Source organism: Streptomyces capitiformicae, from assembly GCF_002214185.1.
Classification (GTDB): domain Bacteria; phylum Actinomycetota; class Actinomycetes; order Streptomycetales; family Streptomycetaceae; genus Streptomyces; species Streptomyces capitiformicae.
This window is the reverse complement of record NZ_CP022161.1, coordinates 576,716-632,965: the sequence shown is the minus strand read 5'-3', so window position 1 is coordinate 632,965 and position 56,250 is coordinate 576,716. Positions and strand designations below refer to the sequence as shown.

Sequence of the window (56,250 nt, the reverse complement as noted above, 5' to 3'; positions counted from 1 at the left end):
GAGGAAGAACAGGAACGGAAAGAGGCTCGTCACGCCCGCTCGGGGGAACAAGAAGAGAAACGCGCCGAGGACCGCGGAGATCGCCCCGGACGCGCCGACCAGCGACTGCGGGGACCCGGCGTGCGCGGCCGCGTACGCAGCGAGGGCGAGGTAACCGCAGCCGACGTAGAAGAGGGCGAACTCCACATGGCCCATGCGTTCCTCGGCCATCGCCCCGAAGACGAAGAGGAAGAGCATGTTGCCGAGGAGGTGGAGCCAGCTGCCGTGGACGAAGAGCGCGGTGAGGGGGGTGAGCGCCGCGCGCGGGGAGCCGGTGAAGAGCTCGACCGGTACGACACCCCAGCGGCGGAAGTACGACCGCTGCGCGGCCAGCAGCTCGTCACCGGTGCCGTACGCCGGATTCAGGCCGGCCGCCGGCCCGATCAGGAAGATCACACAGCAGAGGATGATCAGCCCGTACGTCACCGGCGCCGACTCATTTTGTACGGTCTTTCCGATCATGATCAGAGCATGACGTAACGGGACCCACCCGCCCAGACCGCCTCGCCGCCGGAGGTGATCGGCCTCGGCCTTGGTGCCGCTCCGTAGGCGGAGCGGCACGGGACAGCGGTCAGGCCGTAGGGTTACGAGCCACACGCACCGGGAGGCCGGCGCGTCACGGAGACTGGAAGAAGGAAGAGCAGCCACGATGACGGTTCCCCTGCCGACCGCCACGACCCGCTGGCGCTGCACCCTGTGCGGCAACCTCACGCGCTTCGACGTGACCCGCTCCTCGAAGGTCGTCGAGTACGTTCACCTCGACCTCGCCGGGGAACCGAAGATCGAGGAGCGCGAGGTGGTCAGTGAGACCATCGAGTCGGTCCGCTGCCGCTGGTGCAACGCCGTGGACCAGGTGGAACTCGTGGACAGGCCGGGCGCCGACTCCTGAGGGAGGCGGCCCCGCACGGACAGTGGGGTGACGGATGGTGGAGACCGCAGGCGGGGGGCCGGGCGACGGCGCCGCTGAGGTGCTCGACCGTCCGCTGCCCGAGGGCGTGCGCAAGCGTGTCGTGCAGATCGTCTCCGACGGCTTCGGCGGACTGACCGTGGGTGAACTGCCCGCACAACTGCGACAGTACGCCCGGTTCGCACCGAATCGCCGGGTGAAGTTCGCGGGCAACGCGATGGCGGCCGCGCTGGAGAGCGACACGCTGTTCCGCCAGCGGATCGGGGAGCGGTTCAGGGAGGCCCACCCGGAGCTGTCCGGCGCCCTCGACACGGGTGCCCCGCCCCCGGCCGCCGATCCGCTGGACGTGGCGGCCGCCGCGTACGTCCTGCGCCCCACGGGCTGGGTGAAGCTGGTCACCGCGGCCGGCGAGGAGGCCCTGCGGGCGGACGCGGAGCGCGCCGACGAGGAGAACCGCGCCGAGCTGGAGCGGCTGCGCCAGCAGCTCGCCGAGGCGCGCGGCCAGACGAAGGCGGAGACCGAACGGCTGCGTACGGAGCTGGAATCGGCCAAGAAAGAGGCCGACTCGCTGCACCGCAAGCTCCGCTCCGCCCTCAGCGACGTCAAGCGCGGCGAGGCCGCCCTGCGCAAGCTGCACGCCGAGATGGAGACCGTACGCGCCGAGGGGCACGCCCAGGTGTCCGCCGCCGAGAGCGAGACCCGGCGGCTCAAGGCCCGGCTCGGCGAGGCGGAGGCGGCTCTGGAGGCCACCCGACGGGCGGCCCGCGAAGGGCGCAGCGTCGAGGACATGCGCGTACGGCTGCTCCTGGACACCGTGCTGGACGCGGCCCAGGGGCTGCGGAGGGAGCTGGCGTTGCCGCCGGTGTCCGTACGGCCCGCCGAGACCGTCGACGCCGTCGAGCCGGGGCGGATGACGCCGAAGGACATCGCCGCCCGCGCGCTGTCCGAGAACGACCCCGCGATCCTGGACCAGTTGCTGGCGCTGCCGCAGGCGCATCTCGTGGTCGACGGCTACAACGTCACGAAGACCGGCTATCCGCAGATGCCGCTGGAGAAGCAGCGCCTCCGGCTCCTCGGGCAGCTCTCGCAGCTCGCCGCGCAGACCGGCGCCGAGGTGACATGTGTCTTCGACGGGGCCGAGCTGGCCGCGCCCGTCCTGCTCGCGCCGCCGCGCGGAGTACGGGTGTTGTTCTCCAAGCCGGGTGTCACGGCCGACGAGTTGATCCGTCAGCTGGTGCGCGCCGAGCCGCCCGGGCGGCCGGTCATCGTGGCCTCCACCGACCGTGAGGTCGCCGACGGGGTCGCCAAGGCGGGCGCCCGGCCGGTCGCTTCCGCGATGCTCCTCAAGCGGCTTTCCTGACGTTTCAGCCTTCTCGGCCCCGTCCGCCCCAACGGCGACGTACGGGTGCTATGTCCGAATTGGATCGAACTGTTGCGCAACGTAGCGTCAACGGAACATCACTACATGTGTGTTGAGTGTAAATAGTGCGCCGTGGGGCGGGATTTTTCCTGTGGGGGATTTGAAGTGATCATCATTAGGTCACTAGGGTCTGGGCTCAAACCTCTCAACGGGTGATCATCACCGGAGTCCCCGCCGGGTGATCGCTCACATGAAGGAGTTCCCTACCGTGGCGTCCCACCGTCGACCGAAGCAGCCGAGCCGTGCGCGTGTGACCGTGCTCACCACTGCCGCTGCCGCTGCCGTGGCCCTGACCTCCCAGGCGGCCAACGCCGCGCCCGGCGACAAGCCGAGCAAGGAAGAGGTCAAGACCAAGGTCCACGACCTCTACGAAGAGGCCGGGCGGGCCACCGACAAGTACAACGGGGCCAAGGAGAAGGAGAAGAAGCTCCAGAAGGAGATCTCCACCATCCAGGACAACGTCGCCCGCGGCCAGGAAGACCTCAACGAGCTGCGTGAGGGCATAGGCCAGGCCGCCAGCGCCCAGTACCGCTCGGGTGGTATCGACTCCTCGATCCAGCTCTTCCTCTCCGCCGACCCGGACGACTATCTGGACAAGGCCGCCACGCTGGACCAGTTGAGCAGTCAGCAGGTCGACGCGCTCAAGAAGATCCAGGAGAAGCAGCGCTCGCTCGCGCAGCAGCGCCAGGAGGCCAACGAGAAGCTCGCGGACCTCGCCGAGGTCCGCGCGTCGCTGGGCAAGAAGAAGAAGGAAGTCCAGTCGAAGCTGGCCGAGGCGCAGAAGCTCCTCAACACCCTGACCGCCGCGGAGAAGGCGGCCCTGGACAAGGAGGAGACGCGCGCCAGCCGCTCCGCCGGTGAGCGTGTCGACCTCGGCAACGAGGTGCCCGCCTCCCAGCGCGGCGCGGCCGCCCTCGCCGCCGCCGCCACCCAGCAGGGCAAGCCGTACGTCTCCGGCGGCAGCGGCCCCAACTCGTACGACTGCTCCGGGCTGACACAGTGGGCCTACGCCCAGGCGGGTGTGTCCATCAGCCGGACCACGTACACGCAGGCGAACGACGGCACCCGGATCACGCGCGACCAACTCGCCCCCGGCGACCTGGTGTTCTTCAACAACCTGGGTCACGTCGGCCTCTACGCCGGCAACGGCACGATCATTCACTCCCCGTACCCGGGCAAGGTCGTCCGCTACGAGTCGATGAGCACCATCGGCACCTTCCAGTTCGGCGTCCGTATCTGACGCCTGATCCGACGCCTGCTTCGGTTCCTCGAGGGCTTCTGAGGGCTTCACGGCTCCGATGGTCACGCGGTGTGACCATCGGAGCCGTTCTGCTTCGAGATCAGGACGCAGGGCCGTCCGAACGGGCGAATTCCCGCACCTCACGCTGACCCCATGCCCCGCCGGTGACCTGGGTCCCGAGCGGGGCGTCACGCTGTGTGTCCGCGTAGGTCTTTGGCTGTGACAGGCTCGCGCGGCTACTGTCGGCCGCGCTTCCCTCACTGGCCGTGAGGGCGCCCCCTCCGGGTGCCTCTGCGGCTTCGGGGAGGGCCCTGTCCGCCGTCGAAGGGAGTGCGGCTTCCCGTGGTGTCCCACAGTCGCCTTGTACCGTCCGGGTTCGACCGGGGCGCAGCCGCCGCCCTGAGCGTGCTGTCCGCCGCGGCCACCGCCTTCGGCGCCGTCCCCGTCCAGTCGGCCGTCGCCGCCCCGCACGACCACCACACCCGCGCCGAGGTCGACCGGCTGTACGAGGAGGCCGAGCAGGCCACCGAGGCGTTCAACAAGGCCGACGAGCGCGCCGACAGACTCGGCGACCAGATCGGCACCGCCCAGGACGCGATCGCCCGGCAGCAGGACCGCATCAACACCATGCGGGAGTCGCTGGGTTCGCTCGCCGGGGCCCAGTACCGCTCCGGCGGCCTCGACCCGTCCCTCGCCCTGCTGTTCTCCGACAACCCGGACGACTACCTCGACAAGGCCGCCGCCCTGGACCGGATCGGCGCCCACCAGGCGGGCGAACTCCACGCTCTCCAGCAGGCCATGCGCGACATCGCCCAGCAGCGCGCGGAGGCCTCCGGCAAGCTCACCGAGCTGGAGAAGAGCCGCAAGGCCGTCGCCTTGCACAAGCGGACGGTCGAGCGGAAGCTCGCCGAGGCCCGGAGGCTGCTCGACTCCCTCCCGGACGACGAGCGCGCCGAGTTCGACCGTGCCTCCCGCTCCGGCGGCAAAGGCCGCTCCGAGATGGAGAGGCCCGACCTCACCGGCGCCGGCGCCCCCAACGCCCGCGCGGCGGCTGCCGTCGCCGCCGCGCGCTCCGCCCTCGGCAAGCCGTACGTGTGGGGTGCGTCCGGCCCCTACGGCTTCGACTGCTCGGGCCTCATGGTCTGGTCGTACTCCCAGGCCGGGGTCGCGCTTCCGCGCACCTCGCAGTCCCAGCGATACGCCGGCACCCAGGTCCCGCTGTCCCAGGCGCAGCCCGGCGACCTGGTCACGTATCGGTCGGATGCCAGCCACGTAGGTATGTACGTGGGCGACGGCCAAGTCATTCACGCTCCCTACCCGGGCGCCCCCGTCCGCTACGACCCTGTCGGCATGATGCCGATCGCCTCGGTCACCCGCCCCTGACACTCCCACACAGGTCCAGGGCCCCCTCCGCCGTACGCCCGCACCGCCCTGCCGTACGGCGACGGGGGCCCCGTACGATCGGGAACGTGGCTGGTCGAAGGCGTACGACGCGTCCCCGGCCCGGGTCGGGGGTCCGGCACGGGCACCCGGGGCGCAGAGGCCTCCCCTCGGCCCTGGGGCGTGTTGCGAAAGTCCCGCCTGCCGCCCGACGCCTGGTACGCGCTCTCGTCGCCCGACGCCTGGTACGCTCCCCGACTCTCGGCTTCGCTCGAGCGGGAGGGGCCTCATGACGCCGCCCGGCCCGCCCTCCGGGCGGACGACGGGACTTTCCCCATACGCCCTGGCCCTCACGCTCGCCCTCCTCGTCGGCTGCGGCGGCAACCCGGCAGCTGACTCCGCCCGCGTCGACGTCGAGCGGATGCTCGACCGGCGGGCGGAGGCGGTTCTGGAGCGGGACGAGACGGCGTTCCGGGCCACGGAGGCATCCGCCGACGCGGTCCGGCCCGAACTGGCCGGCGGGTCCGCCGAGTTCGCGAACCTGCGGGAGCTTCCGCTGGCGGGCTGGTCTTACGACCTCACCGGCTTCGACCGCTCCGGCGACCGGGCCACGGCCGAGGCGGCCCTGCGCTACCGGATACGCGGCTACGACAGGGCGCCCGTCACCGCTGTACGCACGCTGTCCCTGGTCCGTGACGACGGCGCCTGGTACGTCGCCTCCGACGAGCCCTCGGAGAAGGGCACCGAGCAGCTGTGGGAGCAAGGGGCGATACAGGTCGTGCACGGCGAGCGGAGTCTGGTGCTCGGGGTGGGCCGGCCGGAGGGGAGCCTACGGGAGTACGCGCGGCTGGCGGACCGGTCCGTGCCCGCCGTGACCGAGGCGTGGGGCGAGGACTGGGCGCGCCGGGTCGTGGTCCTCGTGCCGCACTCGCTGGAGGAGATGGCGGGGCTGCTCGGGGCGCCCTCGGACGGGTATCAGGGGATCGCCGCGGTCACGACCGGCGAGGCGGGAGGATCAGCGAAGGCCCCCGCCGACCGGATCATCGTCAACCCCAACGCGTACGCCGTCCTCGGCGGCTTCGGCAAGCAGGTCGTCCTCACCCACGAGACCACCCACGTCGCCACCCGCGCCCACACCAACGCCGCCACGCCCCTGTGGCTCTCCGAGGGGTACGCGGACTGGGTCGGCTACCGGGCGACCGGCCGTTCGGCGTCCGAGGTGGCGCCGGAGCTGCGGCGCGCGGTGGCGGAGGGCAGGGCCCCGGCCGAGCTCCCCGAGGACGCCGACTTCGGCTTCTCCGGCGACTCCGGCGGGCTCGCCCAGGCCTACGAGGGCGGCTGGCTGGCCTGCCGGATGATCGCGGACCGCTGGGGCGAGGTCCGCCTGAACGAGTTCTACCGGGCCGTCGGCGAGCATGGGAAGCGGGCCGAGGCGGTGGAGACCGCGCTGCGGGAGGTGCTCGGGACGACACCGGGGAGGTTCACCGAGCAGTGGCGGGCGTATGTGAGGACTCAGCTGGGCTGACACGGGGGTCGTGCCGCCGGCGCCGCGGCGGAGCCGCACATCGACACAGCCCCGCGCCCCTTGAAGGCACCGGGCGCGACCCGTGCCGTCACGGGGCGCGGGGCTGTGACATCTGCGGCTCCGCCGCGTGGGCGCGAGCAACCACGAACCACCCGCAGCCGCCGAACAAGCCGCCCCCCCCGAGCTCTCCCGCGATCACGAGCCCATGGGTTCCTTCGTGCGGGTCGGCTGGTCAGGGGCCGGCAGGGGTACCCGGCGGGGGACCGTGGCCTGCCACAGTTCGAGGGCGGCGAGGAGGGTGGCGAGGACGAGGAGGCCGTTGCGGGCGAAGAGGAGGATGATGCCGAGCCCGTCGCTCATGACCACGTGGGAGAACCAGATCGGGAACTCCAGGACGGTCACGAAGGACGCGACCAGGACGAGCCTCGCGGGCACCACCATGCGGCTGCCCCGGAAACAGAGGCAGACCGCCGCGAGGCCGACCAGCCACACCATGTACTGGGGGCTGATCACCCGGCTCGTGGTGGTGAACATCAGCACCGCCACGAACGCGGCGTCCGCGAGAGTCTGCGGGTCGAAACGCCGCGCGCGCACCCGCCACAGCAGCAGCCAGCCGAAGGCCACCGCGCTGAGCGCCAGGGCCGCGTTGCTGACCACGTCGACGTAGTCGCCGAGGAACTCGACCGAGCCGTAGTTGAGCAGCACCTGGCCGTTCCAGCCGAACTGCCGGGCGACGTGGAAGACGAGGGCGCCCAGCGACTCCACCTCGGTGCCCCGGTCGCGCTGGAAGGTCAGGAAGGCGAAGGCGCCGGGCATGGAGACGGCGAAGAGGGCGGCCAGCGACACGGCGGTCACCGCCGCCGAGGCCCAGGCCCTGCGGCCGCGGGCGCCCAGGAGCAGCAGCACCGGCCACACCTTCAGCAGGGCCGCGAAGGCCGTGAGCGCCCCCATCAGGCGCGGGTGGCGGCCGCCGGCGAGGAGGGCGGCGACCGCCACCGCGGTCACCATCACGTCGTAGCGGGCGTACACGGTCGGGCCGAGCAGTGGCAGGCCCACCACCCACACCCAGGCGCCGCGCCAGGTCCTTCCGGGGCGGGCGCCCGCGTACAGGAGCAGGGTGAGCACGACCAGGTCGGCGAGGAAGGCGAGGGCGAAGAAGGCCGACGCGTAGTCAAGGAAGGGCAGCAGGCCGGGGGAGAGGATCGCGAGGGCGGCGGCGGGCGGGTACTGCCACGTCACATCGTCCAGGGGATACGTTCCTGTGCGCAGGATCTCGTACCAGCCCTGGTAGATCACCGACACATCGCTGGTGACGTCGGGGCCGGGGAACACGTACACCTTGAAGACGAACAGCAGCAGGAGCAGCCGGGTCGCGCCCCAGGCCGTCAGCAGCCCGAACGGGAGCCGTCGAGTGCCCGTCATGTCCACCTGAGCCACCTGTGCCCCTGTCCGTGTGTTTCGCGCGTGTGGGGACATGATCCCCTGCCCGGCTGTGAAGCGACTGTGAAGCCCGGCCGGACCGTGTGAGGAGTGGGTGCGGACACTCTGGCGATCGCCTGTTCGGTAGGGTCGGCGGCGATGCACAAGACCCTGATCGTGACCAACGACTTCCCGCCCCGGCCCGGCGGAATCCAGGCCTTCCTGCACAATATGGCGCTGCGGCTGGACCCCGAGAAGGTCGTCGTCTACGCCTCGACCTGGAAGCGGAGCCGGGAGGGCGTCGAGGCGACGGCCGCCTTCGACGCCGAGCAGCCCTTCACCGTCGTACGCGACCGGACGACCATGCTGCTGCCGACGCCGGGCGCCACGCGTACGGCCGTCGGTCTGCTGCGGGAGCACGGCTGTACGTCGGTGTGGTTCGGGGCGGCGGCACCGCTCGGCCTGATGGCGCCCGCCCTGCGGAAGGCGGGCGCGCAGCGGCTGGTCGCCACCACGCACGGCCACGAGGCGGGGTGGGCGCAGCTGCCGGCCGCCCGGCAGCTGCTGCGGCGGATCGGCGAGGCCACGGACACGATCACGTACCTGGGCGAGTACACGCGCTCCCGGATCGCCACCGCCCTGACCCCCGAGGCGGCCGGACGCATGGTCCAGCTGCCGCCCGGCGTCGACGAGAAGACCTTCCACCCGGGCTCCGGCGGTGCCGAGGTCCGGGCCCGGCTCGGGCTCGCCGACCGGCCGGTGGTCGTGTGCGTCTCCCGGCTGGTGCCGCGCAAGGGGCAGGACACGCTGATCCTCGCGATGCCGACCATCCTGGCCAAGGAACCGGAGGCGGTGCTGCTGATCGTCGGGGGCGGACCGTACGAGAAGGAGCTGCGCAGGCTCGCCTACGAGACCGGGGTCGCCGAGTCCGTCCGCTTCACCGGGGCCGTCCCCTGGTCCGAGCTGCCCGCCCACTACGGCGCCGGTGACGTCTTCGCCATGCCGTGCCGCACCCGGCGCGGCGGCCTTGACGTGGAAGGGCTCGGCATCGTGTACCTGGAGGCCTCCGCGACCGGCCTGCCCGTCGTCGCCGGTGACTCCGGCGGCGCCCCCGACGCCGTGCTCGACGGCGAGACCGGCTGGGTCGTGCGCGGCGGCTGCACGGAGGAGGCCGCCGAGCGTGTCGTCACCCTCCTCGGCGATGCCGAGTTGCGCCGCCGCATGGGGGAGCGGGGGCGGGAGTGGGTGGAGGAACGGTGGCGGTGGGACCTGTTGGCCGAGAAGCTGGAGTTGTTGCTGTAGGGGCAAACGGGGCATCCCGTATCTCTGGTGTGAACGCGGACGTCCGCAGATCCTGTGAGCATGACAGAGAAACTGACGCAGCATCAGCTTTCCCGCCGTCGCATACTCGGTATGGTCGCGCTCCAGGCGGCCGCCACGGCCGGCCTCACCCGGGTCGGCCTCCAGTCGGCCCAGGCCGTCGAACCCGCCGCCGTCGACAACTCCCCGGCCATCGTGATCGGTTCGGGCTACGGCGCCGCCGTGGCCGCCCTCCGCCTCGGCCAGGCCGGCATCCGCACGCTCGTCCTGGAGATGGGCCGCCTCTGGAACACCCCCGGCTCCGACGGGAAGGTCTTCTGCTCGACGCGGGAGCCGGACGAGCGATCCATGTGGTTCAAGACCCGCACGGAGGCCCCGCTCGCCACCTTCCTGTGGCTGGACGTCGTCAACAGGGGCATCAACCCCTACCCCGGAGTCCTCGACCGGGTCCGCTACGCCAACATGTCCGTCTTCGTCGGACGCGGCGTCGGCGGTGGCTCACTGGTCAACGGCAGCATGGCCGTCACACCCCTCCAGTCGTACTTCGCCGAGCAGTTCCCGACCGTCGACACCGCCGAGATGTACGCCACGTACTTCCCGCGCGCCCGCGCCATGCTCGGCGTCAACACCATCGACCCGGCATGGTTCGAGTCCACCGAGTGGTACCGCTTCAGCCGGATCTCCCGCGCCCACGCCGAGAAGACCGGCCTGAAGACCACCTTCGTGCCGAGCGTCTACGACTTCGCGTACATGCAGCGCGAAGCCGCCGGTACGGCGGCCAAGTCGGCCCTCGCCGGTGAGGTCATCTACGGCAACAACCACGGCAAGCGCAGCCTCGACAAGACCTACCTCGCCGCCGCGCTCGGCACCGGCAACGTCACCATCCACACCATGGAACGCGCCAAGGGGATAAGAAGAGCGAGCGACGGCACGTACGTCATCACCGTCGACCGCATCGACGACACCGGCGCGGTCGTCGAGACCAAGGAGTACGGCTGCACGTACCTCTTCCTCGGCGCGGGCAGCGTCGGCACCACCGAACTCCTCGTCCGCGCACGGGCGTTGGGCACGCTGCCCGCGCTGGATGCGAGCGTCGGGGCGGGCTGGGGCACCAACGGCAACGTGATGCTGGGCCGGGCCAACCACCTCTGGGACACGGTCGGCGCGAACCAGTCGACCATGCCGGTCCTCGGCATCGACGACTGGGCCAACACCGCCAACCCCGTCTTCGCCGAAATCGCCCCGCTGCCCACCGGGTTGGAGCACTGGGTCAGCCTCTACCTGGCGATCACCAAGAACCCGCAGCGCGCGTCCTTCACCTACGACGCCGCGAGCGACTCGGCGAAACTCGGCTGGAGCGCCGCCCAGAGCGCGGTCTCCGTGTCGATGGCCAAGAAGCTCTTCGACCGGATCAACTCGGCGAACTCCACGATCTACCGGTACGACCTCTTCGGCTCGTCCAACAAGGTGTTCGCCGACGACTTCACGTACCACCCGCTGGGCGGCTGCGTGCTGGGCAGGGCGACCGACAACTACGGGCGGGTGAAGGGCTATTCGAAGCTGTACGTCACCGACGGCTCGCTCGTGCCCGGCTCCATCGGGGTGAACCCGTTCGTCACGATCACCGCGCTCGCCGAACGAACGATGGCGCGGGTCCTCGCCGAGGACACCGCGCCATGAGCTGTACGACCGCTGGCTACTTCTGTTGAAGCTCTCTCCCGGATGAATTCGGGAGACTCTCCCCTGGATCGCTCCGGGGAGTTTGACAGGCCATGCCTGTCCGACGACGACCCTTCCGGCCGCCGGAGCGAGTACAGGACTCCCTCGGGTTGTCGGGGACTTGGTTGTCGCCCCCGACGATGTACTGAGCGTATCAGCCGCGTCACGGAGTGACGCGATAGATCGCCTCGATCTCGTCCGCGAAGTCCTTCGCCACCACATTGCGCTTGAGCTTCAGGGACGGCGTCAGGTGGCCCGAATCCTCCGTGAACTGGGAGGAAAGAATGCGGAACTTCCGCACCGATTCCGCCTTCGACACCGCGGCGTTGCCGTCGTCGATCGCGGCCTGGATCGCCGCGTTCAGGTCCGCGTCCGCACGCAGCGACGCCGCGGTGGAGCCCGCCGGCTTGCCGTGCTCGGCGGCCCAACGGCCCAGGAACTCCTCGTCGACGGTGACCAGCGCACCCACGAACGGGCGTCCGTCGCCGACGACCATGCATTCGGCGACCAGCGCGTGCGCCCGGATACGGTCCTCGATCACGGCCGGGGCGACGTTCTTGCCGCCCGCGGTGACGATGATCTCCTTCTTGCGGCCGGTGATCCTGAGGTAGCCGTCCTCGTCGAGGGTGCCGATGTCACCGCTGTGGAACCAGCCGTCCGCCAGCGCCTCCTCGGTGGCGGCCGGGTTGTTCCAGTACCCCTTGAACAGGTGGTCGCCGTGCAGCAGCACCTCGCCGTCGTCGGCGATGCGGACCACCGAGCCGGGCAGCGGCTGGCCGACCGTGCCGATCTTCTGCCGGTCCCAGGGGTTGAAGGCGGTGGCGGCACAGGTCTCGGTCAGGCCGTAGCCCTCCAGAACCGTGAAGCCGATGCCGCGGAAGAAGTGCCCGAGGCGCTCGCCCAGCGGGGCACCGCCGGAGATGGCGTACTCACCCTTGCCGCCGAGCACCGCGCGCAGCTTGCTGTAGACGAGTCTGTCGAAGACCATGTGTTTGATCTTCAGGCCGAGGGGCGGGCCCGACGGGGTGTCCAGGGCCTTGCTGTACGCGATCGCCGTGTCCGCGGCCTTGTCGAAGATCTTGCCCTTGCCGTCCGCCTGTGCCTTGGCGCGGGCCGAGTTGTAGACCTTCTCGAAGACACGCGGGACACCGAGGATCAGCGTCGGCCGGAAGGAGGCCAGCTCGTCGGTGAGGTTCTTGATGTCCGGGACCGTGCCCAGCTTGATCGGCGCCATCATCGGCGCGACCTGCACCAGCCGGCCGAAGACATGCGCGAGCGGGAGGAACAGCAGGACGCTGCACTCGCCCGTACGGAACAGCGGCCGCAGCCGCTCGACGACGTTGCCGCACTCGGCGAAGAAGCTGCGATGGGTGAGGACACACCCCTTCGGGCGGCCCGTCGTACCGGACGTGTAGACGATGGTCGCCGGATCGTCGGCCTTCGCCAGCGAGCTGCGCTCCTCGACCGCCGCGTCGGTGACGTCCTGGCCGAGCCGCCCCAGCTCCTCGACACCACCGCCCTCGATCTGCCACACGTGCTTCAGCGCGGGCAGTCGGTCGCGCACCGACTCGACGGCGGCCGAGTGACCGTCCAGCTCCACGATGCAGGCGGTCGCGCCCGAGTCGGAGAGGATCCACTGCACCTGCTCCGGCGAGCTGGTCTCGTACACCGGCACGGTGATCGCGCCGGCCGACCAGATCGCGAAGTCCAGCAGGGTCCACTCGTACCGGGTACGGGACATGAGCCCGACCCGGTCGCCCGGCTGGACGCCGGTGGCGATGAGCCCCTTCGCGGCGGCCCGCACCTCGTCGAGGAACTGAACAGCGCTGACGTCCTGCCAGGCGCCGCCCACCTTGCGGGCGATGACGGCGACATCGGGATGCTGCGCGGCGTTTCTACGGACGATGTCGGTCAGGTTGCCGTCCGTCGGGACCTCGTACAAAGCCGGAAGGCTGAACTCGCGCAAGACTGCTGCTCCTCATAGGGCGCCGACGCCACGACTGACGTGCGTGCTGCGACGGGCGGTCCAAGGCTGGGGCGGTCGCTCAGGCCTCGCGTGGTTCCTTGTGGTCCCCCGCTGGTTGAAAACCTGAGCACAACTGGACTGCCCGGACGTTACCCGCCGGTATGGCTTCTACGCGAGGGGGGCCCGGCGAGATGTTCTCCGCGTCACACAGGTGGTTTCTCCCCGGGAACAGTAATCCAAGCACTTACTGACTGGCCAGTAACCGCAGGACCCATCGACTCTGTTCACGTATGCCGCACACGCCTAGGCTTGATCGTCATGGCAGGCACACCGGGCGACACCCGCACAACACGGATTCATGTGGTCAGCGACGTGCACGGCAACGCACGCGACCTGGCCCGGGCGGGCGAGGGCGCGGACGCCCTGGTGTGCCTCGGTGACCTGGTCCTTTTTCTCGACTACGCCGACCACTCGCGCGGCATCTTCCCCGACCTGTTCGGCGCCGAGAACGCGAGCCGGCTCGTCGCGCTGCGCACCGCCCGGCGCTTCGAGGAGGCGCGTGAGCTGGGGACCCGGTTGTGGGCGGGCGTCGGCGGCGACCGGGCCGCCGTCATCGAGAAGGCGGTGCGCAAGCAGTACGCCGAGCTGTTCGCTGCGTTTCCCACGCCGACGTACGCCACGTACGGCAATGTCGATATGCCGATGCTGTGGCCGGAGTACGCCGGTGAGGGGACCACCGTGCTGGACGGCGAACGGGTGGAGATCGGGGGGTGGGTCTTCGGGTTCGTGGGCGGCGGGCTCAGGACTCCCATGCGGACGCCGTACGAGATCAGCGACGAGGAGTACGCGGCGAAGATCGAGGCGGTGGGGGAGGTGGACGTGCTGTGCACGCACATCCCGCCGGAGGTGCCGGAACTCGTCTACGACACGGTGGCGCGGCGTTTCGAGCGGGGGAGCCGGGCGCTGCTGGAGGCGATCCGTCGTACACGGCCCCGGTATTCACTCTTCGGACATGTCCACCAGCCGCTGGCCCGGCGGATGCGGATCGGAGCGACGGAGTGCGTGAACGTGGGGCACTTCGCGGGGAGCGGGAAGCCGTGGGTGCTGGAGTGGTGAGCGCGCGCGGTAGCCTTCACGCTGCACATACGTGCGCACCACCCTCCCTCACCGGACCGTCTCTGGAGGAGCCACGGCGATGGCGGAATTCACCAGTTCGAGCATCACGATCGAGGCTGCGGCGGCCGATGTCATGGGAGTGATCGCCGACTTCGCCCGCTACCCGGACTGGACGGGTGAGGTGAAGGAGGCGGAGGTCCTCCGGACGGATGAGCAGGGGCGGGCCGAGCAGGTCCGACTGGTCATGGACGCGGGGGCGATCAAGGACGACCAGACGCTGGCGTACACATGGACCGGGGCGAACGAAGTGTCCTGGACGCTGGTGAAGTCGCAGATGCTGCGGTCGTTGGACGGGTCGTACATCCTCAAGCCGGTGGGGGACGGGGTGACCGAGGTGACCTACCAGCTGACCGTCGACGTGAAGATCCCGATGCTCGGGATGATCAAGCGCAAGGCGGAGAAGGTCATTATCGACCGGGCGCTGGCGGGTCTGAAGAAGCGGGTCGAGTCGGGCGCGTGATCGCCCACTCACCCACTCACCCACCCACCCGCCCGCCCGCCCGTCTCGCCATGTTGGTGAGGGGCGCCCCATCGTCCACTGGCTCGCTGCGATGTGGTGGGGCGCGACTGCGGGTGGGATGTGGTTGCTCTCGCGCGGTACGGGTGGCGCGGCGGCGCCCTGTCCGCGCCGGGATGCGTGACCCCGCCCCGGTCCGCGCCCGCGCCGGGCGCCCGCTCGGATACCGTTCACGTTCATGCGCACCATCCTGATCACCGGGCAAGGCGGCAGCGGCCGTACGACGGTTGCTGCGGCCACCGCGCTCAAGGCGGCCCGAGAGGGAGCCCGCACGCTTGTGCTGAGCGCGGACCGGACGGACAGTCTGGGGGCCGTGCTGGGGGTGGGCACGGGCGCCGAGCCCGTACGGGTCGCACCGGAGCTCACCGCTTGGCGGCCCGACGCCGCGGCGGACTTCCGGGAGGACCTCGTCGCGTTTCAGGCGCGGGCGGCGTCGGTGCTCGATCTGCTGGGGGCCGGTCGGCTGGACGCCGAGGAGCTCACGCCCCTCCCCGGTGCCGAGGAGCTGGCGTTGCTGCGGGCGCTGCGTGATGCCGCGCTGTCCGAGGCGTACGACCTGGTCGTCGTCGACCTGCCGCCCGCGCCGCAGGCACTCGCGTTGCTCGGGCTGCCGGAGGAGCTGCGGCGTTATCTGCGGCGGCTGCTGCCGGCGGAGCGGCAGGCGGCCCGGGCGCTGCGGCCGGTCCTCGGCCGGCTGGCCGGGGTGCCGATGCCCGCGGAGTGGCTGTACGAGACGGCGGCCCGCTGGGACGTCGAGCTGGCCGCCGTCGCCGCGATCGTCGAGGACCCCGGCACGACCGTACGGCTGGTCGCCGAGCCCGGCCCGGCCGGCGCCGACCACGTGCGCGTCGCGAGCGTCGGCCTCGCCCTGCGCGCCCTGCCCGTGGAGGCGCTGATCGCCAACCGGATCCTCCCGGAGAACACGCACGACACCTGGCTCGGCGGCCTGGTCGCCCAGCAGCGAAAGGTCCTCGCGGAGTGGCGGGAGGACCGTCCCCTACGGGAGGTCGCCCACCTCGGCCGTGACCCGCGCGGCGCCGACGACCTCACCGCCCTCGACGTACCCGGTGTCGACGACATCCACGGCGCTGCCGCCCGCGTCGAGTGGCCCGTCGTCGACCGGCTCGGCGACGGGTCACCCGACGGGGTGCTTGTCTGGCACGTCCCGCTGCCCGGCGCCATACGCGACGAGCTGGACCTCATCCGGCGCGGTGACGAGTTGGTCGTCACCGCGGGCCAGTTCCGCCGTATTGTTCCGCTGCCGTCCGCGCTGCGCCGCTGCACGGTCGACGGCGCAGCCCTCAGGGACGGCGAGCTGAGGATCCGCTTCGCGCCGGACCCGCGGTTGTGGCCGCAGGGTCGGTGAACCGGATACCCCCGTTCGGGTAACGTCGAAGGTACGAACCGTAGGCAGGAGTCCGCCATGAGCGAAGAGCGCCCCACGTCCGATGCCGCCGGGGAGGACGCGCGCTCGGCTGACGAGCGCACGGCTGACGACAGGGTGCGTGCGACCGACGCCGACGCCTGGGCCACGGCGTGCGAGGAGGACCTCGCCGCGGAGAAGGCCCGCCGCCGCGCGAAGTACGGGCCCCCGCCGGGCTCGGCCGCCGAGGAGCTGCGCAAGCTGGTCGACACCGTCGCCGGCAAGCTCTCCGGTCTGCAGTCGCCGCTGTTCGGCGCGGTGGCCGGCGGCGCGGCCCAGCAGATGGTCAACCAGGTCGTCCGCCAGGCCAAGGCCGCCGTCGAACCCGTCATCGAACGCAACCCCGACGTCTTCGACCACCTCGCCGCCGCCGGAGGCGAACTCCTCGCCGCGTACCGCTCGGCCGTCGAGGCCCAGGAACGACGCTGGACGACCCGTGACACCGCCCACCGGGAACGCCGGGACGAGGGCGACGATCCGGGCCCCGGCGAGCGTATCGACCTGGACTGACGCCGGGCTGTCCGCCGGGCGGACGACGGGCGTCCGGGGACAGGCCCTCGGGTACGGTTGGCCGTAGCGGGGCTCGACCGAAACTGAGGGATTCATGGGACTCACCATCGGCGTCGACATCGGCGGTACCAAGATCGCGGCGGGCGTGGTCGACGAGGAGGGCAACATCCTCTCGACCCACAAGGTGCCGACCCCGGGTACGCCCGAGGGGATCGTGGACGCCATTGCCGCCGCCGTCGAGGGCGCGCGAGCCGGGCACGACATCGTCGGCGTGGGCATCGGCGCCGCCGGCTATGTCAACCGGCAGCGGTCGACCGTGTACTTCGCCCCCAACATCGACTGGCGCAACGAGCCGCTGAAGGAAAAGGTCGAAGCACGCGTCAAGCTCCCCGTCGTCGTGGAGAACGACGCCAACGCGGCCGCGTGGGGCGAGTACAAGTTCGGCGCCGGCAAGGGCCACCGCAACGTCATCTGCATCACCCTCGGCACCGGCCTGGGCGGCGGCATCATCATCGGCAACAAGCTGCGCCGCGGGCACTACGGCGTGGCCGCCGAGTTCGGACACATCCGGATGGTTCCGGACGGGTTGCTGTGCGGCTGCGGCTCCCAGGGCTGCTGGGAGCAGTACGCGTCGGGCCGTGCGCTCGTGCGCTACGCCAAGCAGCGCGCCAACGCGACCCCGGAGAACGCCGAGATACTCCTCGGCATGGGCGACGGCACCCCCGACGGCATCGAGGGCAAGCACATCTCCATGGCCGCCCGCCAGGGCGACCCCGTCGCCGTCGACTCCTACCGCGAACTCGCCCGCTGGGCCGGCGCCGGCCTCGCCGACCTCGCCTCCCTCTTCGACCCGTCGGCGTTCATTGTCGGCGGCGGCCTCTCGGACGAGGGCGAACTGGTCCTCGACCCCATCCGCAAGTCCTACAAGCGCTGGCTCGTAGGCGGCAACTGGCGTCCGGTCGCCGAGGTCATCGCCGCCCAACTGGGCAACGAGGCGGGCCTGGTGGGCGCGGCCGACCTGGCGAGAGAGCCGGACCCGATCATGTAAGGGCGACTTTTCACCGCAGGATGCCACCCGCGCCCCTTCAGGGGCGCGGGGAACTGCGCGACAAGCCACCGCGCACCCGCAGACGCCAATGGATGAAGCCCCCGAGCTGATAGGCGCTCAGGCCCCGAGCCCGACGTACATTGATCCACATGCCGACGCCGCCGCTCCCCAACTCCGGTACCGAACCCGACGGTTCGGCAACCATCCGCGTCCTCAGCTACAACATCCGCTCCATGAGGGACGACACGGCAGCCCTGGCCCGTGTCATCGCGGCCTGCACTCCCGACCTGGTCCTCATCCAAGAGGCACCCCGCTTCTTCCGCTGGCGCAAAAAGCTCGCGCGGCTGGCCGCGACCTCCGGCCTGGTCACCCTCTCCGGCGGCGCCACCGCCTCCGGCCCGGCCCTGCTGTGCAGCCTCCGAGCCACCGTCGAACGCGCTGAGGACATCCTCCTGCCGCTCACCCCCGGCCTGCACCGACGCGGCTTCGCCACGGCAGTGGTCCGCTTCGGCCGGGCCCGCCTGGGCGTCCTGTCCTGCCACCTCTCCCTCCAGCAGGACGAGCGGTACGAGCAGGGCGGCATGCTCCTCGACCGCCTCGCCGGGCTGGGCGTGGAGCACGCCGTCGCGGGCGGCGACCTCAACGAACGCCCGAACGGCCGCACGTTCCAACGCCTCGCCACCGAACTCCAGGACTGCTGGACCACGTCCCCCTGGGGCAGCGAGTACACCTCCACCCCCGCCGACCCCCATCAGCGCATCGACGCGATCCTGGCCACGCCCGGCATCGAGGTCCTCGGCTGCGGGGTCCCCCTCGACCACCCCGGAATCACCGAGCACGACCTGAGGGCGGCCACGGACCACCTCCCGGTCCTGGCCGCCCTCAGAGTGCCCGCCGCGTCCTAGGCCCTGTCGCCAAACTCCCGTCTGCCGCGCGACGCCATGCACGCTCCCCCACTCTCGGCTTCGCTCGAGCGGGAGGGGCCCCACCGCCGCACCGGGCGAAAGCCCAAGTACATCCAGTACGAGGCCTTCCGCCCGGCACGCCGAGAGCACGCACCTGACGCCGCGCGGCCGCCCTTCGGGCGACGACGGGAGTTTGACGACAGGACCTAGAAGTCAGACGACCGCGCCCCGACCCGGATCGTCGTCGTCCTCGTCGTCGTTCTTCATGCGCATCACCAGCGTGGCGAAGCCGCCGAGGAAGCCGCCGATGCCGAGGGTGGTGAGCCACCAGGTCATGTCCCAGCCGAGCAGGACGGCGAGCAGCAGCAGGACCGGCCCGCCGACCACCCCCAGCCAGGCGAACTTGGCGGTCGTGTCGGCCTCGGGCAGTGGGGGCGGCTCGGGCGGTACGAAGTGGCCCTCGTCGCCGTCTTCGTCGTCGCCCTCGGCGGTGTCCTCGCCGACGGGGTCGGGCACGCTGTAGTCGCGCGGACCGACGCCCACGCCCGGCGCGAACGCGACCGAGCTGCCCAGCGGCTTCGGGGCCGCGGGCCCAGCGGTGTCGGAGGAGTCGCCGGGGGACTTGTCCGCGGAGTCGTCCGGCTCGGCCTCGAGCAGCGCCAGGTCCTCCACCGACTTGAACGGTTTGGCGCCCGGCGGGTCCGGCGGCTCCTCGCCGAACCCGGCGACGATGGCCCGCCACGCGGCGTCCTCGTCGAACGGCACGTGCTGCTCCTTGCCCGGCGACGCGCCGGAGGAGGCGCCCGCGGAGCCGCCCGAGGAGTCACCGTGGCGCTCGCCGAGCGGCCCGCCCTTCTCCTCCGGCTCACGCTCGGAGTCGTGCTCAGCCACCAGTGGCCGTCCCTTCCCTCTGCCTCACGGATCCCGCACCGGACTGCTCACCGGACACGGAACCGGACCTCTCGTCGGATCCCGCACCGGACTCCTCGTCGGATCCGGCTCCCGACCTCTCGTCGGATCCCGCACCCGCCCCCGACCGCTCCTCGGATCCTCTATCGGACTGACGTACGGATCCTGCCCCGGACTCCCTCACAAGACGGGTGACGAACGTGTGGGTTTCCTCGAAGATCCGGTCCGCGTCATGGTCCAACGTCGCGACATGGTGGCTCTGTTCCAGCAGGATTTCCGTGACGTCCGTCGAGGACACCCGGCCGAGGACGCGCTCGGAGTCGGCGGGCGGCACCACATGGTCCCCCGGGCTGCGCAGCAGCAGCAATGGCTGTGTCACCTGGGGCAGCTCGCCGTCGACGAGCCGCAGGAAGGTCCGCAGCGAGTGCGCCGCGTGCAGCGGCACCCTGTCGTAGCCCAGCTCCTCGACGCCCTCCTTCGCGATGTCGCCCGTGATTCCCCTGGTCGTGGGGACGAGGTGCCGCAGCAGAGGGAGGGCGTGCGCGGCCAGGCCGTGCACCTTGTTGGAGGGGTTGACGAGCACGACGCCGCCGACCGCGCCTCCGTGCTTCGCGGCCAGCCGCAGCGCAAGCGCGCCGCCCATGGACAGCCCCGCGACGAAGACATGCGCACAGCGCTCGCACAGGGCGCGCAGCTCGCGGTCCACCTCCGCGTACCAGTCCTGCCAACCGGTGACCCGCAGCTCCTCCCAGCGCGTGCCGTGCCCCGGCAGCAGCGGCAGCGCGACGGTCAGGCCGCGCCCGGCGAGGTACTCGGCCCAGGGGCGCAGCGCCTGCGGGGAACCGGTGAAGCCGTGGCACAGGAGGACTCCCACCTCACCGCCCTCGTGGCGGTAGGGCTCGGCTCCAGGAAGGACCGGCACGTTCGGTCTCCTGTTCATGAGAAGGGTGTGAAACGAGTCCGGGTGTGCTTCACCGTACGCGACCGCACTGACACCGACCAGGGGCTTCGGCCGCCGGGGAGGCGGCGGAGGGCCGGTGGGGGGGAGTCGGCCGGTGGCCCGGCACCAGCCGGGGCATCGGCTTCTTCCTCAGCCGTCCGGGTTAAGGTCTGATCTACAGACCACAGAGAGGCACTCGGTTGTTGTATGGCGCGATGAAGGTCGCTGTCGGGGGACCGTTGAAGGTCACCTTCCGGCCCTGGGTGGAAGGCCTGGAGAACATTCCGGCCGAGGGCGCGGCGATCCTGGCGAGCAACCACCTCTCGTTCTCGGACTCCTTCTTCCTGCCCGCGGTGCTCGACCGCAAGGTCACCTTCATCGCGAAGGCCGAGTACTTCACCACGCCCGGCGTCAAGGGCAAGCTGACGGCGGCCTTCTTCAAGGGCGTGGGCCAGCTCCCGGTGGACCGCTCCGGCGCGCGCGGCGCGGGGGAGGCCGCCATCAAGAGCGGCATACAGGTCATCGAGAGCGGCGAGCTGTTTGGTATCTACCCCGAGGGCACCCGCTCGCCCGACGGCCGCCTCTACCGCGGCAAGCCCGGCGGCCTGGCCCGCGTGGCCCTCGCCACCGGCGCGCCCGTCATCCCCGTCGCCATGATCGACACCGAGAAGATCCAGCCGCCGGGCAAGGTCCTGCCGAAGGTGATGCGCCCCGGCATCCGTATCGGCACGCCCCTCGACTTCAGCCGCTACCAGGGCATGGAGCACGACCGCTTCGTCCTGCGGGCGCTGACCGACGAGGTCATGTACGAGATCATGAAGCTCTCCGGCCAGGAGTACGTCGACATGTACGCGACCGCCGCCAAGCGGCAGATCGCGGACGCGGCCAAGGCCGAGAAGGAAGCCGGCAAGGCCGCCAGGGCGGCGCTCGCCAAGGCCGAGAAGGAGCAGGCGGACAAGGAACGGTCGGGTTCGTAGGCCCGTCGGGACGGGGTGGGGTGGGGGGCGTGCCCAGGCGCGAGAGAGTCATGAGGATGTCGGTCGAGCAGCCGCTGTGGCGCGCGCTCACCGGCTACCGCGTCCTGACGATGGTCTACGCGGTGGGCCTCTTCATCAGCGCGTGCAACAAGTTCGAGCGCCCCTGGCTGGCCGTCGCCTACTTCGCGTTCCTGGCCGGCTGGACCCTGGTGACCCTGCCCAAGGTCGCGAACGCGGCCAGCTGCACCAAGCGGTTCCTCGCCGCCGACCTCACCGTCGCGCTCGTCGGCATCCTGCTCACCCGGTTCGCCGACTCGACCGCCCGGGTCGAGGCCGGCGGTCCGACGTTGCCGTCGATATGGACCGCCGGCGCGGTGCTGGCCTTCGCCATCAAGGGCGGCTGGCGCTGGGCCGCCTTCGCCTCCACGCTCGTCGCCGTCGCCAACCTGCTCCACCGCGGCGCCCCCACCCGTGACACCATCCACAACGTGCTGCTGGTCTGGGTCGCGTCCATCGCCATCGGCTACGTCGTCGAGGTCGCCCGCGCCTCCGAGCGCACCCTCGCCCGCGCCCTGGAGATCGAGGCCGCCACCCGCGAACGGGAACGCCTCGCCCGCGACATCCACGACAGCGTGCTCCAGGTCCTCGCCATGGTCCAGCGACGCGGCACCGCCCTCGGTGGTGAGGCCGCCGAGCTGGGCCGGATGGCCGGTGAGCAGGAGGTCGCGCTGCGCACCCTGGTCTCCGGCGGCCTCGTACCCGTGTCGCGGATCTCCGAGGACGCGGCCGAGGGGGCGCTCGTACGGGCCGTGGAGGAACCGGACGCCCCGGACACCACGGACGACGCGGCGGGCCCGCTGGACCTGCGCACCCTCCTCGCCCCGTACGCGGGCGCGAAGGTCACCCTCTCCGAGCCCGGCAACCCGGTCCCGCTCGTCCCGTCGGCCGCGCGCGAGCTGGCCGCCGCCGTCGGTGCCGCCCTGGACAATGTGCGCAAGCACGCCGGAGACGGGGCCCGGGCCTGGATCCTGGTCGAGGACTGGCCGGACGAGATCATCGTGACCGTACGGGACGACGGCCCCGGCATCCCCGAGGGACGGCTCGCCCAGGCCGAGGGCGAGGGACGGCTCGGGGTGGCCCTGTCCATCAGGGGGCGGCTGCGCGACATCGGCGGCACGGCCGAGCTGATCTCGGTCCCGGGCCAGGGCACGGAAGTCGAACTGAAGGTACCGAAGGCCTCCGAGGGGCCGAAGGACGCACGGGGGAAGGCGGAGAAGCGGTGACGGAGAGCGGTAGGACGGAGAACGGTGGGCCGGTGGACGGACTCGACGGACAGCCGGCGCGGGGCCCGATCAAGGTCATGGTGGTCGACGACCACCCCATGTGGCGCGACGCGGTCGCCCGCGACCTGACCGAGTCCGGCTTCGACGTGGTCGCCACGGCGGGCGACGGAGAGCAGGCGGTGCGCCGTGCCAAGGCCGCCGCGCCCGACGTCCTCGTACTGGACCTGAACCTGCCCGCGAAGCCCGGCGTCCAGGTCTGCAAGGAACTGGTCGGCGCCAACCCCGCCCTGCGCGTCCTCGTCCTGTCGGCGAGCGGCGAGCACGCGGACGTCCTGGAGGCGGTCAAGTCCGGCGCGACGGGCTACCTGCTGAAGTCCGCCTCGACCGAGGAACTCATCGACGCGGTACGCCGCACCGCCGTCGGCGACCCCGTCTTCACCCCCGGCCTCGCCGGCCTGGTCCTCGGCGAGTACCGCCGTCTCGCCTCCGAGCCCGCACCCGCGCCGGGCGCCGACGAGCCCAAGGCCCCGCAGCTCACCGACCGCGAGACCGAGGTGCTCCGCCTCGTCGCCAAGGGGCTGAGCTACAAGCAGATCGCCGAACGCCTCGTCATCTCCCACCGCACCGTCCAGAACCACGTCCAGAACACCCTCGGCAAGCTCCAGCTCCACAACCGCGTGGAACTGGTCCGTTACGCGATAGAGCGCGGCCTGGACGACGAGTAAGCCGATCCGGGACGAGTAAGCCGATCCGGGACGAGTAAGCCGATCCGGGACGAGTAGTAAGTCAATCCGAGGAGTAAACCAAACTCCCGACAGTTCACCGGAATTGCCCTTACCCGGTCATGTCGAAGTGACCTGCATCACCATTACCGTGCTGCGGAAGGCTTACGGCAACCGCGGCGAAGGGACATTTCCATGCGGGTCGGAGTACTGACCGGAGGCGGCGACTGCCCCGGGCTCAACGCCGTCATCCGGGGCATCGTCCGCAAGGGCGTGCAGGAGTACGGCTACGACTTCGTCGGCTTCCGGGACGGCTGGCGGGGTCCTTTGGAGAACGACACCGTCCGCCTCGACATCCCCGCCGTACGCGGCATCCTGCCGCGCGGCGGCACCATCCTCGGCTCCTCGCGCACCAACCCGCTCAAGCAGGAGAACGGCATCCGCCGCATCAAGGACAACCTTGCCAAGCAGGAGGTCGAGGCGCTCATCACCATCGGCGGCGAGGACACGCTGGGGGTGGCCGCGCGTCTCTTCGACGAGTACGGCGTGCCGTGCGTGGGCGTCCCGAAGACGATCGACAACGACCTCTCCGCCACGGACTACACCTTCGGCTTCGACACGGCCGTGGGCATCGCGACGGAAGCGATCGACCGCCTGCACACCACGGCCGAGTCCCACATGCGTGTCCTGGTCGTCGAGGTGATGGGCCGTCACGCCGGCTGGATCGCCATCCACTCCGGCCTGGCCGGCGGCGCGAACGTCATCCTCATCCCCGAGCAGCGGTTCGACGTCGACAAGGTGTGCGCCTGGGTGACGTCCCGCTTCAAGGCGTCGTACGCGCCGATCGTGGTCGTGGCGGAGGGGGCGATGCCGAAGGACGGCGACATGGTGCTGAAGGACGAGTCCCTGGACTCCTTCGGCCATGTCCGCCTCTCCGGTGTGGGCGAATGGCTGGCCAAGCAGATCGAGAAACGAACAGGCAAGGAGGCCCGTACGACGGTCCTCGGCCACGTCCAACGCGGCGGCACCCCCAGCGCCTTCGACCGCTGGCTCGCCACCCGCTTCGGCCTCCACGCCATCGACGCCGTCCACGACCGCGACTTCGGCAAGATGGTCGCCCTCCGCGCCACCGACGTCATCCGCGTCCCCATCGCCGAAGCCACAGCCAAACTGAAGACCGTAGACCCCAAGCTGTACGAGGAGGTGGGCGTCTTCTTCGGCTGAGGCTGAGGCTGACGCGGGAGGGGGGCGGGTGCGGAGGTTCGTGGGCGGGTGCGCGTTGTGTGTGGGTGCTCGCGCAGTTCCCCGCGCCCCTTAAAAGACAAAAGCACGGGGCACAGCCCCTGCCTTCAGGGGCGCGGGGAACTGCGCGACCAGCCCCCACCCACCCGCAGCCGAACACCCCACCCCCAGGGGGCGAAGGGGCGCAGCCCCTGGGGATGGGACGGGTAGGGGCGGCGGGGGCGAAGAACCCTAGAGCGCACGCAGGGACTGAAGCCCCGCCACCAACTCCCGCACCACGGACATCCCATCAAGCGTCAGCACGGACTCGGGATGGAACTGCACCCCCGCGAACCCGGCCCCCCGCAACGCATGCACCTCCCCACCCGCACTCCGACTGACCTCGATCCCATGCGCGGCCAGCTCCGCCGCCGCCCCGTCGTCGCAGCGCGCCACAAAGCTGTTGTAGAAGCCAACCGTCTCGGCCCGCCCAAACAGATCGATCGACGTCTGCGCCCCCTGATACGGCACCTCCTTCCGCACGATCTCCAGCCCCAACTCCGCAGAGATCAGCTCGTGCCCGAGACACACCCCGAGCACCCCGTGCCGGTGCCGCCGCAGAACCTCCGCCGTCAGCCCGCGCAGGAACCGCATCTTGGGATCATCACCGTCCCCAGGATCCCCGGGCCCGGGCCCGAGCACCACCACCCCCTCGTGCGCGAGCACACCCTCCCGCAGCCCCGGCGAGTCGTACCGCCGTACCGTCACCTCCAGGCCGGCCGACCGCAGCAGATGCGCGAGCATGGCGGTGAACGTGTCCTCGGCGTCCACGACGAGCGCATGCCCCGTCAGGTCGGACGTCCGCTCCTGCATCCGCAGCCAGAACGGCGCCAGCGAGGCCCGCCGCCCGTCCAAGGCCGCCCGCACCCGCGGATCCTCCGCCAACCCGGGCCGCACCCGCTCCCGGGCGGGCCGCCCGGCGCGTACGCCCAGCGCCGCCAGCACCCCCGCCGCCTTCGCATGTGTCTCGGCGACCTCACTCGCGGGATCGGACCCCCGTACGAGCGTGGCGCCCACCGGCACCTTCAGCCGACCGTCCGCGGCGATGTCGGCGGTACGGATCAGAATCGGCGAGTCCAGGGTCTGCCCACCACTCGCGTCCCGCCCCACCAGCGCCAACGCCCCGGCGTAGTATCCCCGCCCACCCACTTCGTACCGCTCGATGACCCGGCACGCGTTCTGCACCGGCGACCCGGTGACCGTGGCGGCGAACATGGTCTCCTTCAGGACCTCCCGCACATCCAGCGACGACCGTCCGCGCAACTCGTACTCCGTGTGTGCGAGATGGGCCATCTCCTTCAGCCGCGGCCCGACCACGACCCCGCCCATGTCGCCGACCGTGCACATCATCTTGAGCTCCTCGTCGACGACCATCGAGAGCTCCTCGATCTCCTTGCCGTCGGCGAGGAAGGCCAGCAGGTCCTCCGGTGTCGGCCCGCCGGCCGGGTAGCGGTACGTGCCGCTGATCGGGTTCATCACGACCGTCCCGCCCGCCCGTCTCCCACCACCGCCCTCAACCGAGAGCGCTTCGCGCTCGCCCCTCCTGCTCGACATCCGGACGTGCACCTCGGGGCTGGCCCCCACCAAAGTCCGCTCCCCGGTGTGGACCACGAACGTCCAGTACGCGCCCCGTTCGCCCTCCAGCAGCCGCCGGAACAGCGCGAGCGCGTCGGCGCGGCCGAAGCCCGGGATCGCGCCCTCGTACGTACGCCGGATCACGAAGTTCGCGCCCTCACCCCGCCCGATCTCCTCGCGCAGCACCCGGCCGACGATCTCCGCGTACTCCTCGTCGGGCACGTCGAAGCCACCGCCCTCGACCCGGACGTCGTGCATGGGCAGCTGCGCGAGGGCCCGCTCCAGTGGGAGGGCGTACGACTCCTCCGGCGTCAGCACGGACAACGGCGTCCCGTCGTCGCGGACGTCGAACCCGCGTTCGCGGATCTGGCGGAAGGGGACGAGGGCCAGCCCCTCGTCGGGGATGTCGGCGAGCCGCTCGTAGGTGCGGACCGGGCCGATCAGGATCTCCACGGTGTCGTGGTCGTGTCCGGGTGTGCGGCGGCGCAGCAGCGCGAACGGGCGGGGATCGTCGAGCAGGAAGGGCAGGTCGGGCACATGCATGGCGTGGGTTCCTTCTCAGCTGGATCAGATGGATCAGATGGATCAGCTGGATCAGCTGGATCAGCTGGATCGGTTGGAGAGGAACGGCCGGGCCCGGAAACACCGAAGGCCGCCCCTCGGGCGGCCTTCGCGAAGTGTTGCGTACGCGCAGTCAGTGGGCCGCCGGATGAGCGGTCCACCACCAGTTCTGAATCGAGTGCGCGAACATGCGCCGCACCTTACCGGACCATCCACGGGAACTCACGTGATCCGTACTCAGTGTTCACCCTATGATCACCCCTGGTTTTTTCTTTGACATGTTCTGGGCCAATTTCCAATGTCTGGACCAATGTGTGGATCACGGAAGGGTGAGTGTGTCACTCATAGGGAGAATGAGGCCCCTGGCCTTCGTCGCGGCGGCGGCCGCTCTGTTCGCCGGGCTCACCGGACAGCCCGCGGTGGCCGCGGACGAGCCGACGATGACGAAGCTGGCCCTCAGCGGCGACCGGTTCAAGATGACCGACACGAGCACCGTGTCGGCGGCGACCACCCTCGACGGCAAGCTGGCGGACGCCGACCTCGCCGACGTCGTCACCACCAACTACACGACGAACTCCTCCGGGGCGACCGACCCCTGGATGAACCTGCGCACCATGCGTGACTGCGTCGGCGACGAGACGAAGGCCCTGCCGCCGGTGACGCGTAAGGTCGCCTGGTGCTGGTCCTCGGCGCACGCCGACGACACCACTCCGCGATGGTGCCGCAGGGCCTGAGCAGCACCGGCACCGCCGACGGGGGCGACGGCGCCATCCAGGACAAGCGGGTCACGGCGGTCGCCTGGCACTCCAAGACGTTCAAGACCAACCTGGCCGGTGACGTCGAGGCCAACGACAAGTGCCGGACGAACAACCTGCTCAAGCTCAGCTTCATCGACCGGGACACGAAGAAGTACCGCCACGTCCTGCTCGTCGAGCCGACGGAGAGCGGCGCGGACTTCAAGTTCGTCACCGGCCACGGCGGCGGCATCGTCTGGTACGCGAACTGCATCTACGTCACCGACACCTCGAACGGCATCCGGGTCTTCGACATCAACAAGCTCGGCAAGGTCGACACGTACGGATCCGGCCTCAACTCCCACGGCTTCGACAGCGCCGGCAAGTCCAGCGCCTGCGGCTACCCGTACGTGCTGCCCCAGGTCCGCTACTACAAGCAGGCCACCCCGCCGCCCTCGGGCGGGTGCGACGCGGATGCCGCGAGCGGTACGCCCGCCGCCAACTCCCTCTGCTACGCCTGGCTCTCCCTCGACAAGTCCGGCGGCAGCCCGTACAAGCTGGTCACCGGCGAGTGGTTCGGCGACGTCCCGGGCGGCCGGGTGGTGCGCTACCAGCTCAATCCGACCAGCGCCTCGACATATCCGGGGCTGCTGAACATGTCCGGCGGCAACACCGTGATCCAGGACGCGTACGAGGCCTCCCGCTACCAGGGCCTGCAGGGCGGCATGACCTGGACCGACGACGCGGGACTGCTGAACTTCGCCTTCCACAAGGGCCGCTCCCTCCAGCCCGCCGTGTTCTCGCGCACCTGGGTGGGTGACACCCGGGCCCTGACGGTGTGCACGCAAAGGGTCGGCGAAACCGACTTCTCCAGGGGCAACTGGGCGGTGGGCACCCCCCAGGGCCCCGAGCCACTGGAGGAGGCTCGGCACGCAGCAGGTGGAGGAGCTGTGAGGGCTGACGGAGCACTTCTGCGCCGGTACCACGCTGCGGTCGAGCTTCCCGTACGAGTTCGAGGCCGTCAACGTGAACCCCGAGCGGAAGAACGCGTGTGACGAGTACAACAGCGCGGCCAATCTGTCCCTCCGTACGGTCTTCGCCGTCGGCTTCGACGACAGCGCGGTCATGAACCTCCACTGACGCCACGCACCCCGACGAACCCCGCTCCGATCGAGCGGGGTTCGTCTCACTTGATGAGCAGGTGGATGGACCCCCGACACAACCCCGTAATGTGGACGTCGTGACCGTGAACGCTAAGTCCAGCGCGAGCGCTGGCAACACCTGGCGAGACCTGCCCGCGGCGCAGCAGCCCGAGTACCCCGACGTCGAGGCTCTGCGCGCAGTCGTTGCGGAGCTCGAGTCGTATCCGCCGCTCGTCTTCGCGGGCGAGTGCGACCAGCTGCGCGCCCGGATGGCGGCCGTCGCCAAGGGAGAGGCGTTCCTCCTCCAGGGCGGCGACTGTGCCGAGGCCTTCGACGCCGTCTCGGCCGACCACATCCGCAACAAGCTGAAGACGCTGCTCCAGATGGGCGCGGTCCTCACGTACGCGGCCTCCGTGCCGGTCGTGAAAGTCGGCCGGATCGCCGGCCAGTACTCCAAGCCCCGCTCCAAGCCGACCGAGACCCGTGACGGCGTGACGCTCCCGACCTACCGGGGCGACTCCGTCAACGGCTTCGACTTCACCGAAGAGGCCCGTATCCCGGACCCCGAGCGTCTGAAGCGGATGTACAACGCCTCCGCCTCCACGCTCAACCTGGTCCGCGCCTTCACCACCGGCGGTTACGCCGACCTGCGCCAGGTGCACGCCTGGAACCAGGACTTCGTGAAGTCGTCCCCGTCCGGTCAGCGCTACGAGCAGCTCGCCCGCGAGATCGACAACGCGCTGAACTTCATGCACGCCTGCGGCGCGGACCCGGAGGAGTTCCGCACCGTCGAGTTCTTCTCCTCGCACGAGGCGCTGCTGCTCGACTACGAGTCGGCCCTGACCCGCGTGGACTCGCGCACGGGGCAGCTGTACGACGTCTCCGCGCACATGGTGTGGATCGGTGAGCGCACCCGCCAGCTGGACCACGCGCACATCGAGTTCGCCTCACAGATCCGCAACCCGATCGGCATCAAGCTCGGCCCGACGACGACGGCCGAGGACGCGCTGCAGTACATCGAGCGCCTCGACCCCGACCGTGAGCCGGGCCGCCTGACCTTCATCGTCCGCATGGGCGCCGACAAGGTCCGCGACAAGCTGCCCGAGCTGGTCGAGAAGGTCACCGCCTCCGGTGCGACCGTGGCCTGGGTGACCGACCCGATGCACGGCAATACCTTCGAGGCGGCTTCCGGTCACAAGACCCGCCGCTTCGACGACGTGCTCGACGAGGTCAAGGGCTTCTTCGAGGTCCACAAGGGCCTGGGCACCCACCCGGGCGGCATCCACGTCGAGCTCACCGGTGACGACGTCACCGAGTGCGTGGGCGGCGGCGACGAGATCTTCGTCGACGACCTGCACCAGCGCTACGAGACGGCCTGCGACCCCCGTCTGAACCGCAGCCAGTCGCTTGACCTGGCGTTCCTCGTCGCGGAGATGTACCGGGACCAGTAGCGGATCAGCTGGTGCCGTGCCTGTCGCAGGGCATGGAACAGGACATGGAGTGGGGCGCGGATCACATACGATCCGCGCCCCACTCCACTTTTGAGCTGCCCGAATGCCGGGTAAGGTTAGGTTAGCCTCACCGATCAACGGGGACGGCGCCACTTATCGATCCCGGCGGGAGGTGACCGCGTGTACGTCTGCAGTTGCTTCGGCATCACCGAGCAGCAAGTCAAGAAGCACGCGGCGGACGGTGCCTGCACCCCTCGCCAGATCGCGTCGGCCTGCAAGGCGGGCACCGACTGCGGCTCGTGCGTACGCCGTATACAGGCCCTGCTGGGCAGGGGCGCGTGTCCGCGCCGTGAGCTGGCCGACCAGGGTGAGTCGGTCCTCACCGGGCTTGAGGAAGCGGCGTAGCTCAGCTCGCTCAGCTCTCCGGCTGCTCGATCAGCTGCGCGATGTAGAGAGCCTCACCGAGCTTCTCCAGCAGCTCCAGCTGGGTGTCCAGGTAGTCGATGTGATGCTCCTCGTCCTTGAGGATCGACTCGAAGATGTTCGCGGACGTGATGTCGCCCTTGTTGCGCATCACCTCGATGCCGCGCCTGAGGCGGTCGATCGCCTCGACCTCGATCTGCCGGTCCGCCTCGAACATCTCCTTGACCGTCTGGCCGACGCGGACGTGGAAGAGCCGCTGGTAGTTCGGCAGCCCCTCAAGGAACAGGATCCGGTCGGTGAGGACCTCGGCGTGCTTCATCTCGTCGAAGGACTCGTGCCGCGTGTACTTGGCGAGCTTCGTCCAGCCGAAGTTCTCCTGCATCTTCGCGTGCAGGAAGTACTGGTTGATCGCCGTCAGCTCGGCGGTCAACTGCTCGTTGAGGAATTCGATGACCTCGGGGTCGCCCTGCATCGCAGAGGCTCCTTCCAAGCGGGGGACTGGGAGGTTGCGCCGCGATGATTGCACCCGCCGTTGAAGATCGTCCAGTAAGTACAAGCTTAGTAAGTAAGCGCAGCCTTAGTCCGTTTTGCCTGGATCGGGGCGACCCTGGTCATGTGCACCACTCGGGGTCTGTCAGGATGGAGTCATGGGTCAGCCGGTGGAACGCGAATCAGGAGATCGCGGGTCTGAGAAGTCCGAGAACTCCGGGAACGCGGCACAGCCGCAGCTTCCGCCGGGACAGCGACTCCAGCGCGGCTGGCCGGTCACGCACTACGGACCCGTCCCCAAGTTCCGCCCCGAGCGATGGGACTTCCGGGTCTTCGGCGCCACCGCCGACGGCGAGAAGCACTCCTGGACCCACGAGGAGTTCACCGCTCTGCCGTACGCCTCGGTCGTGGCGGACCTGCACTGCGTGACGAAGTTCAGCATGGTCGGCGCCGAGTGGGGCGGCATTCCGGCCCGTACGATCGTGGAGATCGCGCCGCCGGCCGCCGAGGTCACCCATGTGATGGTGTGGGCCGAGTACGGCTTCAGCTCCAACCTCCGCCTCGACGACTTCGTCTCCGACCGCACGATGTTCGCCACCCACAAGGACGGCGAACTCCTCACCGCTGAACACGGCTTCCCCCTCCGCCTGGTCGTCCCCCATCTGTACGCCTGGAAGGGCCCCAAATGGGTCCGGGGCATCGAGTACATGACCACGGACCGCCGCGGCTTCTGGGAGGAACGGGGCTACCACAACATCGGTGACCCGTGGCGGGAGCAGCGGTATTCGTATCAGGAGGAGCCGGGGGAGGGGCCCGAGCTCTGAAACTGCCGGCAAGCTCAGCGCCGGTTAACAGGACAACCGTGCAGGAGAGCCAAGATGGCCGTCCTCAATGTGATCTTCTCGGAGGCCGCGGCGCGCGTGCGCGACGGCCTTCCGGACGACCGCCTGGAGGTGTTCCACGAGGGGCTCGCCATATTGGCCAAGGATCCCCGCACCAAGATCTCCGCAGCCATCTCCGGTGACGAGAACACCCGCTCGGTCGCGCTCTCCAACACCATGGCGATCGAGTACGTCATCAGTGACGGCCTGCTCATCGTGCTCGTGGTTCATATCGTCGACACTTCGCACGTGCTGGTCGAGAACAAGGACTGACCCGGCGTCGACGGGGTCAGCCGTCCCGCAGCTTCTTCAGTCGCTCCACGTCTGCCGCGTGGCCCTCCTTGCCGCCGGGCGTCTCGATGATCAGCGGTACGCCCTCGGTGGCGGTGTGGGTCATGAGGGCGCGGAACGGGTCCTCGCCGATGTGGCCGGAGCCGATGTTCTCGTGGCGGTCCTTGTGGGCGCCGACGACGTCCTTGGAGTCGTTGGCGTGGATCAGCTTGAGGCGGCCCTCGCCGACGGTGTCCACCAGGAGGTCGAGGGTCTGGTGCATGCCGTCGGGCCCGGTCAGGTCGTGGCCCGCCGCGAAGATGTGGCAGGTGTCCAGGCAGACGCCGAGCTTGGGGTGGGCGTCGAGCGCCTCGAAGTAGGGGCCGAAGTCCCAGGTGCGGGAGCACAGCGAGGACCCCTGGCCGGCGGTTGACTCCAGCAGTAGATACGGGTCGTCGTCGTGGGTCAGCTCGTCCAGCAGCGGCAGCATGTACGCGCGGACCTGCTTCAGCGCCACCGACCGCTCGCGGCCGCCCGTCGCGCTCCCGGTGTGCACGACCACCCCCAGCGCGCCGATCTCCCGGCCCCGGCGCAACGAGTGCCGCAGCGACTCCACCGACTTCTCCACCGTCGCCTCGGTGTGCGAACCGAAGTTGATCAGGTACGGGGCGTGGACGTACGCAGGGATCGACTCGGCGGCGCAGGCCGCGCGGAACTCCTCGTCCTGCCGCGGGTTCCCGGCGGGCGTCGCCCAGCCGCGCGGGTTGGCGACGAAGACCTGCACGGCCTCGGCCTTCAGATCACGGGCGTACGTGAGCCCGACGGAGTTCAGACCACCGGCGACGGGCACATGACCGCCGACAGGGTTGCGGGAAGGGCCGGGGAGGGCGCCGGAGGGGCCGTGCAGGCCGGGGGACTGCTGAGTACTCACCGCCCCAGGGTGTCATGCGGCCCGGGGCACCCGGTCGGCGGATACCGCGGCGCGCCGAGCACCTGAGCGGCGTCGGCATGCCGGTGCTGCCCGTCGGGGACGTCTGGCCGCGCCGTTCTGCAACCGCCCCGCGGCCGGGCGGCCGCGGGGCGGCCGCGGGCCAGGCCCGGCACGCCGGCGGCGCGGATGCCGCCGGACAGGCGGCCCAGCAGGAAAAGGACAGCCTGACCGTCACGGACGTCGACCTCCGGTGCTGACGGGCTTGACCCGCTGGTGTGGGTGCTGACGGGCTTGACCCGCTGGTGTGGGTGCTGACGGGCTTGACCCGCTGGTGTGGGTGCTGACGGGCTTGGCCCGCTGGTGCTGGTGCGGGCTGGGTTGGTCGGTGGGTGCTGGTGCTGGTGCCGACGGGCTTGGCCCGCTGGTGTGGGTGCTGACGGGTCTGGCCCGCTGGTGCTGGTGCGGGCTGGGTTGGTCGGTGGGTGTGGGTGCTGACGGGCTTGACCCGCTGGTGTGGGTGCTGACGGGCTTGTACCGCTGGTGCTGGTGCGGGCTGGGTTGGTCGGTGGGTGCTGGTGCTGGTGCTGACGGGCTTGACCCGCTGGTGTGGGTGCTGACGGGCTTGGCCCGCTGGTGCTGGTGCGGGCTGGGTTGGTCGGTGGGTGCTGGTGCTGGTGCTGACGGGCTTGACCCGCTGGTGCTGGTGCCGACGGGCTTGATCGGCCGGTGCCGGTGCTGACCGGCCTGGCCCGCCGCGCCGGGTGCCGACCGGGTGGGGCTGCCTTACTTGGCGCCGCCCGGGTCGGCCGCCGGCGGTCAGCCGATCTCGATCGTGATCGTCGAACCCTTGGCCGCCTGCTCGCCGCCTGCCACCGACTGTCCCTTCACCTCGTCCCCGAAGAGCCCGAGCAGACCTCGGTCCTCCTCGACCTCGAAGCCCGCGTCCTGGAGCTTCTGGGTGGCCTCGTCGACGCTGTCGCCCACGACGTCCGGGACCTCGATCATCTCGGGCCCCTTGGAGATCGTCAGGGTGACGGTGTCACCCTCGCCGACCTGCTCGCCCGCGCCCGGCGACTGCTCGGCGACCAGCCCCTTGTCGAACTCCGAGTTGACCTGCTCCGAGGCGATCTTCACCTTGAGGCCCTCCCGCTCCAGCAGGTCGGTGGCGTCCTCGACCGAGGAGCCGGACACCTCGGGGACGTCCACCGGGGCACCCCGGCTGACCACGAGCGCTACGGCCGAGCCCGAGGAGGCCTCGGTGCCGACGCCCGGCTCCGTACGGATCACCTGGCCCCTGATGACGTCCTCGCTGAACTCCCGTGTCACCAGGCCCGGTGCGAGCCCGTCGTTCTTCAGCCGGGTCTTCGCCAGGTCCAGCCGGTAGCCCTCCAGGTCGGGCACCTTCACGATCTCCGGGCCCTTGGAGATCGTCAGGGTCACGGTGTCGTTGTCCCGGATCCGCTCCCTGGGCCCCGGATCGGTACGGATCACCTGGCCGCGCTTCACCGTGTCGCTGAACTCACGCTTGGTGCGGGCGTCGAGCCCGGCGCCCTCGATCCGCTTCACCGCGGCCGCCTCGGACACGTTCAGCACCGCCGGGACCCTCGTGAACTGACCCGAAGTGATGTACCAGACACCTCCGCCCGCCCCGAGAGCGAGCAGCACGGCGGCGACGATCGCGAGCAGCCCGCGCCGGGGTGCCACGGAGCCGCGGGCACGAGTCCGCCGGGGCGGCGCGGGCGTCTCCAACCGGCTTGTGCGGTTGAGCTGTTCAGGCCCCGGCGCCCCCGTCCCGGGCAGGGACAGCGAGCGCGGAATGACACTCGTCCGGTCCTCGGCGTTGTCGTGGCCCCCGGCTATCGCCTGCGGCGGCACCGCGTCCAACTGCTCGTCGCTCAACGCGGACCGCGCCTGACGCGCCTGGGCGAGCAGCGCGACCGCGTCGTACGGCCGCAGCTCGGGGTTGCGCGCCGTCGCCGAGGCGACCAACTCGTCCAGCTCGTACGGCAGCGCGGGCACGGCGGCCGACGGCGGCGGCACGTCGTCGTTCAGGGCGCGGTAGAGCACCTGGGCGGGGGAGTCCCCGGAGTGCGGCTTGCCGCCGGTGAGCATCTCGTAGAGCATCACCCCGCACGCGTACACGTCGACACGGGTGTCCGTGGTGCCGTGCTCCAGTTGCTCCGGGGCGAGGTAGGAGACGGTGCCGAGGACGGTACCCGTGGTGCTCGTGACGGTGTCCACGGCCCGTACGAGCCCGAAGTCGGCGACCTTCACCCGGCCGTCGTCCCCTATGAGCACGTTCTCCGGCTTCATGTCCCGGTGCACGAACCCGGCACGATGCGCGGCCCCGAGCGCGGCGAGCACCGGCTCCAGGATGTCGAGCGCGGCCCGCGGCTGCAGAGCCCCGCGCTCGCGCAGCACGTCCCGCAGCGTGCAGCCGGCGACGTACTCCATCGCGAGGTAGACGTACGACCCGTCGGTGCCCTGGTCGAAGACCCCCACCACATTCGGATGCGACAGCCGCGCCACCGACTTGGCCTCACGGATGAACCGCTCCACGAACGAGCCGTCGGCCGCCAGCGTCGGATGCATCACCTTGAGCGCGAGCACACGGTCGAGGCGGGTGTCCACGGCCCGATAGACCGTGGCCATCCCGCCGACCGCGATCCGCGCCTCGACTCGATACCGGCCGTCGAGCACATGGCCGACAAGCGGGTCCTGAAGGGTCGTGTCCACGCAGGTGAGTGTACGAGCCACCACGGACACCCTGCCGGGTACTGCGCCGGGCGAGACGGACTGCAGCAGACCTGTGACGGGCGCTCCGCGGTGGTGCCGGGCGCCCGGGAACTAGGTGGGTGCGGTTGGGTGGCGGCTGCGGGTGGTGTGTGGTTGCTCGCGCAGTCCCCCGCGCCCCTTAAAAGCACGGGGTGCGGCCATGTTTTCAGGGCGCGGGGCTGTATCGATATGCGGCTCCGCCGCGTGGGCGCGACAAGCCCCCATCCACCCGCACACGTCACACAACCCCTCCCACCCGAGCTCGAAGGCGTGGCGGGGTCGAAGGGGCGGCCGCCCCTGGGATGGGACGGGTAGGGGCGGCGGGGGCGAGACCAAGGTCAGAACGCCGGCCGTTCCGGATCCAGCCGCGCCATCCCCTCACTCGGCGAAGACGCCTCCGCGAAGTGCCGCCGAGGAATCCGCCCCGCCCGGTAGGCGAACCGCCCCGCCTCCACCGCATGCCGCATCCCCTCGGCCATGAGCACCGGCTCCTGCGCCCGAGTCACGGCGGACGCCAGCATCACCCCCGCACACCCCAACTCCATCGCGAGCGCGGCATCCGACGCCGTACCGGCCCCCGCGTCCAGAATCACCGGCACACGCGCGTGCTCGACGATCAGCTGGAAGTTGTGCGGATTGCGGATGCCGAGCCCGGACCCGATGGGCGACCCGAGCGGCATGATCGCCGCGCACCCGACATCCTCCAACTTCCGCGCGAGGACGGGATCGTCGTTCGTGTACGGCAGCACGGTGAACCCGTCGTCGACCAGCGTCTCGGCGGCGTCCAGCAGCTCGATGGGGTCGGGAAGCAGCGTGCGCTCGTCGGCGATGACTTCAAGTTTGACCAGATCGGTGCCGAGGGCCTCGCGTGCGAGCCGCGCCGTGAGCACGGCCTCCCCCGCGGTGAAGCAGCCGGCCGTGTTGGGCAGCACCCGGATGCCCAGCCTGTCGAGCACGGACAGCACCGAGCCGTGCACGGAGGCGTTCACCCGGCGCATGGCGACCGTCGTCAGCTCCGTACCGGAGGCCGCGAGGGCGCGCTCCAGGACATCGAGACTGGGTGCGCCGCCGGTGCCCATGATCAGGCGGGACGAGTAGGTCGTACCGCCGAGGACGAAGGGATCGTCTGCCATGGGTCAGCCTCCTTGGACGGCGGTGAGGACCTCGACACGGTCCCCCTCGGAGAGGACGGTCGACGGCCACTGCGCGCGCGGGACGACGGTCTCGTTGAGCGCGGCGGCGACCCCGGAGGGCGACGCGGTGAGCGTCGACACGAGCGCGTCGAGGGCGGTGCCCGGAGCGACCTGCCGCTGTTCCCCGTTGACGAAGACGGTCATGACGTGGGTCGTGTTCATCGAGCTCATGCGGGCAACTCCGTGAGTTCCCTGAGGTTCCCGAGCCCCTGTGGCCCACTGCCCTGGAACCGCAGCGGCGTGAAGTCGCGGGCCTCCTCCGGCAGTTCCCCGGTGGTGAGCACCTGCGCCATGACATCGCCGGTGACCGGGGTGAGGAGCACCCCGTTGCGGTAGTGGCCGGTCGCCAGGAGGAGACCGTCGAGAGCGGTGGGTCCCAGGAGCGGCGCGTTGTCGGGGGAGCCGGGGCGCAGTCCCGCGCGGGTCTCGGTGAGCGGGAGTTCGGTGATCCCGGGGACGAGTTCATGGGCGTCGCGCAGCAGCTCGTACACTCCGCCCGCGGTGACCGTCGTGTCCCAGCCGAGCTCCTCGCTGGTCGCGCCGACGACGAGTTCGCCGTTCTCGCGCGGCACCAGGTAGACGTGGCTGCCGCGGACCAGCGCGCGCACGGTCCGGCTCAGGAAGGGCGCGTACCGCTTCGGCACGGTCAGCCGCAGCACCTGCCCCTTCACCGGCCGTACCGGCGGCAGCACCTCGTCCGGCACTCCCGCGAGCCGCCCGCTGAGGCTGCCCGCGGCGAGGACGACCTGCCCGGCGGCCAGCAGCGTGCCGTCCGAGGTGCGAACCCCGGCCGCCCGCTCCCGGGCCACAGACAGCTCCTCGGCCCAGGCCCGGTGGAAGGCCACCCCGGCGCGCTCGCAGGCCGTCACGAGGGCCCTGGCGAGCCGCCTCGGGTCGATCTGGTGGTCGCCGTCGACCCGCAGCCCGCCCCGCACGCCCGGCGCCAGCATCGGCTCCAGACGGCGGCAGTCGCGACCGCTCAGCCACTCCGACGCAAGGCCCGACCGGCGCTGCAGGGCGTGCAGTTCCCGCAGATGGGCGCGGTCGTCGGCGTCCAGCGCCACCGCGAGCGTGCCGGACCGGCGGTAGCCGAGGTCCAGGCCCGTCGCCTCGGTCAGCTCGGCCGCGAAGTCCGGGTAGCGGCGCGCGGACTGAAGGTTGAGCCCCAGCAGCGTCTGCTCGCCGTAGTGCAGCTCGGTGACCGCGGCGAGCATCCCGGCGGCCACCTGCGCGGCCCCGCCACCGGGCTCGGGATCCACCACGGCCGTGGCGAACCCGCGCTGCGCGGCCCGCCACGCCGTGACGAGCCCGATGATCCCGCCCCCCACGACGAGGACGTCCGACGTGCCTGATGTGTGCGTACGCGACATGGGCGTCCAGCCCCTCCCTTCGCCGGCATGACCCGGATCAGGTTCGTACGGTCGGAGGCCGCCAGCCTCCCTCTCAGCCCGGTGCGTCCGGGCTCCCGCGAGTAATCTTCTGTGCTGGGGGTCCGGGGGCCGTCCCCCGGGAGATGCAGCACGGTGGCCCACCCTAGCCCGTGCCCCGTGCCTCAGTAAGGGAGCCTCCGCCCATGGCCCGCTCGCTCGACGGTCTCGTCCTCGCCCCCGTCGCGGACCAGGCGCCAGGTCAGGTCGGTACGCGCACCCGGTTCGCGTACCACGAGAAGGACGGCGAGATCTGGGCCGAGTACGCGGGCGGCGACGTCGTTCGCGGCCACCTGATCGGTACGCGCGAGGGCGACCGGCTGGACTTCCGGTACGTGCAGCTGAAGACGGACGGGACCACCTCCTGCGGGCACTGCGAGTCCCTCGTCGTCGAACTGCCCGACGGGCGGGTCCGTCTGGAGGAGACCTGGGAGTGGGAGTCGCAGCCGGGCAGCGGGACGAGTGTGGTGGAGCAGGTCGACGAGGCCGGCGGGGGTGTGCAGGAGTTCACGCGGCACGACCACTGACTGACCATTCGTCAGTGTCTATGGTGATCAGGTGAGCGAGCAGACACAGGCACCGGTACGGACCGTGCGACGGGTCGTCGTCGTGGGCGCGGGCATGGCCGGGGTGCAGACCGCGGTCGCCCTGCGGGAACAGGGCTTCGCCGGCGACGTGACGCTGCTCGGCGCCGAGCCGCACCAGCCGTACGACCGGCCCCCGCTGTCCAAGGCGGTGCTGCTCGGCAAGGCCGAGGGCTCCGCCTTCGACGTCGACTTCGAAGCGCTCGGCATCGAACTCCAACTTGGCCGCGAGGTGCTCGGCGTACGCCCCGGCGAGCATGAACTCGACACGGCCACCGGACCCGTCCCGTACGACCTCCTGGTCCTCGCCACCGGTGCGGAACCGATCCGGCTGCCGGGTACGGAGGGTGTGCCCGGGGTGCATCTGCTGCGCACGCTGGACGACGCCGAGCGGCTGCGGCCCGTACTGGCCCGGCAGCACGACATCGTGGTCGTGGGCGCGGGCTGGATCGGCGCGGAGTTCGCGACCGCCGCGCGGGAGGCGGGCTGCGCCGTCACGGTGGTCGAGGCGGCCGACCGCCCGCTCGCGGGGGCGCTGCCCGCGGAGGTGGCCGCGCCGATGACCGCCTGGTACGCGGACAGCGGGACCACACTGCGTACGCACGCGCGCGTGGAGCGCGTCGAGTCCGGAGCGGTGGTCCTGGACGACGGCTCCCGGATCCCAGCCGGAGCGGTGGTCGTCGGCATCGGCGCCCGCCCGGCCACGGCCTGGTTGAAGGGCTCCGGCATCGAGCTCGGCGTCTATGGCGAGGTAGTGGCCGACGACCACCTGCGTACCTCCGCGCCGGACGTCTACGCCGTAGGCGACTGCGCCTCGTTCCCGTCGGGCCGATACGGCGAACGCCTCCTGGTCCACCACTGGGACAACGCCCTCCAGGGCCCCCGCACGGTCGCCGCGAACATCGTCGGCGAGACCCCCGAGCCGTACGACCCCGTCCCGTACTTCTGGTCGGAACAGTTCGGCCGCTTCGTCCAGTACGCCGGCCACCACGCCTCCGCCGACACCCTGATCTGGCGCGGCGACCCCGCGGGCGCCGCCTGGACGGTCTGCTGGCTCCGCGAGACCCGCCTGATCGCCCTCCTGGCCGTAGGCCGCCCGAGAGACCTGGCCCAGGGCCGCCGCCTGATCGAAGCGGGCACCCCGATGAACCCGGACCGCCTGGCAGACCCGGCGAGTCCCCTGAAGGCAGCGGCGGCATAACCAGCACGACAGCACACCCTGTCGGCCCCGCCGGAGGCGTCTCGGCTACCCACTGTCAGTCCCAGATGGCAGTCTTGGTGACGTGACCGAGATTGACGCAAAGATCGATGCTCTCGTCCCCGCGTGGCTGACCCTCCCCGACATCGCAGAGATGCTCGACGTCGAGGTGACGCGCGTGCGGCAGCTGGTCAAGGAGGGCCAGCTCATCGCCGTACGCCGTGGTGAGAACCGCGCGCTGCACGTCCCCGCCGCCTTCATCGACGGGGACAGGGTCGTCAAGGGCCTGTCCGGCACCCTGACGCTGCTGAAGGACGACGGCTTCACCGACGAAGAGATGCTGGAGTGGCTCTTCACCCCCGACCCGAGCCTGCCCGGCACCCCGGCCCAGGCCCTGAGCGAGAATCGCGGCACGGAGGTGAAGCGCCGCGCGCAGGCGCTCGCCGTCTGATCCGAAACATCCGAAACACCTGAGCCCGAGCACCTGAACACACCGGAACAACCGCTTGTGCGGCGTACGGACCCCGCCCCGCGGGGGTCGAGGTCCGTACGCCGCATGCCATCGCACCGCCAACGGGGGACTTCACATGCCCAACGCCGCCGACCGGCTCGCCGACGCCCGGCTCTACCTCTGCACGGACGCCCGTACCCGCCAGGGCGACCTCCCGGAGTTCCTGGACGCTGTCCTGAGCAACGGCGTGGACATCGTGCAGCTGCGCGACAAGGGCATCGAAGCGGCGGAGGAGCTGGCGCACCTGGAGGTGTTCGCCGACAAGTGCCGCGAGCACGGCAAGCTCCTCGCCGTGAACGACCGGGCCGACGTGGCGCATGCCTCCCGCGCCGCGCACCCGTCCGGCGCCGCCGTTCTGCACCTCGGCCAGGGAGATCTCCCGGTCCCCGCCGCCCGCGCGATTCTCGGCGACGACATCCTCATCGGCCGCTCCACGCACTCCGAGGAGGAGGCCGCGGCCGCCGCCGTCCAGGAAGGCGTGGACTACTTCTGCACGGGCCCCTGCTGGCCCACCCCCACCAAACCCGGCCGTCCCGCGCCCGGCCTGGACCTCGTGCGCCACACCGCCGCCCTCGCCACCGACCGCCCCTGGTTCGCCATCGGCGGCATCGACCTCGGCAACCTCGACGAGGTCGTCGAGGCGGGCGCCCGCCGTGCCGTAGTCGTCCGCGCGATCACGGAGGCCGACGACCCGGGAGCAGCGGCCGCGGAGTTCGCCAAGCGTCTGCGTGCCCTCTGACCTGACGTGAAGTGTCCAAGGGATGGACAATAGGTCGGCGAAACGGACAAAAGGTCCTGCTCTGGTTGGGGGACCGGTCCGACCTGACTAACCTGCCGGTATGGCCCTAGGAACCGCCTCCATGAGGACTGATCGCGCACGCACTGTGCGCGACATGCTCGCGACGGGCAAGACCACGTACTCCTTCGAGTTCTGGGCGCCCAAGACCGAGAAGGGCGAGCGGAACCTGTGGAACGCCCTCCGCAGGGTCGAGGCGGTGGCCCCAAGCTTCGTCTCCGTGACCTACGGAGCGGGCGGCTCCACCCGCGCCGGTACGGTCAAGGCGACCGAGCAGATCGCCGCCGACACCACACTCACCCCGGTCGCCCACCTCACCGCGGTCAACCACTCCATCGCCGAGCTGCGCAACATCATCGGCCAGTACGCGGACGCCGGTATCCGCAATATGCTCGCGGTCCGCGGCGACCCGCCCGGCGACCCCATGGGCGAGTGGGTACCGCATCCGCAGGGCCTGACCTACGCAGCCGAACTCGTCCAACTCATCAAGGAGTCGGGCGACTTCTGCGTCGGCGTCGCCGCCTTCCCCGAGATGCACCCGCGTTCAGTGGACTGGGACACCGACGTGGCACGCTTCGTGGACAAGTGCCGGGCCGGCGCCGACTATGCGATCACGCAGATGTTCTTCCACCCGGACTCGTATCTGCGTCTGAGGGACGCGGTCGCGAACGCCGGCTGTGAAACCCCCGTCATTCCCGAGGTCATGCCCGTCACCAGCGTGAAGATGTTGGAACGGTTGCCCCAACTCAGCAACGCGGCCATCCCGGACGTCCTGAAAGAGCGGATCGGCACAGCCAAAGACAATCCGGCCGCTGTACGCTCCATTGGTATCGAGTTCGCTACGGAGTTCTGCGCGAGGCTGCTGGACGAGGGAGTCCCCGGACTTCACTTCATCACTCTGAACAACTCCACGGCGACACTGGAAATCCACGAGAACCTGGGCCTGCACCACCCACCGAGGGCCTAGACCGGTCGCACTCGCGTACGACACACTGCGTAGCGGCCACAGGGAGAGGGGCGTACATGGGCTGGACGGTCCTCTACATCGCGTTCGGCGTCGTCGCGTTGTGGCTGCTGGGCGAGGTGTTGCTGCAGTACAAGGCGCGGCTGCGCTGGCGGCTGCTCGCCTTCGTCGGTTTCCTCGGTGTCGTCCTCGGCGTACTCATCCCCTCGGTGTTGGTCATCGCACTGGGCGCGGTCGGGTTCGCGGTCGGCCAGACCTATGTGACGCTCTCGTTCCGCCGTGGCTTCGAGGCGGGTTGGGCGGTCCGCCCGCGCTCCGCTGACGGCGAGGTCGAGGGCGACAAGGGTGCCAAGAGCGGCAAGAAGCGGCGCCGTGGTGAGCCGGAGCGTCAGGAGCCGACCCTGGAGGTCTCCGACCTGCAGTCCGCTGCCGGCGGTGCTGACGGAACGTACCCCCAGGACGGGGCCCCGTTCGACGACGACCGCGACGACGATGTGTTCGCCCGCCCGCAGTCCAGCCCCGCCGCGGCCGAGACCACGACCGTGTACTCCCCGGAGCCCCTGCCCGACGACACCAGCAGCTACGGCGTCTACGGCGACGACACCGCCTATGCGGGCGCCCCACAGCCACAGCAGTCCCAGCAGTCCCAGGACGAGGCCTTCGCCTACTACGGCTACGACCAGCAGAGTTACGGCTACGACGCCGCTCAGCAGCAGTACTCCGCCTACTCCGACCCGTACGTCGGCACGCAGACCTACGACACCTCCTCCTACGACCCGTCCTATGGCCAGCAGCCGTACGGGCAACAGGGTTACGGCCAGGACCAGTACGGCAACGGCGGCTACGGCGACACCCCGCCCGGCGGTGTCTGGGTGCCGCAACAGCGCAACACCGACACCTCGTTCGACGCGTTCGGTACTCAGCTCCCGCCGGAGCAGACGTATCCGCAGGAGCAGAACGGCAACGGTGGGCAGGGGTACGACGAGCAGCAGTACCGTTTCTGAGAAGTCCGCTTCACTGCGAGCCGCGGAACTCCGGCCCCTCCACGATCAGCCCGGCCACCAGCGCGCCCGACATCCCGGCGTGCGGAAGACCGCCGCCGGGATGGGACCAGCCGCCGACCGTGAACAGGCCGGGTATTCCGGTGCTGTTGGACGGGTGCAGCCAGCCGCCGTCGCCCGCGGCAAGCGCCGGGGCGGGGATCGCGCCGCCCTCCGCCCCGGTCGCCCTCGCGATGTCGGCCGGGGTACGGACCTCGTGCCAGAGGAGGCGGTCGCGGAGGCCTGGTACGGCGCGCTCGGCGGTGGTGATCAGCCGCTCCGCGTCCCGGCCGAGGGCTTCGGGCTCCGCCCGGTCCGGCTCGGCCGGCACCGTCGAGGTGAGGACGATCGCCTCGTGGTCGATGTCCGGCACCAGCGCCGGATCGTCGGGGCGCAGCACCGTAACCGTCGGCTGCGCGACGGCCCCGGAGGCACCACCGAACAGCAGGTCCAGCTCGCTCTCGCGCTCCTCCGTGTGCACCACGGTCCGGTGCGCCGTCCCCTCCGGGCGGCCACCGCGCAGCGCCAGCAGGACAGTCAGACGGCTCGTCGCCACGCGCCGGGGCGGCACGTCCCCGTCGCTCCGCACAGCCGACTGCTGCACGACTCGGCCCAGGACCTCGGGCGCGACCCCGGCGACCACGAAGTCCGCCTCGGTCACCGTCCCGTCCGCGAGGTCCACCCCGGTCGCCCGGCCGTCCTTCTCGATGATCCCCGTGACCTCGGCGTCGAAGACGAACTCGACCTTCCGGGTCAGGCACCGCTCGTACAGCGCCCGCGCCAACTCCCGTATCCCGCCCCGGACATACCAGGTCCCGAAGGCGTGCTCCATGTACGGCAGCACGGCCGCGCTCGCCGGGGTGGCGCGGGGATCCAGGCCGTACGCGAGGGCGTGACTGTCCAGCAGGGCCGTCAGCCGGGGGTCGCGCAGCTCCCATGCGCCGACCTCGGCCAGGGTGCGGGCGCGGCGCGTGCGCAGGAGCCTCTTGTGGGGCACCGCTGGGTACGGTTCGCGCTCGCCGAGCATCCGCCAGTTGGGCCACAGCGGCTCTTCCAGGAGGGGCCGCCGGGTGCGGTCCCAGGCCTCGCGGGCCCGCACCAGGAAATCGCCCCAGCGGTCGCCGGCGCCCGGGCCGAGGGCCGTGTTCAGGGCGGCGACGACGCCCGCGCGTGAGGCGTTCGGCAGCAGCAGGTCCGTGCCGTCCGCGAAGACGTGGCGTGCCGCCGGGTCCACCTGGACCAGGTCCACGCACTTCTCCAGCGGCTCCCTGCCGGTCTTGAGGAAGAGGTCGCGGTAGACGGCGGGCAGCGGCAGCAGCCCCGGGCCCGTGTCGAACACGAAGCCGTCGCGCTCGAAGCGGCCCACGGCGCCGCCGTACGTCGCCGTGCGCTCGTACACCACCACCCGGTGGCCCGCGACGGCCAGCCGGGCGGCGGCCGCCATCGCGCCCAGCCCGGCGCCGATCACCACGATCTTTGCCATGCCAGGGACTTTATCGGGCGGCGCTGACAATCCCGCCGGGTGCCCTCGGGGCCCGGGCGCGGGACCCGGCGCGAGTACGTGCGCGGACGCGATCGTCACCAATTGGCAACAGTGTGGTCTGGGCGTGAGTGCGCAGCTCTGAGTACGCGTACCTAGTGAGCGAGATGAGTACGCGCGCGGATGGGCTCCGACCTGCGTGAACGAGAGAGTGGAGGCACGGGAAGGGGCGCGGCTCCGCACCGCCGACACGGGGCGGCGGAACGGCACTCGCGCTCTTGACCGCTCCTTCCGTCGACGGCGTCGACGCCTGCGGCGAGTCGGCGGGAGCGAGGCACGGGGGAAACCCGGGGGGGCCGTACGGACCGACGGGGGACGGACGGGAACAGGGGAAAACGGGGAACGGGGGGAGGCGCCGGTTCGAGGTGGCCCGCGGGGGACGCGGCCAGTTCGGACCGGCGCTTTCACATGTGTCCGGCCAGGTGCATGCGCCCGGCCAGGTGCCCGGTCGGGCTACCGGTTGCCGCTCACCCGTCCATGCAGCAACCGGGACAGCGCCGCGTGGACGTCGTCCAGCGAGCGCTCCGGCTGGAAGGCCTTCCAGTCCAGGGCCGCCACCAGGACCATGCCGACCAGCGCCGACGCCGTCAGCCCGACGTCGATCTCGTCGCTCAGCTCTTCCGCCTCGACGCCCGCGCGGAGCACATCCTCGACGACGGCGACCGCCTCCTGCCGGACCACCATGAGCGTGGACTGCCAGGCCCGGTTGGTGCGCCACAGCTCGGCCACGTACAGCTGGGTGAAGGACGGGTAGTGGTCGATGAAGACGAGCCCGGACCGGATCATCGCGTCCAGTGCGTCGACCTTGCTGCCGCCCTCCTCGGCGGTCCGCTCGGCCGCCTCCCGAAGGGAGGCGGTGAGAAGACCCACACCGTGCCGCAACAGCTCCTCGAAGAGGACCGACTTGCTCGCGAAGTTGTAGTAGACCGTGCCCTTGGCGACGCCGGCGCGCTCGGCGATCTCGTCCACCGTCGTGGCGGAGAATCCCTGCTCCGCGATCAGGGTGACGGCCGCCTCGTAGAGTTTCTGCCGGGTCGCCTCGCGGCGGCCCCCGCCTGCGCCGCCGGGGGCGTTGCTGCTTTCCATGGCCCTGATTCTCACAGGAACCGTGTGGTGCTCGGGAACGGTGCCCTGCGCGGTCACAGCGCCAACTCCGGGTGCAGTCGGTCGAGGGTCCACACCTGCTTGCGGCGGGCGGACAGGGCGGTCAGTGTGAGGGCGCCGACGGTGAAGGTCACCAGCACCGCGCAGGCCTGCCAGACCGGGCCCAGACCACCGCCCGTGATGAGCCTGCGCAGGGCGTCCACGACGTGGCTCATCGGCAGGTAGGGGTGGACCGCGTTGAAGAAGTCCGGGCTGGTCTGCACGGGATACGTGCCGCCCGCGGACGTCAACTGGAGCATCAGGAAGGCGAGGACGAGGATCCGGCCCGCCGCCCCGAAGCGCGCGTTGAGCCACTGCACGATCGCCGCGAAGCACGCCGTCGCCAGGAACAGGAAGCCCACCGTCCCGGCCGCCCGCGCCATCTCCAGGCCGACCGCCCAGTGCAGCACCGCCATCAGCGCGACCGTCTGCAGCACCCCCAGCGCGGCCACTGGCAGCCAGCCCGCCAGCGCGATCCGCCACGCCGAAGCGCCGGCCGCGAGGGCGCGCCGGTTGAGCGGCTGGATCAGCATGTACGCCACCATCGCGCCCACCCACAGGGACAGCGGGATGAAGTAAGGGGCGAACCCGGTGCCGTAGTTGGGTGCCTTGTGCAGGTCCCTGGTGGCCAACTGCACCGGATCGGCCATCACTTCGGTGCGTTGGTCGCGGTCCTGCTTGTCGTAGTCCGGGATCTGCTCGGCCCCGTCGTGCAGGCCGCCCGCCAGCTTGCCCGAGCCGTCGGCCAGCTTGTACATGCCGCCCTTGAGGGCGTTCGCGCCCGTCTTCAGGTCGCCGACGCCCGTATCGAGGTTCTCCGCGCCCGTCTTGGCGGTGCCGAGGCCGGTGTGCAGCGTCTTGGCTCCCTTGGCGACCTTCTTGGCGCCCTTGTCGAGCGCGTTCACCTTGGCGACCGCGTTGTCGAGGTCCTCGGAGAGGGTGGGGGCCGCCTCGGCGAGGGCGCGGGCCTGCTTCTCCAGGGTCTCGAGGTCCTTGTCGAAGGCTTTCATGTCACCGTCGTAGTTCTTCACCACCGTGTTGACGTCCTCGGTGCGGGTGGCCGCCTCCGCCGCCGCGTCCTTCGCCTTCTCCAGGTCCGCACAGGCCGCGTCCGGCAGCACCGGCTCCTCGCAACGTCGCTCGTAGACGCCGTCCAGGGTGTCGGAGGCGGTACGGGTGCCGGTCGCGGCGGCCGGGACCGTCTTGACGAAGGTGTCGAGGTGGCTCCGGATCGTCGCCGCCGAGTCGGCCACCAGGGTCGCGGTGTCGGCGATCGTGTCGCCGTTCTCCTCGAGGAACGGCCGCACCTGGTCGGCCACTCCGTTGACCTTCTCGGCGAGCTTCTGGGTGCCGTCCGCGACCTGCTGGGACCCGTCCTCCAGATTGCCCGCGCCCTCGTCCAGGTCCTTCAGCCCGCCGGACAGCTTCCCACTGCCCTCCTTCGCGCTCTTCAGCCCGTCCGCCAGGTCCTTGGAGCCCTTCTCCGCCTTGTCGATACCGCCCTTGAGGTCGTCGGCGCCGTCCGCCGCCTTCTCGGTCTCCTCATGGAGGTCCGAGAACGAGATGAAGATCCGGTCGAGGAACGACCGCGACGCCTTCGTCGACGCCGCCGTACGCACCTCCGAGAACACGGTCCGCGAGATCTGCCCGACGATGTAGTTGTTCGCGTCGTTCGTACGCACCTGAAGGGCGCCCGTCTCCGGCGAATCCCCGGAACTGGAGGCGATCCTCTCGCTGAAGTCCGACGGCATGGTCAGCGACAGGTAGTACGTGCCGTCCTCCACGCCCCTGCGGGCCTCGGCGGCGCTCACCCGGTGCCACGCGAAGGTGTCGCTGTCGCGCAGCCCCTCGGCGATGTCGTCCCCGGCCGTGAGCTTCTGCTTGCCGACCGACGCACCCTTGTCGTCGTTCACCAACGCCACCGGGATGCGGTCGAGACGGCCGTACGGGTCCCAGAAGGACCACAGGTACAGGGCGCCGTACAACAGGGGCAGCAGCAGGAGCGAGACCAGGGCCGCACGCGGCAGCTTCCCCCGGCCGAACCGCCTGAGCTCAAGCGCGGCCAGCCTCGGCGAGCGCATCGGCCTTCTCCTTGTCGTCGTTGTCGTGGCTTACGTCCTCACGCGCGCGTGCCGCCCTCTCCGGCGCCGTCGACACCACGACCGCCCCGTCCGGAGCCTCGCTGCATACCGCCACGACGGTGATCCCGGACTCGGTGAGGGACCTCAACAGGGCCCACATCTCAGTCCGTTCGTCGTCGGAGAGCTTCAGGTCGGTGTCGTCCACGCCGAGCAGCCGGGGCCGGCCCATGAGGGCCAGGGCGAGGGACAGCCGCAGGGCCTGAAGCCGGTCCAGGTCGCGTACGGCGGTCCGGGAGCCCTTGGGCAGCGACTCGAGGTCGAGCCCGGCGGCGGTCAGCGCGGTGTCGATCCTGAGCCGCGACTCGGCGGCGCGCTCGGTGCGGGGCCGCAGCAGTCCGCGCAGGGAGCCGTCGAACCGCCGCTGCAGCAGCGCCCGTTCGCGGACGTGCTCCCCGACGGTCAGGGCGGGGTCGAGGTCGGTGACGCCGGGGACATGGGCGAGGGCGCTGATCCGGCGGACCGCCGCCATCCGCTTCGGCAGCCGGAGGGAGCCGACCGTGGCATGGCCCTCGCCGGGCTTCATACGGCCGGTGAGCGCGAGCAGCAGACAGGTCCGCCCCGACCCGGACGGCCCCTCGACGGCGATGAGCGAGCCGGGCGCCGCGTCGAACCCCACGCCCCGGAACGCCCAGCCGCCCGGGCCCTTGAGCCCGAAGTCCGCCGCGACGACAGCGACACCCTCGGCCGTACGCGACGTCTCGGCGACCGCCGCCCGTGGCTCGTCCATGTTCCCCGGACCCTCATCCCATTTTGAACTGACTGGTCAGTGCAAAATCTAACCCGAACCTCTGATCGAAGCAAAAGGCCAGGTCAGAACGGATTGTCAGTGGCATACCTCACGATGGGCACATACGGCACCTCGTATGAGGGTGTGCCGTCACGAAGACGACAGGAGGTTCGTCATGGCCAGCTACCACGCAGCAGCCGCCAACCGGCGCCGCGCCACCGGCCCTGCCCCCTCACTGACCGGCCCGGCGAGCGACGTGCACCCCGTGCTGCGCCGGGCGACCGCCCCAGCCGCCGCCCTCGACCTGCTCGCCCAGGCCCGTGCCGGACTCGACGAGGCGTCCGCGCACCAGACCCCGAACGATCGCTATGCCACGGCCCATCTCGCCGCCCTGCGCACCGCCGCCGCGGTGCTCGCCGCCCGCGGCCGCCCGGAACCCACCGCGAAGCGCCGGGCCAAGATCCGGAGCGCTTGGGAAGTGCTCCCCGAGATCGCGCCCGAACTCACCGAGTGGAGCGTGCTGTTCGCCTCCGGCGCCGCCCGCCGGGCTCGTGCCGAGGCGGGCATACAGGGCGCGGCGAGCGCGCGCGACGCCGACGACCTCATACGTGACGTGGCGATGTTCCTGCGCCTCGTCGAGCGGATGCTGGTGCTGCAGCCGGTGCTGCCCCAACCCCGGCAGGACGGCGACCAAGGAGTCCCGGACGCGGGCTGACCGACCGCCCCGGCGCCGCCCATTAGGGTTGGGGGCACCCGCGACCTCCGCCGTGGCCACCCGGCCACCGGCGGAGGAGCAAGCCCACCGCTCCGCCGCACACCAGGCGGTGCCGCGCCGAGGAGTCAACTGCCGTGTCGGACCCGATGCGACCCCGAGCCTCTCTCCGTACCGCCGTGGTCTGGGAGGTACTTCAGGACGCCCTCGACCGCAGGGTGAAGGCCACGGGGCGTGAGTCGCTCGACGTACTGGACACCGGCGGCGGCAGCGGCAAGTTCGCGGTGCCCGTGGCCCGCCTCGGCCACCGCGTCACCGTCGTCGACCCCAGCCCGAACGCGCTGTTCGCGCTGGAGCGCCGGGCCGCCGAGGCCGGCGTCGCCGACCGTGTGCAAGGCGTCCAGGGCGACGTGCACGGTCTCTTCGACGTGGTCGAGCGCGGCGGGTACGACGCAGTACTGTGCCACGGCGTCCTGGAGTACGTGGACGACCCCGCGGAAGGCATCGGCAACGCGGTCGCCGCGCTGCGCCCCGAGGGTGTACTCAGCCTGCTCGCCGCCGGCCTGGGCGGCGCGGTGCTCGCGCGGGCCCTCGCCGGGCACTTCAAGGAGGCCAAGCAGGCGCTGGACGACCCGAACGGACGCTGGGGCGAGGGTGATCCGGTGCCTCACCGTTTCACCGCCGAGCAGCTCACCGCCCTCGTCGAGGGCGCGGGCCTGGCCGTGGCCGCCGTGCACGGCGTGCGGGTCTTCGCCGACCTGGTCCCCGGGGTCCTCGTCGACACCGAGCCCGGGGCCCTGGACGCCCTGCTCAAGCTGGAGGCCGCGGCCGCCGAACTGCCCGCGTTCCACTCCGTGGCCACGCAGCTTCATGTGCTGGGTGAGACCCGGAGTGCCGACGAGGTCTGAGCCGTCTCCCGTGGCGAGCCCGCTGATCAGCGGCTCGGCGGCGGATGGAGTACGCCACAGGCCCCCCGATCGGGCGCTCGGAGCCGTATGATCGAGGGAGACCGTCCGGCATGACGGGCCGTTCGCTGGGGAATTCACACCTCAGCGAGTCGGGGTGCCATGGCGGGTTCCGGTTGGCGAATTGGCGTAGAGGGGCGGGTTTCAAGGGGGCGATTCCCTGCCTATCCTGAAGAGGACCCCCCGGGTCGCCCCGGCGACCGCACGATGAGGAGGACTCCGTGCCGCTCTCAGAGCACGAGCAGCGCATGCTCGAGCAGATGGAGCGAGCGCTGTACGCCGAAGATCCCAAGTTCGCGTCAGCGCTTGAGGGAAGCGGGCTGCGTACGTACACCCGGCGGCGGGTCTACCAGGCGGTCGCGGGCTTTCTTGTGGGTATCGCGCTCCTCATGGCCGGAATGGTCGCACAGCAGATCTGGGTCAGCGTGGTGGGATTCCTCGTCATGCTCGGCTGCGCGGTGCTTGCCGTCACCGGTTGGCGCAAGGCCCCCAAGCCGGGTGAGCAGCCCACGACCGGCGCCGCAGGCGCCGCCGGGGCGCGTCGACAGACACGACAGCGCCGCTCTATGATGGACAGGATCGAACAGCGCTGGCAGCGCCGCCGCGACGAGCAGGGCGGCCACTGAGCCCTCGCGCTCACCGGCCCGACCCCCACACCCGAAGACGGACGAAGGGGGACCACCCCAAGGGGCGGTCCCCCTTCACGCACGCCCGGAGAGTTGTTGCTGAGTTGCCCGGGCACCGCGCTGCCGAGAGGCCGAGCCGACCAGTCTCCGGCCCGTCGAGCCACCACCCCGCTCAGGCTGCCGGGCCGCACAGCGCCCACCTCTTGGCCCCCGCCGGGCCGCGTGAGACCCCGTTCTGCATGCGTCTGCCCCCGCCGGGCGAACCCGGCGGGGGCAGACGCACACACGGAGCCTCAGTTGTTCTGGCTCGTCGACGGACGTCGTAGGCGTGGTCGCAGGGCCGCGAGTCGGGCGATCAGTTCGTCTCTGGTCTCCGCCCAGCGGGCCGACGCGGCCCAGGCCACTCGGATGGTCGAACGGGGCAGCAGCAGGGCTCGGAGCTTCGTCCAGCGGCCGGCGTGTGCGCGTAGGCCGGTTCCGACCTGGTGGGCGTCGCGGGCGAGCCCAGCCGGGATCTGGGGCTGGGGAGCGAAGAGGACCTGCTCCACCGCCGTCGCCACCCGGTGCACTGCGTCCGCGGCCGTCGGTTCGAGCTGCCCGAGCCGCACGATCCGCGCGGCGGCCTTGCGGGGCGTCTGGGACTCGTCCGGCGGGATCCCGTAGTCCCACGCCGTGTCGGTCACCTCCCGCCAGGCGGCCAGCGCATGGGCCGCCGCGGCCTCCGTACGGGGGTAGGCCGTGGCTCTGCCCGGTGCCTGGGATCCGCCGGGAGCGCTCCCCTCGTAGGTCACCGCCTGCGAGACGGCCTGCCCACCGGCCGCCGCCACCGCACCCTCGTGCGCGCCGAGCCGCACGGACCGCACCCGCAGCCGCCACAGCATCGGCAGCAGCGGAATCGCCAGCACCGCGAGCGTGCCCGGGAGCACCAGCAGGGTCCACGGAGAGAAGAACAGCAGACCCCAGAAGGAGCGCTCGTCGTCGTCGGAATCCGTCGAGACCGCCGCGGACGGGGTCCCGCAACCGCCTTCCAGCCTCCGCTGCTGAGCCGTGCAGGTCTCGCGCGCGGACGGCTCCGCGGACGGTGCCGCGGAGGCCGACTCGGTGGGCCGGGGCACGTCCGGGAGGCCACTGGTGCCGGACGACTCGGGCTGGGTGTACTCGGGAGTCGTGCCCCGGTTCGGGGTCGGCTCGAAGCGGGTCCAGCCCACACCCTCGAAGTACAGCTCGGGCCAGGCGTGCGCGTCCCGCAGCCCCACCGACATCGAACCGTTCGACTGCGGGGTGCCGGGGGTGAAGCCCACCGCCACCCGGGCCGGTATGCCCATGGTGCGGGCCATCGCCGCCATCGCGAACGAGAAGTGGACGCAGAAGCCTTCCTTCTGCTCCAGGAACCGCGCTATCGCCCGTGAACCGCTGCCGACCTGGACCTCGGTGTCGTACGTGAACTCGCCGCTGAACGCGAACCAGTCCTGGAGCTTCACCGCCCGCTCGTAGTCGTTGGCCGAGCCCTCGGTGACCTCGAGCGCGGTCCGCGCCACCTCCGGCGGAAGCGACGCGGGCACCTTGGTGTACTCCCGCCGCAGGGCCGGCGGCGGCTCCGGCGCCGAGGAGAGCTGTTTCGCGGTGGGCTGCACGATCAGGCTCTGGACCTTGTACTGCACGCCCTTGGTGTCCTGCTTGTGGTCACCGACGAGCGTGCGGCCCACCGGCTCGTACCGCCAGTCGCCGTCAATGTCCACGTCGGTCACCGGATACGGCATCGGCAACCAGTCCTGCTCGTAGTCCTTCGCCGCGACGACCTGGGTCTGGATCACGGTCCGCTTGACGTCGGGCCCGAGGCCGATCGGCGTGCCGAAGTCGTCCGGAACCTTGGTGATGGACCGCTCGGTGGGCTTCCAGGAGGTGCCGTCGAAGTCGTCCAGGGAGACGATCCGCAGATACATCTCCTGCGTGTTGTCGGTGTTGGTGCGGTAGGCCAGGACCTCGCGGTCCTCGTCCACGTTCAGGCTGTCGCGCAGCGACACCAGCGGGTTCACCGCGGAGATCGTGCCGCCGCCACCGGAACCCGAGCCGAGGCCGGCGCCCGCGCCGTCCAGCAGTCCGCCGTCGAGGGCGGGCAGTCCGAGCGGCACCACCAGGGAGATGCCCAGTGCGACCACGCCGATCCGCCGACCGGTGCGGACCGGAGCGACGGCGCCGCCCGCGGACTCCGCACCCGGGCTACGGGAGGCGCTGCCGAAGACACGTCCCCACTGCGAGAGCCGGTCACGGCTCTCCGCCAGCAGCAGCATCAGATAGCCCGCGGAGGCGATCAGGAAGAACAGCCACGCGGCGCCGTCGGACAGTCCCGCGGCGACCGAGTACAGCGCGAGCAGCGGCAGACCGGCCGGAGCCGCGCTGCGGAACGTCACCGCGAGCGCGTCGACCATCAGCCCGATGATCAGGACCCCGCCGATCACCATCAGATGGATGCCGTCGCTCAGCGGCGCCGGGATCGCGTACCGCCCGACGTCCTCGGCGCCGGTCTGCAGCAGCGTCCCGAAGTACCGGAACGCCTCCGGACCGGGGACGATCCCGGCCACCGCCTGCTGACGGGCGAAGACCAGCGTCAGCATCATCAGCGTGACCAGGGACTGTGCCGCGATGGTCAGCGGCCGGGCCAGCGGGACCCGCCGGGTGAGCGCGCCCACCCCGGTCTGCACGCCCAGCATGAGGGCGGCCTGGAAGATCCAGGTCGCCGGTTCCACCAACGGCAGCAGCGCGCACGCCGCCATGATCGTGGCGGCCCAGGCACACAGCGCCAGCCTCGCCCGACCGCTCATGATCGTCCCCCCATACCGCCCCCGGTCACCACGCCGGTGCGCTGCCGGTCCGCCTGGCGCCACAGGTCCGTCAGCGAGGCGCCGCGCGGCACGAGCAGCGCTGTCCAGCCCGCCTCGTGCAGCAGGCGCAGCGTCTCCTCGGCGGCGCTCTCGGCGCCGGGGCCCGCCACGTCGCCCGGTTCACGCGTCCAGATCTCGCTGTCCAGCAGGAAGGCGACCGCCCCGCCACTGCGCTGACGCATCTTGCCGATCACCGTCGCCTGCTCCTCGTCGAGGTCGCCGAGGAAGGCGACCAGCAGCCCCTCGTTGCCGCCGCGCAGCACGTCGTACGCGGGCGACAGGCTCGTACCGTCCGAGTGGTCGATCACCGAGAGGGTGTCCATCATCAGCCCGGCCGCGTCGGCGGACTCCTGGCTGGCGCCCGCGAACCCGTCGGCCCCCTCGCCGGGCACCGAGCTGCCCGTGTCCGTCAACAGCCGTACGGAGAAGCCCCGTTCGAGCATGTGGACCAGCATGGAAGCGGCGCCGGAGACGGCCCACTCGAAGGCCGAGTCCGGACCCGCGCCCAGGTACGACTCCGCGCGGGTGTCCAGCAGAACGGTGCAGCGGGAGCGCTGCGGCTGTTCCTCGCGGCGCACCATCAGCTCGCCGTAGCGCGCGGTCGAACGCCAGTGCACCCGGCGCAGGTCGTCGCCGTGCCGGTACCCGCGCGGAATCACATCGTCCTCGCCGGCCAGCGCCAGCGAGCGCTGCCGCCCGTCGCCGTACCCCTTCGCCTCACCGGTCAGCCGCACCGGCGGCAGCGGTTCCACGCGGGGGACGACCGTGAGCGTGTCGTATGTGGAAAAGGACCGGGTCAGCTCGCACATGCCGAACGGGTCGGTCAGCCGCAGCTGGAGCGGGCCCAGCGGATAGCGGCCGCGCAGGTCGGACCGTACGCGGTACGACACCTCGCGGCGACCGCCCGCCTCCACCCGGTCCAGGACGAACCGGGGGCGCGGCCCGAGCACATACGGCACCCGGTCCTGGAGCATCAGCAGCCCGGTGGGCAGCCGCGAGACATTGTCCATCCGCAGGTGGACCCGGGCCTCGCTGCCGGCGGGCACACGCGCGGGGGAGAGGCGTCGGCTGCCCGCCACTCGGTAGCGGGTGCGGTACAGCACGGTCGCGCAGACCAGCGGGAGTACGGCGAGCAGCAGGCCGACCCGGAGCAGATCGCTCTGCCCGAGAACGTACGCGCATATGGCGGCCGCTATGCCGGCGGCCAGGAACGAGCGCCCGCGGGTGGTGAGACCGGCGAGGGCCGTGCGCAGCCCGCCCTTGTCCTGCTCCGGGGCGGGCGCGGGCCCCGCGGTGGTCATCCAAGCCTCCGCGGCGGCTGCTGCGGATACGCGGGCGTGGCGTGGCCCATGCCCGCGTATCCGCTCTGCGGGGGCGCCTGCTGCGGCACAGGCGTGCGCTGGAGGATCTCCTGGACGACCTGCTCCGGTGTCCGGCGGTTCAGCTGGGCCTGCGCGGTGGGCAGCAGCCGGTGGGCGAGGATGGCCACGGCGAGCGACTGGACGTCGTCCGGCAGCGCGTACTCCCGGCCGCTGAGGGCGGCGGTCGCCCTCGCCGCGCGCAGCAGGTGCAGCGTGGCACGCGGAGAGGCGCCGAGTCTGAGGTCGGGGTGGGTGCGCGTGGCGCCGACCAGGTCCACCGCGTATCGCCGGACCGTTTCCGCGACGTGCACGCCGCGGACCGCCTCGATCAGCTTCACGATGTCGTGCGCGTGCGCCACCGGCTGCATGTCCTCCAGCGGGGAGACGCCGCCGTGGACGTCGAGCATCTGCAGTTCTGCCTCCGGGCTGGGGTAGCCGACGGAGACCCGGGCCATGAAGCGGTCGCGCTGGGCCTCGGGCAGCGGGTACGTGCCCTCCATCTCGACCGGGTTCTGCGTGGCCACCACCATGAACGGGCTCGGCAGCTCGTACGTCTGCCCGTCGATCGTGACCTGGCGCTCC

53 protein-coding genes and 1 riboswitch (2 of these 54 only partly in view) are annotated in these 56,250 nt (G+C 70.9%); of the genes, 33 read left to right on the top strand and 20 right to left on the bottom strand.

The genetic code is table 11. The features are described 5' to 3' along the window. Nucleotides 1–501: the 5' portion of a rhomboid family intramembrane serine protease gene (locus tag CES90_RS02735; protein ID WP_189781654.1), read on the bottom strand. 222 nt of this gene lie to the left of the window's left edge; only the first 501 of its 723 coding nucleotides appear in the window; its start codon is at nucleotides 499–501; the stop codon falls past the left edge of the window. A gap of 187 nt (nucleotides 502–688) precedes the next feature. On the opposite strand from CES90_RS02735, the gene CES90_RS02730 reads away from it, so the two are divergent. The 5 genes from CES90_RS02730 (at nucleotide 689) to CES90_RS02710 (ending at nucleotide 6,511) form a co-directional block, all read left to right on the top strand. Beyond that, nucleotides 689–928 (top strand): hypothetical protein, encoded by a 240-nt coding sequence (locus CES90_RS02730; RefSeq protein WP_189781655.1) that lies wholly within the window; start codon nucleotides 689–691, stop codon nucleotides 926–928. A gap of 34 nt (nucleotides 929–962) precedes the next feature. Further along, complete coding sequence (locus CES90_RS02725) at nucleotides 963–2,306, top strand: NYN domain-containing protein (protein ID WP_189781656.1); 1,344 nt, start codon at nucleotides 963–965, stop codon at nucleotides 2,304–2,306. Between the two features lie 268 nt (nucleotides 2,307–2,574). Then, entirely contained in the window at nucleotides 2,575–3,606 is a 1,032-nt protein-coding gene (locus CES90_RS02720) for a C40 family peptidase (protein WP_189781657.1), read from the top strand. A 342-nt stretch (nucleotides 3,607–3,948) separates the two neighbouring features. Then, nucleotides 3,949–4,989, top strand: coding sequence for a C40 family peptidase (locus CES90_RS02715; protein ID WP_189781658.1), 1,041 nt, complete (start codon nucleotides 3,949–3,951; stop codon nucleotides 4,987–4,989). Between the two features lie 286 nt (nucleotides 4,990–5,275). Continuing rightward, nucleotides 5,276–6,511: a hypothetical protein gene (locus CES90_RS02710; protein ID WP_189781659.1), complete on the top strand. Its 1,236-nt coding sequence runs from the start codon at nucleotides 5,276–5,278 to the stop codon at nucleotides 6,509–6,511. A gap of 195 nt (nucleotides 6,512–6,706) precedes the next feature. Here the strand turns inward: CES90_RS02710 and CES90_RS02705 are convergent, their stop codons facing one another. Then, the gene (locus CES90_RS02705; protein WP_189781660.1) at nucleotides 6,707–7,933 is read right to left on the bottom strand and encodes a glycosyltransferase family 87 protein; all 1,227 of its coding nucleotides are present in this window, start codon (nucleotides 7,931–7,933) and stop codon (nucleotides 6,707–6,709) included. 156 nt (nucleotides 7,934–8,089) lie between these two features. Here CES90_RS02705 and CES90_RS02700 point away from each other — a divergent pair, with 156 nt between their 5' ends. Together CES90_RS02700 and CES90_RS02695 are read left to right on the top strand one after the other, a co-directional pair. Continuing rightward, nucleotides 8,090–9,232 (top strand): glycosyltransferase family 4 protein, encoded by a 1,143-nt coding sequence (locus CES90_RS02700; RefSeq protein ID WP_189781661.1) that lies wholly within the window; start codon nucleotides 8,090–8,092, stop codon nucleotides 9,230–9,232. A gap of 60 nt (nucleotides 9,233–9,292) precedes the next feature. Further along, nucleotides 9,293–10,930: a GMC oxidoreductase gene (locus CES90_RS02695; protein ID WP_456300561.1), complete on the top strand. Its 1,638-nt coding sequence runs from the start codon at nucleotides 9,293–9,295 to the stop codon at nucleotides 10,928–10,930. 202 nt (nucleotides 10,931–11,132) lie between these two features. Here the strand turns inward: CES90_RS02695 and CES90_RS02690 are convergent, their stop codons facing one another. Continuing rightward, nucleotides 11,133–12,935 (bottom strand): AMP-dependent synthetase/ligase, encoded by a 1,803-nt coding sequence (locus CES90_RS02690; protein WP_189781662.1) that lies wholly within the window; start codon nucleotides 12,933–12,935, stop codon nucleotides 11,133–11,135. 360 nt (nucleotides 12,936–13,295) lie between these two features. Here CES90_RS02690 and CES90_RS02685 point away from each other — a divergent pair, with 360 nt between their 5' ends. The 6 genes from CES90_RS02685 to CES90_RS02660 all read left to right on the top strand — a co-directional run bounded on the left by CES90_RS02685 (nucleotide 13,296) and on the right by CES90_RS02660 (nucleotide 18,514). Beyond that, nucleotides 13,296–14,051 carry a metallophosphoesterase family protein gene (locus tag CES90_RS02685; RefSeq protein ID WP_189781885.1) on the top strand — a complete coding sequence of 252 codons (756 nt, stop codon included), beginning with the start codon at nucleotides 13,296–13,298 and terminating at the stop codon, nucleotides 14,049–14,051. Between the two features lie 79 nt (nucleotides 14,052–14,130). Further along, nucleotides 14,131–14,571 (top strand): SRPBCC family protein, encoded by a 441-nt coding sequence (locus CES90_RS02680; protein ID WP_149822606.1) that lies wholly within the window; start codon nucleotides 14,131–14,133, stop codon nucleotides 14,569–14,571. Between the two features lie 235 nt (nucleotides 14,572–14,806). Further along, nucleotides 14,807–15,994, top strand: coding sequence for an ArsA family ATPase (locus CES90_RS02675; RefSeq protein WP_189781663.1), 1,188 nt, complete (start codon nucleotides 14,807–14,809; stop codon nucleotides 15,992–15,994). Between the two features lie 57 nt (nucleotides 15,995–16,051). Further along, on the top strand, nucleotides 16,052–16,561 hold the full coding sequence (locus CES90_RS02670; RefSeq protein WP_189781664.1) for a DUF5304 domain-containing protein: 510 nt from the start codon (nucleotides 16,052–16,054) through the stop codon (nucleotides 16,559–16,561). A 94-nt stretch (nucleotides 16,562–16,655) separates the two neighbouring features. Further along, entirely contained in the window at nucleotides 16,656–17,609 is a 954-nt protein-coding gene (locus tag CES90_RS02665) for an ROK family glucokinase (protein ID WP_189781665.1), read from the top strand. Between the two features lie 149 nt (nucleotides 17,610–17,758). Beyond that, nucleotides 17,759–18,514, top strand: a complete 756-nt coding sequence (locus tag CES90_RS02660; RefSeq protein ID WP_189781666.1) for an endonuclease/exonuclease/phosphatase family protein — start codon at nucleotides 17,759–17,761, stop codon at nucleotides 18,512–18,514. A gap of 213 nt (nucleotides 18,515–18,727) precedes the next feature. On the opposite strand, the gene CES90_RS02655 is transcribed toward CES90_RS02660, so the two are convergent. Next, on the bottom strand, nucleotides 18,728–19,405 hold the full coding sequence (locus CES90_RS02655; protein WP_189781667.1) for a hypothetical protein: 678 nt from the start codon (nucleotides 19,403–19,405) through the stop codon (nucleotides 18,728–18,730). Then, nucleotides 19,398–20,345 carry an alpha/beta fold hydrolase gene (locus CES90_RS02650; protein WP_189781668.1) on the bottom strand — a complete coding sequence of 316 codons (948 nt, stop codon included), beginning with the start codon at nucleotides 20,343–20,345 and terminating at the stop codon, nucleotides 19,398–19,400. The genes CES90_RS02655 and CES90_RS02650 overlap by 8 nt, the downstream gene beginning before the upstream one ends. A 233-nt stretch (nucleotides 20,346–20,578) precedes the next feature. Between CES90_RS02650 and CES90_RS02645 the strand changes: the two genes are divergently transcribed. From CES90_RS02645 to CES90_RS02630, 4 genes are all read left to right on the top strand, one after another. Next, a complete protein-coding gene (locus tag CES90_RS02645) occupies nucleotides 20,579–21,340 on the top strand; it encodes a lysophospholipid acyltransferase family protein (RefSeq protein ID WP_189781669.1) in 762 nt (253 codons plus the stop codon). Between the two features lie 29 nt (nucleotides 21,341–21,369). Further along, nucleotides 21,370–22,623 (top strand): MacS family sensor histidine kinase, encoded by a 1,254-nt coding sequence (gene macS / locus CES90_RS02640; protein ID WP_189781670.1) that lies wholly within the window; start codon nucleotides 21,370–21,372, stop codon nucleotides 22,621–22,623. Between the two features lie 77 nt (nucleotides 22,624–22,700). Beyond that, nucleotides 22,701–23,348: a response regulator gene (locus CES90_RS02635; protein ID WP_189781886.1), complete on the top strand. Its 648-nt coding sequence runs from the start codon at nucleotides 22,701–22,703 to the stop codon at nucleotides 23,346–23,348. 192 nt (nucleotides 23,349–23,540) lie between these two features. Next, nucleotides 23,541–24,569: a 6-phosphofructokinase gene (locus tag CES90_RS02630; protein WP_189781671.1), complete on the top strand. Its 1,029-nt coding sequence runs from the start codon at nucleotides 23,541–23,543 to the stop codon at nucleotides 24,567–24,569. A 249-nt stretch (nucleotides 24,570–24,818) separates the two neighbouring features. On the opposite strand, the gene CES90_RS02625 is transcribed toward CES90_RS02630, so the two are convergent. Beyond that, nucleotides 24,819–26,744 carry an anthranilate synthase family protein gene (locus CES90_RS02625; protein ID WP_189781672.1) on the bottom strand — a complete coding sequence of 642 codons (1,926 nt, stop codon included), beginning with the start codon at nucleotides 26,742–26,744 and terminating at the stop codon, nucleotides 24,819–24,821. A 151-nt stretch (nucleotides 26,745–26,895) separates the two neighbouring features. Then, on the bottom strand, nucleotides 26,896–26,952 hold the full coding sequence (locus tag CES90_RS51875; protein ID WP_076973970.1) for a trp operon leader peptide: 57 nt from the start codon (nucleotides 26,950–26,952) through the stop codon (nucleotides 26,896–26,898). Between the two features lie 163 nt (nucleotides 26,953–27,115). On the opposite strand from CES90_RS51875, the gene CES90_RS02615 reads away from it, so the two are divergent. The 4 genes from CES90_RS02615 to CES90_RS02600 all read left to right on the top strand — a co-directional run bounded on the left by CES90_RS02615 (nucleotide 27,116) and on the right by CES90_RS02600 (nucleotide 30,494). Continuing rightward, nucleotides 27,116–27,496: a hypothetical protein gene (locus CES90_RS02615; RefSeq protein ID WP_189781674.1), complete on the top strand. Its 381-nt coding sequence runs from the start codon at nucleotides 27,116–27,118 to the stop codon at nucleotides 27,494–27,496. Then, complete coding sequence (locus CES90_RS49215) at nucleotides 27,439–28,551, top strand: hypothetical protein (protein ID WP_229913678.1); 1,113 nt, start codon at nucleotides 27,439–27,441, stop codon at nucleotides 28,549–28,551. Before CES90_RS02615 ends, CES90_RS49215 begins: the two co-directional genes overlap by 58 nt. A 185-nt stretch (nucleotides 28,552–28,736) precedes the next feature. Further along, entirely contained in the window at nucleotides 28,737–30,089 is a 1,353-nt protein-coding gene (locus CES90_RS02605) for a class II 3-deoxy-7-phosphoheptulonate synthase (RefSeq protein WP_189781675.1), read from the top strand. 180 nt (nucleotides 30,090–30,269) lie between these two features. After that, entirely contained in the window at nucleotides 30,270–30,494 is a 225-nt protein-coding gene (locus CES90_RS02600) for a (2Fe-2S)-binding protein (RefSeq protein ID WP_189781676.1), read from the top strand. Nucleotides 30,495–30,504: 10 nt separating this feature from the next. On the opposite strand, the gene bfr is transcribed toward CES90_RS02600, so the two are convergent. Continuing rightward, entirely contained in the window at nucleotides 30,505–30,984 is a 480-nt protein-coding gene (bfr, locus tag CES90_RS02595) for a bacterioferritin (protein ID WP_189781677.1), read from the bottom strand. A gap of 175 nt (nucleotides 30,985–31,159) precedes the next feature. On the opposite strand from bfr, the gene CES90_RS02590 reads away from it, so the two are divergent. Together CES90_RS02590 and CES90_RS02585 are read left to right on the top strand one after the other, a co-directional pair. Further along, the gene (locus CES90_RS02590) at nucleotides 31,160–31,825 is read left to right on the top strand and encodes a sulfite oxidase-like oxidoreductase (protein ID WP_189781678.1); all 666 of its coding nucleotides are present in this window, start codon (nucleotides 31,160–31,162) and stop codon (nucleotides 31,823–31,825) included. 54 nt (nucleotides 31,826–31,879) lie between these two features. Continuing rightward, nucleotides 31,880–32,155 (top strand): hypothetical protein, encoded by a 276-nt coding sequence (locus CES90_RS02585; RefSeq protein WP_189781679.1) that lies wholly within the window; start codon nucleotides 31,880–31,882, stop codon nucleotides 32,153–32,155. A gap of 16 nt (nucleotides 32,156–32,171) precedes the next feature. On the opposite strand, the gene CES90_RS02580 is transcribed toward CES90_RS02585, so the two are convergent. Beyond that, nucleotides 32,172–33,083: a deoxyribonuclease IV gene (locus CES90_RS02580; protein WP_189781680.1), complete on the bottom strand. Its 912-nt coding sequence runs from the start codon at nucleotides 33,081–33,083 to the stop codon at nucleotides 32,172–32,174. A 14-nt stretch (nucleotides 33,084–33,097) separates the two neighbouring features. Between CES90_RS02580 and CES90_RS02575 the strand changes: the two genes are divergently transcribed. Continuing rightward, nucleotides 33,098–33,340 carry a hypothetical protein gene (locus CES90_RS02575; protein ID WP_189781681.1) on the top strand — a complete coding sequence of 81 codons (243 nt, stop codon included), beginning with the start codon at nucleotides 33,098–33,100 and terminating at the stop codon, nucleotides 33,338–33,340. Nucleotides 33,341–33,899: 559 nt separating this feature from the next. Here CES90_RS02575 and pknB read toward each other — a convergent pair. The 4 genes from pknB to thiO form a co-directional block, all read right to left on the bottom strand. Continuing rightward, nucleotides 33,900–35,819: a Stk1 family PASTA domain-containing Ser/Thr kinase gene (gene pknB / locus CES90_RS02570; RefSeq protein ID WP_189781682.1), complete on the bottom strand. Its 1,920-nt coding sequence runs from the start codon at nucleotides 35,817–35,819 to the stop codon at nucleotides 33,900–33,902. Nucleotides 35,820–36,196: 377 nt separating this feature from the next. Further along, nucleotides 36,197–36,991, bottom strand: a complete 795-nt coding sequence (locus tag CES90_RS02565; protein ID WP_189781683.1) for a thiazole synthase — start codon at nucleotides 36,989–36,991, stop codon at nucleotides 36,197–36,199. Nucleotides 36,992–36,994: 3 nt separating this feature from the next. Continuing rightward, a complete protein-coding gene (thiS, locus tag CES90_RS02560) occupies nucleotides 36,995–37,195 on the bottom strand; it encodes a sulfur carrier protein ThiS (protein WP_189781887.1) in 201 nt (66 codons plus the stop codon). A 23-nt stretch (nucleotides 37,196–37,218) separates the two neighbouring features. Continuing rightward, nucleotides 37,219–38,421: a glycine oxidase ThiO gene (thiO, locus tag CES90_RS02555; RefSeq protein ID WP_189781684.1), complete on the bottom strand. Its 1,203-nt coding sequence runs from the start codon at nucleotides 38,419–38,421 to the stop codon at nucleotides 37,219–37,221. Beyond that, a riboswitch (TPP riboswitch) is annotated at nucleotides 38,419–38,530 on the bottom strand. It overlaps the preceding gene by 3 nt. Before the next feature lie 94 nt (nucleotides 38,531–38,624). Here thiO and CES90_RS02550 point away from each other — a divergent pair. The 6 genes from CES90_RS02550 to CES90_RS02525 all read left to right on the top strand — a co-directional run bounded on the left by CES90_RS02550 (nucleotide 38,625) and on the right by CES90_RS02525 (nucleotide 43,535). Then, the gene (locus CES90_RS02550) at nucleotides 38,625–39,005 is read left to right on the top strand and encodes a hypothetical protein (RefSeq protein ID WP_189781685.1); all 381 of its coding nucleotides are present in this window, start codon (nucleotides 38,625–38,627) and stop codon (nucleotides 39,003–39,005) included. 31 nt (nucleotides 39,006–39,036) lie between these two features. Beyond that, nucleotides 39,037–40,263 (top strand): NAD(P)/FAD-dependent oxidoreductase, encoded by a 1,227-nt coding sequence (locus tag CES90_RS02545; RefSeq protein ID WP_189781686.1) that lies wholly within the window; start codon nucleotides 39,037–39,039, stop codon nucleotides 40,261–40,263. Between the two features lie 82 nt (nucleotides 40,264–40,345). Then, a complete protein-coding gene (locus tag CES90_RS02540; protein WP_189781687.1) occupies nucleotides 40,346–40,711 on the top strand; it encodes an Rv2175c family DNA-binding protein in 366 nt (121 codons plus the stop codon). Between the two features lie 136 nt (nucleotides 40,712–40,847). After that, entirely contained in the window at nucleotides 40,848–41,510 is a 663-nt protein-coding gene (thiE, locus tag CES90_RS02535; RefSeq protein ID WP_189781688.1) for a thiamine phosphate synthase, read from the top strand. A gap of 100 nt (nucleotides 41,511–41,610) precedes the next feature. Beyond that, entirely contained in the window at nucleotides 41,611–42,534 is a 924-nt protein-coding gene (metF, locus tag CES90_RS02530) for a methylenetetrahydrofolate reductase [NAD(P)H] (RefSeq protein ID WP_189781689.1), read from the top strand. 56 nt (nucleotides 42,535–42,590) lie between these two features. After that, nucleotides 42,591–43,535, top strand: coding sequence for an SCO2102 family sporulation regulator (locus CES90_RS02525; RefSeq protein WP_189781690.1), 945 nt, complete (start codon nucleotides 42,591–42,593; stop codon nucleotides 43,533–43,535). Between the two features lie 10 nt (nucleotides 43,536–43,545). Here CES90_RS02525 and CES90_RS02520 read toward each other — a convergent pair whose 3' ends face one another. From CES90_RS02520 to CES90_RS02505, 4 genes are all read right to left on the bottom strand, one after another. Further along, entirely contained in the window at nucleotides 43,546–45,054 is a 1,509-nt protein-coding gene (locus CES90_RS02520; protein WP_189781691.1) for a phytoene desaturase family protein, read from the bottom strand. A gap of 510 nt (nucleotides 45,055–45,564) precedes the next feature. After that, the gene (locus CES90_RS02515) at nucleotides 45,565–46,197 is read right to left on the bottom strand and encodes a TetR/AcrR family transcriptional regulator (protein WP_189781692.1); all 633 of its coding nucleotides are present in this window, start codon (nucleotides 46,195–46,197) and stop codon (nucleotides 45,565–45,567) included. 53 nt (nucleotides 46,198–46,250) lie between these two features. Further along, the gene (locus CES90_RS02510) at nucleotides 46,251–48,335 is read right to left on the bottom strand and encodes a YhgE/Pip family protein (RefSeq protein WP_189781693.1); all 2,085 of its coding nucleotides are present in this window, start codon (nucleotides 48,333–48,335) and stop codon (nucleotides 46,251–46,253) included. Further along, entirely contained in the window at nucleotides 48,307–49,122 is an 816-nt protein-coding gene (locus CES90_RS02505; RefSeq protein ID WP_189781694.1) for an ATP-binding cassette domain-containing protein, read from the bottom strand. Before CES90_RS02505 ends, CES90_RS02510 begins: the two co-directional genes overlap by 29 nt. Before the next feature lie 175 nt (nucleotides 49,123–49,297). Here CES90_RS02505 and CES90_RS02500 point away from each other — a divergent pair, with 175 nt between their 5' ends. The 3 genes from CES90_RS02500 to CES90_RS02490 all read left to right on the top strand — a co-directional run bounded on the left by CES90_RS02500 (nucleotide 49,298) and on the right by CES90_RS02490 (nucleotide 51,425). Continuing rightward, nucleotides 49,298–49,837, top strand: coding sequence for an SAV_6107 family HEPN domain-containing protein (locus CES90_RS02500; RefSeq protein WP_189781695.1), 540 nt, complete (start codon nucleotides 49,298–49,300; stop codon nucleotides 49,835–49,837). 134 nt (nucleotides 49,838–49,971) lie between these two features. Continuing rightward, entirely contained in the window at nucleotides 49,972–50,742 is a 771-nt protein-coding gene (locus CES90_RS02495; protein WP_189781696.1) for a methyltransferase, read from the top strand. A 278-nt stretch (nucleotides 50,743–51,020) separates the two neighbouring features. Next, nucleotides 51,021–51,425 (top strand): DUF3040 domain-containing protein, encoded by a 405-nt coding sequence (locus CES90_RS02490; RefSeq protein WP_189781697.1) that lies wholly within the window; start codon nucleotides 51,021–51,023, stop codon nucleotides 51,423–51,425. A gap of 293 nt (nucleotides 51,426–51,718) precedes the next feature. On the opposite strand, the gene CES90_RS02485 is transcribed toward CES90_RS02490, so the two are convergent. The 3 genes in view from CES90_RS02485 to CES90_RS02475 are tightly spaced (each overlapping or abutting the next) and all read right to left on the bottom strand, a layout consistent with a single transcriptional unit that may run on beyond the window. Continuing rightward, nucleotides 51,719–54,247, bottom strand: coding sequence for a transglutaminase TgpA family protein (locus CES90_RS02485; protein ID WP_189781698.1), 2,529 nt, complete (start codon nucleotides 54,245–54,247; stop codon nucleotides 51,719–51,721). Continuing rightward, nucleotides 54,244–55,608: a DUF58 domain-containing protein gene (locus tag CES90_RS02480; protein WP_189781699.1), complete on the bottom strand. Its 1,365-nt coding sequence runs from the start codon at nucleotides 55,606–55,608 to the stop codon at nucleotides 54,244–54,246. Before CES90_RS02480 ends, CES90_RS02485 begins: the two co-directional genes overlap by 4 nt. Then, nucleotides 55,605–56,250: the 3' portion of an AAA family ATPase gene (locus CES90_RS02475; RefSeq protein ID WP_189781700.1), read on the bottom strand. It continues 398 nt past the right edge of the window; the window shows 646 of its 1,044 coding nt (coding positions 399–1,044); the start codon falls outside the window, past its right edge; its stop codon occupies nucleotides 55,605–55,607. The genes CES90_RS02480 and CES90_RS02475 overlap by 4 nt, the downstream gene beginning before the upstream one ends.

What these genes read in the sequence shown, in the direction of transcription:
- CES90_RS02730 (WP_189781655.1), top strand. Translation starts at nt 689, where the DNA reads ATGACGGTTCCCCTGCCGACCGCCACGACCCGCTGGCGCTGCACCCTG.
- CES90_RS02725 (WP_189781656.1), top strand. Translation starts at nt 963, where the DNA reads ATGGTGGAGACCGCAGGCGGGGGGCCGGGCGACGGCGCCGCTGAGGTG.
- CES90_RS02710 (WP_189781659.1), top strand. Translation starts at nt 5,276, where the DNA reads ATGACGCCGCCCGGCCCGCCCTCCGGGCGGACGACGGGACTTTCCCCA.
- CES90_RS02705 (WP_189781660.1), bottom strand. Translation starts at nt 7,933, where the DNA reads ATGACGGGCACTCGACGGCTCCCGTTCGGGCTGCTGACGGCCTGGGGC.
- CES90_RS02700 (WP_189781661.1), top strand. Translation starts at nt 8,090, where the DNA reads ATGCACAAGACCCTGATCGTGACCAACGACTTCCCGCCCCGGCCCGGC.
- CES90_RS02695 (WP_456300561.1), top strand. Translation starts at nt 9,293, where the DNA reads ATGACAGAGAAACTGACGCAGCATCAGCTTTCCCGCCGTCGCATACTC.
- CES90_RS02680 (WP_149822606.1), top strand. Translation starts at nt 14,131, where the DNA reads ATGGCGGAATTCACCAGTTCGAGCATCACGATCGAGGCTGCGGCGGCC.
- CES90_RS02675 (WP_189781663.1), top strand. Translation starts at nt 14,807, where the DNA reads ATGCGCACCATCCTGATCACCGGGCAAGGCGGCAGCGGCCGTACGACG.
- CES90_RS02670 (WP_189781664.1), top strand. Translation starts at nt 16,052, where the DNA reads ATGAGCGAAGAGCGCCCCACGTCCGATGCCGCCGGGGAGGACGCGCGC.
- CES90_RS02665 (WP_189781665.1), top strand. Translation starts at nt 16,656, where the DNA reads ATGGGACTCACCATCGGCGTCGACATCGGCGGTACCAAGATCGCGGCG.
- CES90_RS02660 (WP_189781666.1), top strand. Translation starts at nt 17,759, where the DNA reads ATGCCGACGCCGCCGCTCCCCAACTCCGGTACCGAACCCGACGGTTCG.
- CES90_RS02645 (WP_189781669.1), top strand. Translation starts at nt 20,579, where the DNA reads ATGAAGGTCGCTGTCGGGGGACCGTTGAAGGTCACCTTCCGGCCCTGG.
- CES90_RS02635 (WP_189781886.1), top strand. Translation starts at nt 22,701, where the DNA reads ATGGTGGTCGACGACCACCCCATGTGGCGCGACGCGGTCGCCCGCGAC.
- CES90_RS02630 (WP_189781671.1), top strand. Translation starts at nt 23,541, where the DNA reads ATGCGGGTCGGAGTACTGACCGGAGGCGGCGACTGCCCCGGGCTCAAC.
- CES90_RS02625 (WP_189781672.1), bottom strand. Translation starts at nt 26,744, where the DNA reads ATGCATGTGCCCGACCTGCCCTTCCTGCTCGACGATCCCCGCCCGTTC.
- CES90_RS02615 (WP_189781674.1), top strand. Translation starts at nt 27,116, where the DNA reads ATGAGGCCCCTGGCCTTCGTCGCGGCGGCGGCCGCTCTGTTCGCCGGG.
- bfr (WP_189781677.1), bottom strand. Translation starts at nt 30,984, where the DNA reads ATGCAGGGCGACCCCGAGGTCATCGAATTCCTCAACGAGCAGTTGACC.
- CES90_RS02590 (WP_189781678.1), top strand. Translation starts at nt 31,160, where the DNA reads ATGGGTCAGCCGGTGGAACGCGAATCAGGAGATCGCGGGTCTGAGAAG.
- CES90_RS02585 (WP_189781679.1), top strand. Translation starts at nt 31,880, where the DNA reads ATGGCCGTCCTCAATGTGATCTTCTCGGAGGCCGCGGCGCGCGTGCGC.
- CES90_RS02575 (WP_189781681.1), top strand. Translation starts at nt 33,098, where the DNA reads ATGCGGCCCGGGGCACCCGGTCGGCGGATACCGCGGCGCGCCGAGCAC.
- CES90_RS02565 (WP_189781683.1), bottom strand. Translation starts at nt 36,991, where the DNA reads ATGGCAGACGATCCCTTCGTCCTCGGCGGTACGACCTACTCGTCCCGC.
- thiS (WP_189781887.1), bottom strand. Translation starts at nt 37,195, where the DNA reads ATGACCGTCTTCGTCAACGGGGAACAGCGGCAGGTCGCTCCGGGCACC.
- thiO (WP_189781684.1), bottom strand. Translation starts at nt 38,421, where the DNA reads ATGTCGCGTACGCACACATCAGGCACGTCGGACGTCCTCGTCGTGGGG.
- CES90_RS02550 (WP_189781685.1), top strand. Translation starts at nt 38,625, where the DNA reads ATGGCCCGCTCGCTCGACGGTCTCGTCCTCGCCCCCGTCGCGGACCAG.
- thiE (WP_189781688.1), top strand. Translation starts at nt 40,848, where the DNA reads ATGCCCAACGCCGCCGACCGGCTCGCCGACGCCCGGCTCTACCTCTGC.
- metF (WP_189781689.1), top strand. Translation starts at nt 41,611, where the DNA reads ATGGCCCTAGGAACCGCCTCCATGAGGACTGATCGCGCACGCACTGTG.
- CES90_RS02525 (WP_189781690.1), top strand. Translation starts at nt 42,591, where the DNA reads ATGGGCTGGACGGTCCTCTACATCGCGTTCGGCGTCGTCGCGTTGTGG.
- CES90_RS02520 (WP_189781691.1), bottom strand. Translation starts at nt 45,054, where the DNA reads ATGGCAAAGATCGTGGTGATCGGCGCCGGGCTGGGCGCGATGGCGGCC.
- CES90_RS02515 (WP_189781692.1), bottom strand. Translation starts at nt 46,197, where the DNA reads ATGGAAAGCAGCAACGCCCCCGGCGGCGCAGGCGGGGGCCGCCGCGAG.
- CES90_RS02510 (WP_189781693.1), bottom strand. Translation starts at nt 48,335, where the DNA reads ATGCGCTCGCCGAGGCTGGCCGCGCTTGAGCTCAGGCGGTTCGGCCGG.
- CES90_RS02505 (WP_189781694.1), bottom strand. Translation starts at nt 49,122, where the DNA reads ATGGACGAGCCACGGGCGGCGGTCGCCGAGACGTCGCGTACGGCCGAG.
- CES90_RS02500 (WP_189781695.1), top strand. Translation starts at nt 49,298, where the DNA reads ATGGCCAGCTACCACGCAGCAGCCGCCAACCGGCGCCGCGCCACCGGC.
- CES90_RS02485 (WP_189781698.1), bottom strand. Translation starts at nt 54,247, where the DNA reads ATGAGCGGTCGGGCGAGGCTGGCGCTGTGTGCCTGGGCCGCCACGATC.
- CES90_RS02480 (WP_189781699.1), bottom strand. Translation starts at nt 55,608, where the DNA reads ATGACCACCGCGGGGCCCGCGCCCGCCCCGGAGCAGGACAAGGGCGGG.